General features: G+C 48.2%; 63 protein-coding genes, 1 tRNA gene and 1 pseudogene (2 of these 65 only partly in view). 19 read left to right on the top strand and 46 right to left on the bottom strand.

Going from position 1 to position 55165, the window contains the following annotated elements; translation table 11 throughout:
• Positions 1–577: the 3' portion of a GNAT family N-acetyltransferase gene (locus HI950_RS07180; RefSeq protein WP_223285157.1), read on the top strand. The gene continues 59 nt to the left of window position 1, outside the view; only the last 577 of its 636 coding nucleotides appear in the window; its start codon lies beyond the left edge, outside the window; it ends in the stop codon at positions 575–577.
• Positions 578–668: 91 nt separating this feature from the next.
• On the top strand, positions 669–1847 hold the full coding sequence (locus HI950_RS07185; RefSeq protein WP_169083187.1) for an acetoin utilization protein AcuC: 1179 nt from the start codon (positions 669–671) through the stop codon (positions 1845–1847).
• A gap of 94 nt (positions 1848–1941) precedes the next feature.
• On the opposite strand, the gene HI950_RS07190 is transcribed toward HI950_RS07185, so the two are convergent.
• The 4 genes from HI950_RS07190 to HI950_RS07205 all read right to left on the bottom strand — a co-directional run bounded on the left by HI950_RS07190 (position 1942) and on the right by HI950_RS07205 (position 5250).
• Positions 1942–2640 (bottom strand): 5'-methylthioadenosine/adenosylhomocysteine nucleosidase, encoded by a 699-nt coding sequence (locus HI950_RS07190; protein ID WP_169083188.1) that lies wholly within the window; start codon positions 2638–2640, stop codon positions 1942–1944.
• 5 nt (positions 2641–2645) lie between these two features.
• Entirely contained in the window at positions 2646–3650 is a 1005-nt protein-coding gene (gene ccpA, locus HI950_RS07195; RefSeq protein ID WP_169083189.1) for a catabolite control protein A, read from the bottom strand.
• 589 nt (positions 3651–4239) lie between these two features.
• Positions 4240–4617 carry a hypothetical protein gene (locus HI950_RS07200; RefSeq protein WP_317618311.1) on the bottom strand — a complete coding sequence of 126 codons (378 nt, stop codon included), beginning with the start codon at positions 4615–4617 and terminating at the stop codon, positions 4240–4242.
• Between the two features lie 195 nt (positions 4618–4812).
• Positions 4813–5250: a VanZ family protein gene (locus tag HI950_RS07205; RefSeq protein ID WP_169083191.1), complete on the bottom strand. Its 438-nt coding sequence runs from the start codon at positions 5248–5250 to the stop codon at positions 4813–4815.
• A gap of 53 nt (positions 5251–5303) precedes the next feature.
• Between HI950_RS07205 and HI950_RS07210 the strand changes: the two genes are divergently transcribed.
• A complete protein-coding gene (locus HI950_RS07210; protein ID WP_169083192.1) occupies positions 5304–5834 on the top strand; it encodes a type 1 glutamine amidotransferase domain-containing protein in 531 nt (176 codons plus the stop codon).
• Here the strand turns inward: HI950_RS07210 and ptsP are convergent.
• The 6 genes from ptsP to HI950_RS07240 all read right to left on the bottom strand — a co-directional run bounded on the left by ptsP (position 5831) and on the right by HI950_RS07240 (position 12802).
• Positions 5831–7573: a phosphoenolpyruvate--protein phosphotransferase gene (gene ptsP, locus HI950_RS07215; protein ID WP_169083193.1), complete on the bottom strand. Its 1743-nt coding sequence runs from the start codon at positions 7571–7573 to the stop codon at positions 5831–5833. The two genes, HI950_RS07210 and ptsP, sit on opposite strands and share 4 nt — an antisense overlap.
• The gene (locus HI950_RS07220) at positions 7570–9456 is read right to left on the bottom strand and encodes a glucose PTS transporter subunit IIA (protein WP_169083194.1); all 1887 of its coding nucleotides are present in this window, start codon (positions 9454–9456) and stop codon (positions 7570–7572) included. Before HI950_RS07220 ends, ptsP begins: the two co-directional genes overlap by 4 nt.
• Positions 9457–9637: 181 nt before the next feature.
• Positions 9638–10273, bottom strand: coding sequence for a hypothetical protein (locus HI950_RS07225; protein ID WP_169083195.1), 636 nt, complete (start codon positions 10271–10273; stop codon positions 9638–9640).
• Between the two features lie 142 nt (positions 10274–10415).
• Complete coding sequence (locus HI950_RS07230) at positions 10416–10850, bottom strand: CoA-binding protein (protein WP_169083494.1); 435 nt, start codon at positions 10848–10850, stop codon at positions 10416–10418.
• Positions 10851–10903: 53 nt separating this feature from the next.
• On the bottom strand, positions 10904–12199 hold the full coding sequence (aroA, locus tag HI950_RS07235; protein WP_169083196.1) for a 3-phosphoshikimate 1-carboxyvinyltransferase: 1296 nt from the start codon (positions 12197–12199) through the stop codon (positions 10904–10906).
• Between the two features lie 81 nt (positions 12200–12280).
• Positions 12281–12802 (bottom strand): shikimate kinase, encoded by a 522-nt coding sequence (locus HI950_RS07240; RefSeq protein ID WP_169083197.1) that lies wholly within the window; start codon positions 12800–12802, stop codon positions 12281–12283.
• Positions 12803–12947: 145 nt separating this feature from the next.
• On the opposite strand from HI950_RS07240, the gene HI950_RS07245 reads away from it, so the two are divergent.
• A complete protein-coding gene (locus HI950_RS07245) occupies positions 12948–13271 on the top strand; it encodes a hypothetical protein (protein WP_169083198.1) in 324 nt (107 codons plus the stop codon).
• A gap of 13 nt (positions 13272–13284) precedes the next feature.
• Here the strand turns inward: HI950_RS07245 and gndA are convergent, their stop codons facing one another.
• The 6 genes from gndA to HI950_RS07275 all read right to left on the bottom strand — a co-directional run bounded on the left by gndA (position 13285) and on the right by HI950_RS07275 (position 21175).
• Positions 13285–14697, bottom strand: coding sequence for an NADP-dependent phosphogluconate dehydrogenase (gene gndA / locus HI950_RS07250; protein ID WP_053377757.1), 1413 nt, complete (start codon positions 14695–14697; stop codon positions 13285–13287).
• 285 nt (positions 14698–14982) lie between these two features.
• Positions 14983–15579: a hypothetical protein gene (locus HI950_RS07255; RefSeq protein WP_053375586.1), complete on the bottom strand. Its 597-nt coding sequence runs from the start codon at positions 15577–15579 to the stop codon at positions 14983–14985.
• A gap of 255 nt (positions 15580–15834) precedes the next feature.
• On the bottom strand, positions 15835–17538 hold the full coding sequence (locus HI950_RS07260; RefSeq protein ID WP_169083199.1) for a proline--tRNA ligase: 1704 nt from the start codon (positions 17536–17538) through the stop codon (positions 15835–15837).
• 363 nt (positions 17539–17901) lie between these two features.
• Positions 17902–19053: an ABC transporter permease gene (locus HI950_RS07265; protein ID WP_169083200.1), complete on the bottom strand. Its 1152-nt coding sequence runs from the start codon at positions 19051–19053 to the stop codon at positions 17902–17904.
• Entirely contained in the window at positions 19046–20218 is a 1173-nt protein-coding gene (locus tag HI950_RS07270) for an ABC transporter permease (protein WP_169083201.1), read from the bottom strand. Before HI950_RS07270 ends, HI950_RS07265 begins: the two co-directional genes overlap by 8 nt.
• A 12-nt stretch (positions 20219–20230) precedes the next feature.
• Positions 20231–21175, bottom strand: a complete 945-nt coding sequence (locus HI950_RS07275; protein ID WP_169083202.1) for an ABC transporter ATP-binding protein — start codon at positions 21173–21175, stop codon at positions 20231–20233.
• A 221-nt stretch (positions 21176–21396) separates the two neighbouring features.
• On the opposite strand from HI950_RS07275, the gene HI950_RS07280 reads away from it, so the two are divergent.
• Genes HI950_RS07280 through HI950_RS07290 form a run of 3 tightly spaced genes read left to right on the top strand, consistent with a single transcriptional unit; the run spans position 21397 to position 23891 of the window.
• Entirely contained in the window at positions 21397–22527 is a 1131-nt protein-coding gene (locus HI950_RS07280; RefSeq protein WP_169083203.1) for a sensor histidine kinase, read from the top strand.
• A gap of 46 nt (positions 22528–22573) precedes the next feature.
• On the top strand, positions 22574–23215 hold the full coding sequence (locus HI950_RS07285; RefSeq protein ID WP_169083204.1) for a response regulator: 642 nt from the start codon (positions 22574–22576) through the stop codon (positions 23213–23215).
• Positions 23216–23243: 28 nt separating this feature from the next.
• Positions 23244–23891 (top strand): DUF1054 domain-containing protein, encoded by a 648-nt coding sequence (locus HI950_RS07290; protein WP_169083205.1) that lies wholly within the window; start codon positions 23244–23246, stop codon positions 23889–23891.
• A 55-nt stretch (positions 23892–23946) separates the two neighbouring features.
• Here the strand turns inward: HI950_RS07290 and HI950_RS07295 are convergent, their stop codons facing one another.
• A complete protein-coding gene (locus tag HI950_RS07295; RefSeq protein WP_169083206.1) occupies positions 23947–26982 on the bottom strand; it encodes an efflux RND transporter permease subunit in 3036 nt (1011 codons plus the stop codon).
• 248 nt (positions 26983–27230) lie between these two features.
• Between HI950_RS07295 and HI950_RS07300 the strand changes: the two genes are divergently transcribed.
• From HI950_RS07300 to HI950_RS07310, 3 genes are read left to right on the top strand one after another with little or no spacing between them, the layout of a single operon-like run.
• A complete protein-coding gene (locus HI950_RS07300; protein WP_169083207.1) occupies positions 27231–27998 on the top strand; it encodes an ABC transporter ATP-binding protein in 768 nt (255 codons plus the stop codon).
• Entirely contained in the window at positions 27995–29017 is a 1023-nt protein-coding gene (locus tag HI950_RS07305; protein WP_169083208.1) for an ABC transporter permease, read from the top strand. Before HI950_RS07300 ends, HI950_RS07305 begins: the two co-directional genes overlap by 4 nt.
• Positions 29018–29074: 57 nt before the next feature.
• The gene (locus HI950_RS07310) at positions 29075–29737 is read left to right on the top strand and encodes a TetR/AcrR family transcriptional regulator (RefSeq protein WP_169083209.1); all 663 of its coding nucleotides are present in this window, start codon (positions 29075–29077) and stop codon (positions 29735–29737) included.
• A gap of 52 nt (positions 29738–29789) precedes the next feature.
• Here the strand turns inward: HI950_RS07310 and HI950_RS07315 are convergent, their stop codons facing one another.
• On the bottom strand, positions 29790–30983 hold the full coding sequence (locus tag HI950_RS07315) for an MFS transporter (protein ID WP_169083210.1): 1194 nt from the start codon (positions 30981–30983) through the stop codon (positions 29790–29792).
• 176 nt (positions 30984–31159) lie between these two features.
• Here HI950_RS07315 and HI950_RS07320 point away from each other — a divergent pair, with 176 nt between their 5' ends.
• Both HI950_RS07320 and HI950_RS07325 read left to right on the top strand, forming a co-directional pair.
• Positions 31160–32629 carry an aminotransferase class I/II-fold pyridoxal phosphate-dependent enzyme gene (locus HI950_RS07320; protein ID WP_169083211.1) on the top strand — a complete coding sequence of 490 codons (1470 nt, stop codon included), beginning with the start codon at positions 31160–31162 and terminating at the stop codon, positions 32627–32629.
• A gap of 138 nt (positions 32630–32767) precedes the next feature.
• Complete coding sequence (locus tag HI950_RS07325) at positions 32768–33184, top strand: DUF1885 family protein (RefSeq protein ID WP_169083212.1); 417 nt, start codon at positions 32768–32770, stop codon at positions 33182–33184.
• 84 nt (positions 33185–33268) lie between these two features.
• On the opposite strand, the gene HI950_RS07330 is transcribed toward HI950_RS07325, so the two are convergent.
• From HI950_RS07330 to HI950_RS07340, 3 genes are all read right to left on the bottom strand, one after another.
• A complete protein-coding gene (locus tag HI950_RS07330; protein ID WP_169083213.1) occupies positions 33269–33577 on the bottom strand; it encodes a DUF1292 domain-containing protein in 309 nt (102 codons plus the stop codon).
• Positions 33578–33694: 117 nt separating this feature from the next.
• Positions 33695–34258 carry a stalk domain-containing protein gene (locus HI950_RS07335; RefSeq protein ID WP_169083214.1) on the bottom strand — a complete coding sequence of 188 codons (564 nt, stop codon included), beginning with the start codon at positions 34256–34258 and terminating at the stop codon, positions 33695–33697.
• A gap of 170 nt (positions 34259–34428) precedes the next feature.
• Positions 34429–34632: a hypothetical protein gene (locus HI950_RS07340; protein WP_169083215.1), complete on the bottom strand. Its 204-nt coding sequence runs from the start codon at positions 34630–34632 to the stop codon at positions 34429–34431.
• 124 nt (positions 34633–34756) lie between these two features.
• Here HI950_RS07340 and HI950_RS07345 point away from each other — a divergent pair, with 124 nt between their 5' ends.
• The gene (locus tag HI950_RS07345) at positions 34757–35491 is read left to right on the top strand and encodes an MBL fold metallo-hydrolase (protein ID WP_169083216.1); all 735 of its coding nucleotides are present in this window, start codon (positions 34757–34759) and stop codon (positions 35489–35491) included.
• 130 nt (positions 35492–35621) lie between these two features.
• Here HI950_RS07345 and HI950_RS07350 read toward each other — a convergent pair whose 3' ends face one another.
• From HI950_RS07350 to HI950_RS07385, 8 genes are all read right to left on the bottom strand, one after another.
• Complete coding sequence (locus tag HI950_RS07350) at positions 35622–35873, bottom strand: DUF3892 domain-containing protein (RefSeq protein WP_053375569.1); 252 nt, start codon at positions 35871–35873, stop codon at positions 35622–35624.
• 88 nt (positions 35874–35961) lie between these two features.
• Positions 35962–36804, bottom strand: a complete 843-nt coding sequence (bioC, locus tag HI950_RS07355) for a malonyl-ACP O-methyltransferase BioC (RefSeq protein ID WP_169083217.1) — start codon at positions 36802–36804, stop codon at positions 35962–35964.
• Positions 36794–37558 (bottom strand): alpha/beta hydrolase, encoded by a 765-nt coding sequence (locus tag HI950_RS07360; protein ID WP_223285181.1) that lies wholly within the window; start codon positions 37556–37558, stop codon positions 36794–36796. The genes bioC and HI950_RS07360 overlap by 11 nt, the downstream gene beginning before the upstream one ends.
• A 5-nt stretch (positions 37559–37563) precedes the next feature.
• The gene (bioF, locus tag HI950_RS07365) at positions 37564–38742 is read right to left on the bottom strand and encodes an 8-amino-7-oxononanoate synthase (protein WP_169083218.1); all 1179 of its coding nucleotides are present in this window, start codon (positions 38740–38742) and stop codon (positions 37564–37566) included.
• 13 nt (positions 38743–38755) lie between these two features.
• Positions 38756–39754 (bottom strand): biotin synthase BioB, encoded by a 999-nt coding sequence (gene bioB, locus HI950_RS07370; protein ID WP_169083219.1) that lies wholly within the window; start codon positions 39752–39754, stop codon positions 38756–38758.
• A 6-nt stretch (positions 39755–39760) separates the two neighbouring features.
• Complete coding sequence (gene bioD, locus HI950_RS07375) at positions 39761–40492, bottom strand: dethiobiotin synthase (protein ID WP_169083220.1); 732 nt, start codon at positions 40490–40492, stop codon at positions 39761–39763.
• On the bottom strand, positions 40489–41850 hold the full coding sequence (bioA, locus tag HI950_RS07380) for an adenosylmethionine--8-amino-7-oxononanoate transaminase (protein ID WP_169083496.1): 1362 nt from the start codon (positions 41848–41850) through the stop codon (positions 40489–40491). Before bioA ends, bioD begins: the two co-directional genes overlap by 4 nt.
• A gap of 212 nt (positions 41851–42062) precedes the next feature.
• Positions 42063–42230 (bottom strand): hypothetical protein, encoded by a 168-nt coding sequence (locus tag HI950_RS07385; protein WP_169083221.1) that lies wholly within the window; start codon positions 42228–42230, stop codon positions 42063–42065.
• 160 nt (positions 42231–42390) lie between these two features.
• Here HI950_RS07385 and HI950_RS07390 point away from each other — a divergent pair, with 160 nt between their 5' ends.
• The 3 genes from HI950_RS07390 (at position 42391) to HI950_RS07400 (ending at position 43198) form a co-directional block, all read left to right on the top strand.
• A complete protein-coding gene (locus HI950_RS07390; protein ID WP_169083222.1) occupies positions 42391–42585 on the top strand; it encodes a DUF2524 domain-containing protein in 195 nt (64 codons plus the stop codon).
• A gap of 54 nt (positions 42586–42639) precedes the next feature.
• Positions 42640–42813 (top strand): YjfB family protein, encoded by a 174-nt coding sequence (locus HI950_RS07395; protein ID WP_169083223.1) that lies wholly within the window; start codon positions 42640–42642, stop codon positions 42811–42813.
• A gap of 217 nt (positions 42814–43030) precedes the next feature.
• Positions 43031–43198: an aspartyl-phosphate phosphatase Spo0E family protein gene (locus HI950_RS07400; RefSeq protein WP_169083224.1), complete on the top strand. Its 168-nt coding sequence runs from the start codon at positions 43031–43033 to the stop codon at positions 43196–43198.
• 33 nt (positions 43199–43231) lie between these two features.
• Here HI950_RS07400 and HI950_RS07405 read toward each other — a convergent pair whose 3' ends face one another.
• Complete coding sequence (locus tag HI950_RS07405) at positions 43232–43582, bottom strand: hypothetical protein (RefSeq protein ID WP_169083225.1); 351 nt, start codon at positions 43580–43582, stop codon at positions 43232–43234.
• A gap of 232 nt (positions 43583–43814) precedes the next feature.
• On the opposite strand from HI950_RS07405, the gene HI950_RS07410 reads away from it, so the two are divergent.
• Together HI950_RS07410 and HI950_RS07415 are read left to right on the top strand one after the other, a co-directional pair.
• A tRNA-Val gene (locus HI950_RS07410) sits at positions 43815–43890 on the top strand.
• 165 nt (positions 43891–44055) lie between these two features.
• Positions 44056–45009, top strand: coding sequence for an S-layer homology domain-containing protein (locus HI950_RS07415; protein ID WP_169083226.1), 954 nt, complete (start codon positions 44056–44058; stop codon positions 45007–45009).
• 62 nt (positions 45010–45071) lie between these two features.
• Here HI950_RS07415 and HI950_RS07420 read toward each other — a convergent pair whose 3' ends face one another.
• From HI950_RS07420 to HI950_RS07430, 3 genes are all read right to left on the bottom strand, one after another.
• A complete protein-coding gene (locus tag HI950_RS07420; protein WP_169083497.1) occupies positions 45072–45758 on the bottom strand; it encodes a uracil-DNA glycosylase in 687 nt (228 codons plus the stop codon).
• Between the two features lie 48 nt (positions 45759–45806).
• Complete coding sequence (locus tag HI950_RS07425; protein ID WP_169083227.1) at positions 45807–46295, bottom strand: hypothetical protein; 489 nt, start codon at positions 46293–46295, stop codon at positions 45807–45809.
• A 132-nt stretch (positions 46296–46427) separates the two neighbouring features.
• Positions 46428–46826: an RDD family protein gene (locus HI950_RS07430; protein ID WP_169083228.1), complete on the bottom strand. Its 399-nt coding sequence runs from the start codon at positions 46824–46826 to the stop codon at positions 46428–46430.
• Positions 46827–47056: 230 nt separating this feature from the next.
• Between HI950_RS07430 and HI950_RS07435 the strand changes: the two genes are divergently transcribed.
• Entirely contained in the window at positions 47057–47578 is a 522-nt protein-coding gene (locus HI950_RS07435; RefSeq protein ID WP_169083229.1) for a hypothetical protein, read from the top strand.
• A 99-nt stretch (positions 47579–47677) separates the two neighbouring features.
• On the opposite strand, the pseudogene HI950_RS07440 reads toward HI950_RS07435, so the two are convergent.
• The 13 genes and pseudogenes from HI950_RS07440 to HI950_RS07500 form a co-directional block, all read right to left on the bottom strand.
• A pseudogene (locus HI950_RS07440) lies at positions 47678–47785 on the bottom strand (excalibur calcium-binding domain-containing protein); the annotation flags it as partial.
• A 1185-nt stretch (positions 47786–48970) separates the two neighbouring features.
• Complete coding sequence (locus HI950_RS07445; RefSeq protein ID WP_169083230.1) at positions 48971–49282, bottom strand: helix-turn-helix domain-containing protein; 312 nt, start codon at positions 49280–49282, stop codon at positions 48971–48973.
• 63 nt (positions 49283–49345) lie between these two features.
• A complete protein-coding gene (locus tag HI950_RS07450; RefSeq protein ID WP_169083231.1) occupies positions 49346–49834 on the bottom strand; it encodes an HK97 gp10 family phage protein in 489 nt (162 codons plus the stop codon).
• A gap of 21 nt (positions 49835–49855) precedes the next feature.
• The gene (locus HI950_RS07455) at positions 49856–50122 is read right to left on the bottom strand and encodes a DUF2577 family protein (RefSeq protein ID WP_169083232.1); all 267 of its coding nucleotides are present in this window, start codon (positions 50120–50122) and stop codon (positions 49856–49858) included.
• The gene (locus HI950_RS07460; protein WP_169083233.1) at positions 50122–51699 is read right to left on the bottom strand and encodes a tape measure protein; all 1578 of its coding nucleotides are present in this window, start codon (positions 51697–51699) and stop codon (positions 50122–50124) included. Before HI950_RS07460 ends, HI950_RS07455 begins: the two co-directional genes overlap by 1 nt.
• Positions 51696–52103 carry a hypothetical protein gene (locus HI950_RS07465; RefSeq protein ID WP_169083234.1) on the bottom strand — a complete coding sequence of 136 codons (408 nt, stop codon included), beginning with the start codon at positions 52101–52103 and terminating at the stop codon, positions 51696–51698. The genes HI950_RS07460 and HI950_RS07465 overlap by 4 nt, the downstream gene beginning before the upstream one ends.
• The gene (locus tag HI950_RS07470) at positions 52100–52474 is read right to left on the bottom strand and encodes a hypothetical protein (protein WP_169083235.1); all 375 of its coding nucleotides are present in this window, start codon (positions 52472–52474) and stop codon (positions 52100–52102) included. Before HI950_RS07470 ends, HI950_RS07465 begins: the two co-directional genes overlap by 4 nt.
• Before the next feature lie 52 nt (positions 52475–52526).
• Complete coding sequence (locus HI950_RS07475) at positions 52527–52859, bottom strand: hypothetical protein (protein WP_169083236.1); 333 nt, start codon at positions 52857–52859, stop codon at positions 52527–52529.
• Positions 52860–52886: 27 nt separating this feature from the next.
• On the bottom strand, positions 52887–53054 hold the full coding sequence (locus HI950_RS07480; protein ID WP_169083237.1) for a hypothetical protein: 168 nt from the start codon (positions 53052–53054) through the stop codon (positions 52887–52889).
• Positions 53054–53674, bottom strand: a complete 621-nt coding sequence (locus HI950_RS07485; RefSeq protein WP_169083238.1) for a hypothetical protein — start codon at positions 53672–53674, stop codon at positions 53054–53056. Before HI950_RS07485 ends, HI950_RS07480 begins: the two co-directional genes overlap by 1 nt.
• Positions 53664–54095 (bottom strand): hypothetical protein, encoded by a 432-nt coding sequence (locus HI950_RS07490; RefSeq protein ID WP_169083239.1) that lies wholly within the window; start codon positions 54093–54095, stop codon positions 53664–53666. Before HI950_RS07490 ends, HI950_RS07485 begins: the two co-directional genes overlap by 11 nt.
• The gene (locus HI950_RS07495) at positions 54095–54490 is read right to left on the bottom strand and encodes a cold-shock protein (protein WP_169083240.1); all 396 of its coding nucleotides are present in this window, start codon (positions 54488–54490) and stop codon (positions 54095–54097) included. Before HI950_RS07495 ends, HI950_RS07490 begins: the two co-directional genes overlap by 1 nt.
• Positions 54491–54990: 500 nt before the next feature.
• Positions 54991–55165 carry the 3' portion of a hypothetical protein gene (locus HI950_RS07500; RefSeq protein WP_169083241.1) on the bottom strand. 41 nt of this gene lie beyond the right edge of the window, so 175 of the gene's 216 nt are visible here — the last part of the coding sequence; the start codon falls outside the window, past its right edge; it ends in the stop codon at positions 54991–54993.

The following is a 55165-nucleotide window of genomic DNA, read 5'->3' on the forward strand; positions in this document are numbered from 1 at the left end:
AATTATCGAAGGACCCGTACCGCCTGAACGACTAGCAAATATGACGATGCACAAATCGCTAGACGCATTCCGCAGGCCGAATGAGCAGCATGATGCCCTTATTGAAATCGCCGGATTGAGTGAAGGGCGAATCATATTAACCCGTGAGGGAGACGTTATTGTAGGCTATGTCACCTTCCATTATGCCGATGAGCTTGAACGCTGGTCGGAAGGCGGAATGACCGATCTCATTGAGCTCGGAGCGATAGAGGTAGCAGATGATTATCGCGGCTGCGGCTTGGGCAAACGAATGATTCAGCTCGCTTTTGCAGAAGAGCAGCTAGAGAACGTAATCGTCTTTACGACTGAATATTATTGGCATTGGGATCTCGAAGGCACGAAGCTGAATGTATGGGATTACCGCAAAATGATGGAGAAATTGATGCAATCCGTTGGAATGGTTTGGTACGCTACGGATGATCCCGAAATTTGCTCCCATCCCGCTAACTGTCTTATGGTGCGTATCGGCAAGGAGGTTCCGCTAAGCTCAGTGGAGCATTTTGACCGGGTTCGCTTTCGTCAACGATTTATGTATTAAGCTCATGCTTACGAGGCAGGATTGCTACCGTGAACCTTAGCTTATGCTTACGAAGTAGGTTTGCTACCGCAAACCTTTTAGGAGGATAGGGATGGCTTCAGATGCTATTTTCATTCATCATACGGATTCTAGTGGATATAAATTTGGCGAGGAGCATCCTTTCGATCCGCTGCGGATCACGCTAACGATAGATTTGCTTAAAGAAATAAATGCTATTTCCGAGAAGCAGATGGAAGCTCCTCCCGCCTACTCCGAGGAAGAAATGCTTTCGCTTGTTCATCGAACCGACTACTTGTCTGCCGTCAAGCAATTAAGCGAGGACGCGTCATTAGACGACAGCAGCTTGCTCGCTCAGCAATTTGGTCTGCACACTGAGGATACGCCCTATTTTCCAGGCATGCACAAAGCTGCGATGACTATTGTCAATGGCTCTGTAGCCGCTGCTGATGCTGTTATGACGGGCCGAACTAAGCATGCCTATCACGTCGCCGGCGGACTGCACCACGCCTTTCCTGACCGCGCTTCGGGCTTTTGCGTATATAATGACGCCGCGGTCGCCATTAAGCATATCCGTCAAGCCTACGGCGCTAAAGTGCTTTATATCGACACCGATGTCCACCACGGAGACGGCGTTCAATGGGTTTTCTATGATGATCCTAACGTATGCACGTATTCCATTCATGAAACGGGTAAATTTCTGTTCCCTGGAACAGGCTTCGTTCACGAGAAAGGCGTGGACCATGGATTCGGTGCCTGCTATAATGTTCCCCTTGAGCCTTATACCGAGGATGACTCTTGGCTGGAGAGCTTTAATGTTACTCTACGCAAAGTTATCGCTGCGTTCAAACCGGATATCATCATCAGTCAGCACGGCTGTGATGCGCACGCATTTGACCCGCTCTCTCATATTCATTGCAGCATGCGGATCTATGCCGAAATCCCAGCGATCATTCATGAATTAGCTCATGAGCATACTAATGGACGATGGATTGCGCTTGGCGGAGGCGGCTACGATATTTTTCGCGTCGTGCCTAGAGCTTGGTCTTTAGTTTGGCTCACAATGATAGAGCATCCAATTGCTAAAGCGATAGCTGCCGGAGAAACGCCGCCGCTTCCTGAAAGCTGGCTTCGGCGCTGGACCACCTTAAGCCCGCTCAAGCTGCCGACAAAATGGTTGGATGATCAGACTGACATTGAGCCTATGCCAAGGCGCGCCGAGATCACTGAAAAAAATAGAGCTATGCAAAAAATCGCCGTTCAGGATATATAAACATCAATGCACTCAAGACAATGCTCCAATCATAGAAAAAAGGAGGAGCCCCGATGCCAGCATCGGGGCTCCTCCTTCATCTATCTCATTAAAATTAAACGTGCCGTACGATATCATCAATGATTTGATATGAGTTGTTGGCAGCCGTTACTGTAAACTCCGAGAAGTTCACATGGGCTGAGCCATCAGCCTTGTCCGACATCGAGCGAATGATAACAAATGGCGTTTCATTCATATCGCATACCTGCGCAACCGAAGCGCCTTCCATTTCCGCGCATGCGCCACCCAGCGTCTCATGCAGAAGCTTTACTGTCTCGCGGCTAGCAATAAATTGATCGCCTGAGAGCACTTTGCCCTTCAGGCTGCGCCCTGAGAATAGTCGCTCGCTTGCTGCTGAGGCGAGCTCAATTAAACGCTCGTCTGCTGGAAACTCCGATCTTGGGTGAAATGGAATCGTTCCACGAGCAAAGCCGAGAGGCGAGCAATCCATATCATGCTGCACGCAGCTTGTGGAAATAACAATATCTCCGATGTTTAGCTGAGGAGCAACTGCTCCTGCTACACCTGTAAAAAGAACGCAATCAGCTCCAAGATCAAGCAATATTTGCGTACAGACAGCGGCATTTACTTTGCCTACGCCCGATTTGCAATAAATGATCGCTTTGCCATGCAACGTCCCCTCGTAATAGGTAATGCCTGCCTTCGTCACCTGAGACGCTACGTTTACATGCTCATGCAGCAGTTCAATTTCTTCCGCCATAGCGCCAATAATTCCAATTTTGTTAAACGACATTTCTTTTATACTCCTCCAACCGATTGACGCACAACGATTTCATGCGGTAGTACGACTTTGGATTGCTCTACATTTTCTTTTTTCATTAGCTTTGTCAGCAAGCGCATGGAAACCGCACCGATATCATACATCGGTTGCGCTACCGCTGTAAGCTGCGGTCGAACCATCGAAGCCATCCGGCTATTATCAACGCTAATAACGGAAATATCATCTGGAACTTTCAAGCCGGAATCCTGAATGCTGTGAATTGCGCCGATCGCCATTTCGTCCGTTGCAGAAAAAACAGCCGTTGGACGCTCGTCCAGCTCAATAAAATATTTCATCGCATCCGCGCCCGATTCATAACGATAGTTACCAATGCGCACTAAGGAATCGTCATAGGCAATGCCAGCACCTTCAAGCGCGCGCTTATAGCCTTGAAATCTTGCATAACCGATGGATGGGTCTTGAAGGGTGCCGCTGATCATCGCAATCCGTTTATGGCCTTGCTCAAGCAGCTTTTGAACCGCATCAAAGGCAGCATCCTCATGGTTGATGTCGACAGACGGAATTTGTCCGCTCTCATCGGAAGTCGCACAAAGTACAATTGGCACATTGGCTGTCTTAAATGCTTGCAAATGCTCTTCTGTTACAGCTCCGCCCATAAATAACAGGCCGTCGACCTGCTTCTCCAATAGCGTGTTAATAACGCGGATTTCTTTGTCCTTCTTCTTGTCCGCATTGCACAAAATAATATTATAATGATACATATTCGCAATATCTTCAATTCCACGTGCTACTTCAGCAAATATGGCATTTGAAATATCGGGAATGACAACCCCTACGGTCGTCGTTTTCTTGCTAGCTAGACCTCTTGCTACAGCATTCGGACGATACCCAAGCCGCTCAATTGCCTCAAATACTTTCTTGCGTGTTGCCGGTTTCACATTGGGATTGTTATTAACAACCCGGGAAACCGTAGCCATCGACACTCCTGCTTCTCTTGCTACATCATAAATAGTTACCGTCACAGTGGTTCTCTCCATTAGCTCAGATTTTAAAATTTCGTACGCCGTATATTAACGTAATCATAGCATAAAGGGAATGGCAACGCAAAGCAAAAGACGTCAAAAACCCTGATATTCCGAGCTTTCATTTATTTTTTCAACAATTGTCCATACCTCGAAGCACATGACAACCAGCAGGAATTCTGCAGGAAAATTGAAGAAATATAAGGCTTTCAAAGGAACTTGAGAAACGGTTACATGAAGGATAGGGACCAATCTACTCTTCCAAAATATTTCAGCAGCCTATAAAAATGGAAAAAAGACGAGCCTCAGAAGTTTCCTCCTGCAAGCTCGCCGAATGGTTTCTCATGCCTTACATATACAACGTCAATCAGCCCGTTCCAATTTGCTTTTGCATTCAATACTTCAATACTTTAATACTGTAAGATCTCAAATCTTGACAAAAAGTTTCCGAGCACTTTGCCGGTCATCCCCCATCTCCCCATCCACAGCCCACGCTACAAAAATAGCGAAACATGGCAGCTCTCGCAATGTGAAGCTGGGTCTGATCTGCTGCATTGCAAGCAGCATGGATGACCGCGAGTCCATTCGGCTATGTATGGAGAGTACGACGGCTTATTTGTTCAAGTCTCTTACTCAAATCTTCAATCCATGCCTCATCGTTAAGCGTCTGAGCAAGCAAATACAAATCGAGAAGCTTGTTAATGCGCTGCTCTACTAATCTCTCGAAAGCGGTTTGATCCGTCTGCTGCTTGTCCGCTTTTGCTTCAACTAACAAATTCGCCCATTCGTTGCATTCGTCAAAAAGAAAGGTTTGCTTATGTGGTTGAGTTCCCAATTGAGAAATTAATCCCGTTAAATCCGGCTTAACCTCCGGAAAAACTTCACTCCTATTGCAGGCCGTACAGGAGAAAATCGGTACGTTGTCGATCTCAACCTTCCCCGAATAAATAACTGTGCGCAGTTTCATCTTCATGATGTCACCACAATGACACCGCTTATGCAAAGTGGTCCACTCCTTCTTAGTAGCAGCAATTGCCGCTAAGCATTGCTTTTTAGAGTTGCATTGTATAAGTGATTCGACCATTTTCGCATAAATTCCTGCTTACACAGCTATGTAATTTTTACTACTAAAATCAGTTTGATGCCTTCCAATAGCTTCCGATTACCGGGCGATTTTTCTCCATATCTTTCGAATCGGCGGAATCGCAGAAAGCGCGGTCCATACCGCAGCTCCTATCATATCATTGCGTATATCCATAGGGTCAGGCATTCTGCCGCCCACAAAGGATTGATGAAACTCATCCGTAATCCCATACAGCCCGCAGATTAGTACGATAGCAACCTTCATCCAGAATCGGTCACCGTTCCTGCCAATTCCAAAATCGATTGTTAAAGCTAAAATAAAATAAGAAACATAATGGCCCCAATTAAAATCTTCCATAAAAGGAAAGAACGTTTGAAAGAAAGGCAGCAATGTTCCGATCTCGTCACTAGTTCTTGAGGATAATATAAAAATAACGGTCATCCAGGCGACTGCAGGCAAAAAGCGAAGCAGCCTTAGATAAGAGAATGATTTTGAATTCGAATCCGTTTGCTTCATTGTTACTCCTTCGTTACAATAATAGAGATCTTTAATAGATGGAGGGGAATATAATGTCATTGCAAAACAAAACCGTCATCTGCTTGCTTGACGACGAGTTTGAGGATTTGGAGCTATGGTATCCCGTATATCGTGCGCGCGAAGCTGGTGCAACCGTCCTGTATGCTGGGCCTGAGAAAGGCAAGAAGCATATCGGTAAGTATGGCGTACCTGCAGTAGCCGATTTATCGTTCGATGAAGTAAACAGCGAGGACATTATCGGATTGCTCGTGCCAGGCGGCTGGGCACCCGACAAGCTTCGCCGTTATCCGAAAGTGCTTCAGCTGGTACAGGAGCTGAATGCGGCAGACAAGCCGATCGGCCAAATCTGCCATGCAGGCTGGGTACTCATTTCGGCGAAAATACTAGAAGGCCGCAAGGTAACCTCAACCCCCGGCATTCGCGACGATATGGAAAATGCAGGCGCTACATGGTTCGATGAAGCCGTTGTCGTGGACGGAAATCTGATCTCCGCGCGTCGTCCGCCGGATCTTCCGCCTTATGCCAAAGCATTTGTAGACGCATTAGTACAGCGAATGGGTTAACCATTCGCTGTTTTTTTATTTATACGCTCCATAAAGCCATTAAGCTGCTCTAATATTTCTGTGCTCGTGCGGCAGGCATGCAGCTTCTGGAACACCTCTCTGCTCTCTTCCTGAGAGGTGCAGAGCAGCCTTTCCTTCACTTGTAAAATGGAATGTGATGACATGCTTAGCTCATCCACATCCAAGCTAAGCCAAATCGGCAGCGCTCTTAAATCTCCCGCTAGCTCCCCGCAAACGCCAACGGTAATTCCGCTTCGCTTTGCCGCTTCAACTGTCATACGCAGCATTCTAAGCAGCGCAGGATGGTACGGCTCATACAAATGTGAGATTTCCTCATTCATGCGATCGACCGCAAGCGTGAATTGAACCAAGTCATTTGTTCCAATGCTGAAGAAATCCACCTCTTCCGCAAGCAAATCGGCAATCATAACGGCAGCTGGCACCTCGATCATAATGCCAATCTTCATTCCTTTGTCATAAGGAAGGCCTGCTTCCTCGAGCTCGCGCTTTGCTTCATTCAGCACCGCGTTTGCTGCCCGAACCTCATCCACCGATGAAATAAGCGGATACATCAGCTTTACCTGACCATAGTAGCTTGCGCGAAGTATTGCACGCAGCTGCGTTTTAAATAAGTCCTGACGGTCAAGTGAAATCCGAATCGCCCGGTAGCCAAGAAACGGATTATCCTCTTCCGGAAGCTCAAAATAATCAAGCTGCTTGTCGCCGCCAACATCAAGCGTCCGAATGACTAATGGCTCGCCGCCAAGCCGCTCGGCTACGCTGCGGTAAACCTCGAACTGCTCTTCTTCCTTCGGAAACCGATTGCGGTCCATATACAAAAACTCAGTACGGAACAATCCTACGCCATGTGCCCCGCTCGCTAATGCAATTTCTAGCTCCTTGAAGGAGCTGATATTAGCCGCCAGCTCCAGTCTCTTGCCATCTGGCGTTACAGGACGGTGACCTGCAATGCCGTGCAGTCTTTTCTTCGCTTCCGCTTGATGGCTGTGCAGCTCGGAGTAGGAATCTATCACTTGCTGCACAGGATCAATAAATACGGTCCCGTCACTGCCGTCGATAATGATCGTTTGCCCGGTTTGTATAGGCTCCTCAAGCTTCGTCTCCACGCCTACAACGAGCGGAACGCCAAGCGCACGCGCCATAATTGCCGAATGAGAAGTCGTGCTTCCAGCCAGCGTCACAATGCCTAGCACATGCTGCGGATTGATGTGGGCAAGCTGTGAAGGCGACAGCTCCTTCGCGATTAGAATAAACGGTTGCGTATCCGACGGAAGCGTTATTTCCGGCGCTCCAAGCAAATGCTTCAGCAAACGATTGCCCACATCCTTAATATCAAGCGCTCTTTCCTTCATATATTCATCATCAAGCAGATCGAACATCGTAACAAAATGGTCGATCGCTTCTTTAACTGCTACTTCTGCTGCTTTGTACTGACGCTGGATAATGCCTTGAATTTCATTCATAAAGACAGGATCGTCCAAAATGGCTATATGAGCATCGAATATATGTGTTTCCTCCGAACCGACAACATCACGCAGCTCATCCTTAATCTGCTCAATTTCCGATTTAGAGGTACGAATTCCTTCGTAAACACGTTCGAACTCGCGGGCAAAATCAGCTACATCAATCTTTTGCTCCGGTAATTCCCATTCCCAATTCGGAAGCACAAACGATCTCCCAATCGCTATGCCTGCTGACGCTCCTATTCCTTGAATCATTGTGTTTCCCCTCCACCGTTTCTCTCTTTAAGTACAACAGACATTACAGAGGACTGCCCCTTTTTCACCGCTTTGAACGGTGCAAAACGCCATGAGTGTACAAGATCGGAATTCGTAATAACCATCGGCGTAGCAAGCGACTTGCTTTCCTTCCGTACTCGCTGCAAGTCAAATTTGATGAGCAGCATGCCTGGGGTAACTTCGTCGCCTTCCTTAACAACCGCATTAAAATAACCTTTACCTGCCAGACCCGAGGTATCGATTCCGATATGAAGCAGCACCTCCAGCCCCTCAGGAGTAAGAATGCCTATCGCATGCATAGTCGGGTAAATATGAATGACTTTGCCTTTGACCGGAGAGACAAGCTCCCCTTTGTCTGGAAAGAATGCAACGCCCTGTCCAACGAGCTTGCCTGCGAATATCGGGTCCGGTACTTCATCAAGTGGAATCATTCTTCCTTGCATAGGCGAATGGAACAGCACTTGCGCTTGATCGCGATGGATCGTCTTGATCATCTCTTCACGAATGAGCTCCGAGTAGGTCCCGAATACAACCTGAACTTGCCCGCCGCCCAGCTTAATAACGCCAGCAGCGCCTAGATTGCGCAGTGAATTTATATCGAGCAGCTTGTCATTGGATACTTTAAGCCGCAATCTAGTAATACAGGACTCCATTTTTTCAATATTTTGTTTGCCGCCAATGGCTTGCAGAATAAGCGGCGCGCGATATGGAATGTCGCCTGCCCACTCGTCAAGCTGCGAGCCTTCCTCGCGACCCGGCGTCGGAATTCTAAACCTGCGAATCGCCCACCGAAACAAGAAATAATATACAAATCCGACGACGATGCCAATGGGAACAATAAGCCAGCCCCGAGTCGCCAAATGCAAATTAATGACATAATCGATCGCCCCGGCTGAAAACGAAAAGCCATGCTTAATGCCCAGCTCGTAAGTAACCCACATGATAATACCAGACAATATCGCATGAACAACGTATAAATAGGGAGCCACAAATAAAAAAGCAAATTCTACCGGCTCAGTGACACCCGTAAGGAATGACGCGAGCGCCGCATAAAGAAATGTTTTTCGTATTTTCGGCTTCAAATCCTCACGCGCTTCATGAATAATCGCAAGAGCGATGGCCGGCAAAGCGAACATCATCGTCGGATAAAGCCCGGCCATGAACACGCCAGCTGACGGATCTCCGGCGAAGAAGCGAGGCAGGTCGCCAAAGACCATGCTGCCCGTTTCAGTCTCATAGCCACCAATTTGAAACCAGAACACGTGACTGACTAAATGGTGCAGGCCAAACACGACCAAAATGCGGTGCACAAAGCCGTATAAAAAAACGCCGAACCCGCCGCCCGATGCAACAATTTCTCCAAGCTCCACAAGCAATTGCTGCAAATAGGGGGCGATGTTGATCATGCCAATCGAGAATAACAAGGATACGAGGCTTACGAACAGCGGAACAAACCTCGGCCCTCCAAAAAACTGTATGTACTCCGGCAAGCGAAGACTTTTGAATCTCTCGTGGCTGACTCCCGCTATGATCCCGATTATTGTTCCTATTAAGACAGTAGGTTCAATTTGAACATCAGCTGTTCCTGTAATCCCACTATAGATAAACATACCGACCAGAGCTGCCATACCGGCTGCAAGCGCATTTCCTGTCAAACCAAGCGAAATGCCCAGCGCGAAAATATATGGTAAAAACGTAAAAATCGTTTCGCTCGCTGTAACTAAATAACCTTCCATTCCTGGCAAACCAATGTACGCCCAAGGCAGCTTGCTCAAACTCAAAAATATAGCCGCGCCCGGCAATACAATCATCGGCAGCATAAAAGCTCTACCGAGCTGCTGCAGACTTCCTATGAAAACCATTATGCACCTCCTTAAAGCTTTGCGTGGCAAAATTATGCGCGGCAAAACTAGACATCAAAAGCAATTAGTCCGATATATCTATAACGATGTTAAGCGTTTGCTTCGATTTTGTCAAAGTAAAAGGCGAGCCTTGTAGGGCCCGCCGATGTTGATGATTCTTTTCAGTTATTTTATAACGATGTTAGCGATTGCCACCAAAGTAAGGCGAGTTTTGTGTGTTTGAAGCTTGGTAGCCACCTACATGCGAAATAACCGGACCTGCTTGTTGGTAGGAATTCGTAGCTTCCAACACTGGGGTTTGCGAAGATGTGTACGATTGAGTCGGTGTCATACCATATCCGTTTTGTGCATTCGATTGGTTGAAGCCACCGTAGTTGGATGCTGTAAATTGTGCATTTTGCGATCCATAAGACTGGTTAAAAGACTGTTGACGGCCTTGTTGATTATCTGGGCCAGCTTGAAAACCAACATGCGAAATAACTGGACCAAAGCTACCAAACGCTGTTGCAGGCGATTGTGCATAGCTTTGAACTGGTTGATGCGAGATGAATGAATTGTTCGTTCCCACCGGATTTGTCATATTCGAATAACCAGATGGCGAAAACTGTTGTTGTGCGCCTTGGTTATAAGAATAAGACGATTGATAACCGCCTGGCACATTCGAAACGATTGAATTCGTTTGTCTGCCAAAAGTCGGTTGGCTGAGCTGCCCTTGGTAGTGCGATTGCACATTGCCAGTTGGCTGGAATTGTGCGTTTTGGTTTTGGAAGCTCTGTTGTCCTTGGAAATTACCCGGTTGTTGCGAAAATTGATTCACGTCGTGTCCTCCTTGGAATACAATCATAGAGTCTTCAGATGACTGTCGACCGTTTCGCCCTCATTGATTATGCGATAACAAGTTCGGCACTCGCTCTTGAAGCCTTTCTTATTGTGTAGGAGTGACCGTTTTTTTATTACAGTTATGTTTTGGGTTTTCCACCAGGAAGCAGGATAGAATCCTCAACCTTGATGCACCGATCCATAATGACCTCTAAGCCGCCTGCAGATGCAATGGCAGCTGCCTCCTTATTTGCGATGCCAAGCTGCAGCCAGAGGGTATTGGCGCCAATAGCAACCGCCTCCTCCGCAACAGGCGGCGTATGCTCGCTTCTGCGGAATACGTTGACGATATCAACGGGTACAGGTATATCTTTGAGCGACGCATAGCTTTTTTGTCCCAATATAGTATCGGCGTTAGGATTGACGGGAATAATCGTATAGCCCTTTGCTTGCATCGCTTCGGATACCATATAGGATACGCGATCTGGCTTGTCGGATAAACCAACAACGGCGACAGTCGTGCTTTTCTCCAAAATACCCTTTATCTGCTCACGTGTAGGATTCTCAAATGCCATCATAACACCTCAATTCATTATTTGAAGAACAAATGCGTAACGCCTTTCATCATTTAGCCTTCAATCCACTCGACGTTCGCACCCAATGCTTTCAAATGATCGAAGTAAATGGGATACGACTTAGCCACGTGATGAGCATCGCGAATGCGAATCGGTTGTTTTGCACGCAAACCTACGACCGTCAATGCCATGATGACTCGGTGATCGTAATGGGCATTAATCTCAACGCCGCCTTCAACGCCCTCAGGACGACCATGGACAATAATCTCTGCCTGGCGCTCTTCCACATTCGCGCCCGCTTTGCGCAGCTCATTTAAATAGTCGGTAATGCGGTCGCATTCTTTGTAGCGCAGGTTTTCTACATTATAGAATCTGGAAGTCCCTTCGGCAAAAACAGCCGCAGCAACCATCGCCAGCACAGCATCCGTTGCATGATCGCCATCAAACTCTACTGCCTTAAGCTTTCCATTGCCTTTTACATGGACGATGCCGCCTTCATGCGTAAGCGGAACCTCCATCATCTTGAGAACATCAACAACAGCGCGCTCGCCTTGCTTGCTCTTCTCTTCCAGGCGGTGCACGATAACATCTGACTCGGTAACGGCAGCAGCAGCCAAAATCGCCGCAGAACCCGGATAATCGCCTTGTACGGAGTACGTTTTGGCCGCATAGCTTTGTCTGCCTGGAACACGGAAACGCATATAGTCCTCATCGGCATGAATGACGATACCGGCCTGCTCCAGCACTTCAAGCGTTTGACCAACGACGACCTTCGATTTCAAGTCATGCAGCACCTCGATCTCGCTGTCTTCCTCGAGTAAAGGCGTCAAGAACAGCAGCGCACTCAAAAATTGCGAGCTAATGTTGCCTGATACTTGAATTTTTCCGCCTTTAGGAGCGCCCCCTTGAATGCGAATTGGAAGCTTGCCGTCCTGGTGTTCGATAGATACGCCCATCGCTGTCAACGATTCAATCAAATCGCTGTGCGGACGTTTACCTAGCGAATCCGGATAACGGTTAATGAAGGTAACATCTGGGCATAGTGCAGCAATGGCCATCAAAAACCGCAATACAGCACCCGCATTGCCTACATCAAGCTGCTCGACCGGCTTCGGATTGCGTCCAAAGCCTGTGATGACGATTTTCTCATCATCCTCCTCAACGGTTGCTCCTAAATCTCGGATACAGCGGCGCATTGCATCGCTATCCTCGCTATGAGCCGGATAATAAATCGTGCTCGTCCCTTCCGCAAGTGCTGCTACCAGCAGGTAGCGAGTGGTGTAATTTTTTGAAGATAGCGCTTGAAGCTCGCCTTCAAGCCTTGGCGTTGGCGTCACTAATACGTCCATAGTTCGTATGATCTCCCTTTACAATAATATATACACCCCAACCGGCCGAGCGGCCGATTGAAGTGATGAAAAATCCAGTTATTACGAAATCATATGCTGCGTAAGTATTGCCGCAACGACCTCTTCTGCTGACATATTCGTCGTATCAATCGTCAGATGTGCAAAATCATAGGCATGCTTGCGCTGCTCTAGCAGCAGATTAACTCTCTCCTCCGCATCGCCTTGCAGCAACGGGCGCGCCGTGTCGGTCTTTACCCGTGCAATAATTTGCTCCGGACTCGCCTTCAATGCGACGACAAACCCTTTGCTGAGCATAAGCTCCCTGTTAATCTCGCTAAGTACGGCACCGCCTCCTGTGGCAATGACAGAAGACTCCTCGCTCGCCAAAATCGTTTCAAGCACATTGGTCTCGATTACACGAAAGCCCGCTTCGCCATCGGCAGCAAAAATATCAGAAATAAGCCTGTTTTCAAGCCTTTCAATTTCCTCATCGCCGTCGACTCGCTTCCAGCCAAGCTTCTCTGCGAGCAGCTTGCTGACGGTTGACTTGCCGGTTCCCATAAACCCGATTAACACTAATTTTTTCAATGGTAGCCTTTCCATCGTAACCGTTTCACCCTTTTCGCTCATGCTGAACCATTTTTTCTTCAACATCATATCATTTTTTTGGGATTCTAGGGTATAAAAAAGTTGCATATGCCGTATGGATGATAATGATGAATAATTAGGAATAGGAGTGACGTTAGCGATGACCAGTGATCTCCACCTGCAACAATTTCACCCCACTCAAAAACGTGTCGATCGTATTCTCGATCCTGATCACCCGCTCTGTCGCGCGGATGTCGTCTGGATGCTCGAATTGATTAAAAAAAAGGTGGCTGACGAAGATCCAGCCTTAATGGATCTTTCGCAGCCACGCTTATTGCAAAACTTTCATTTTTTTGCCGAAGCGGCCATGTCCCTCGTTCACCGCAGACATTACAGCAATCAAGAGGCTGATCGGCTGCGGGAATGGCTGCGTCAAGCAGCACACGGACTGTATGTGGACAATCCCCGCGAGCGGAATCGTTAAACAGCTGCTCGTATTAAGATTGCATCCAGTTGAAGTGGAAGCTTCCTTCTTTGTCCAAACGTTTGAATGTGTGGGCGCCGAAGTAGTCGCGCTGCGCTTGAAGCAGGTTCGCAGGCAAACGCTCTGTACGGTAGCTGTCGAAATAAGCGATTGCGCTTGAGAAAGCAGGAACCGGTACGCCGTTTGTAACAGCAGCAGAAATCACTTCGCGCCAAGCGCCTTGGTAGGACTCAACGATATTTTGGAAATATGAATCCAATAGCAGGTTGCGAAGGTTCGGATCACGGTCGTAAGCGTCTTTGATGTTTTGCAGGAAGCGAGCACGGATAATGCAGCCGCCGCGGAAAATCATTGCGATTTCGCCGTAGTTAAGATCCCAGTTATATTCTTCCGATGCTGCACGCATTTGAGCAAAGCCTTGTGCGTACGAGCAAATTTTGCTTGCAAACAGCGCTTTGCGCACGGACTCGATAAATGCTGCTCTGTCGCCTTGGAAAGGAGTTTTTGCAGGGCCGTTAAGCACTTTGCTTGCCGCAACGCGCTCTTCCTTCATAGCGGACAAGAAGCGAGTAAATACGGATTCCGTAATGATCGAAAGCGGAACGCCAAGATCCAGCGAGCTTTGGCTTGTCCATTTTCCAGTTCCCTTTTGGCCTGCGGAATCTAGGATCACGTCTACCATTGGCTTGCCTGTCTCAGGGTCGTATTTCGAGAAGATATCTCTTGTGATCTCGATAAGGTAGCTGTCAAGCTCGCCTTTGTTCCACTCGGAGAAAATTTCGTGAAGTTCTTCCGCGCTAACGTCAAGCACGTTTTTGAGCAGGTCGTATGCTTCGCAAATCAGCTGCATGTCGCCGTACTCGATTCCGTTATGTACCATTTTCACATAGTGGCCAGCGCCATCAGGTCCGATATATGTGCAGCAAGCGTCATCGCCTACTTTAGCCGAAATAGCTGTCAGGATCGGTTCAACGAGCTCGTAAGCCGATTTTTGGCCGCCTGGCATAATCGAAGGTCCTTTCAAAGCGCCCTCTTCGCCGCCGGATACGCCTGTACCGATAAAGCGGAAGCCTTTTGCTTCCAGGTCTTTGCTGCGACGTACCGTATCAGGGAAATAAGCGTTACCGCCATCGATGATAATGTCGCCTTCAGCCAAATGAGGAACGAGGGAATCGATTGTTGCGTCTGTTCCTGCTCCAGCTTGAACCATGATCAAAATTTTGCGCGGCACTTCAAGCGATTGAACAAACTCTTCAATGGTGTAGGTCGGTACAAGATTTTTGCCTACAGCTTCTTGAACAAGATCATCAGTCTTCTCGCGGGAGCGGTTAAATACCGAAACTGTAAAGCCTCTGCTCTCAATGTTAAGGGCAAGGTTCTTACCCATTACGGCCAATCCAATAACGCCAATTTGCTGTTTAGACATATGGTTCTTCCATCCTTCATCATCTATTTTGGGTCACAATATTTTCATTTTACTCTTTTTATGCCAAGAAGAAAACTATTTCCCTATAAAAATGTCGGATTTGTGGCATCAAAAATATTGACCGATTCAAAAAGTTTATCTTATATTTGAAGGAATACACCTGTTATTCGATGCAGCGCGGCATCGTTTAACGATCATAGCACAACCTAAAAACGATCAAATGCTGCAGGTGGTGCACAGCTTTCGATCGCTTTTAGTCTTTCATATAGGGACCAGCATCCATCATCAGAGCTCCAGTTGCAACATTTCCGAACGAAGCGCCATCAGTCGTTCTTTAGATTCCGTAACCGCTTCCTCGTCATCGCCTTGCAGCGCATCGAAGAGCATCGACAACTCGTAATCAAGCTCATAGCGCAGTACGATGGCTCTTTCCTCTGCTCGCTTGGATTGAAAAGCTCTAATCATTTCTTCTATTGTAACAAAAGGCTTCTTCTGATAAATAATCCGATGTTCCATACCGGACACCTCCACGAGTCGTATAATCTCACCGAACATAATACTCTCAATGACGATTTGACGATCTTTAATGCGCTTCACAACCGCATGTCCACGTGTGTCATTAATCAGCTTTTCAATCAACTCTGACAGTTTCTCGTCCTTGATGATGTAGTCGCCGACAATTTTGTAACGATTCTTCATTCGCTGGAATTGAAGCTTAACGAGCTTGCGGCCTGTTCGAATGGATACTAAAAACTGCCCCTCCGTCTCGCTCCAATACAAGGAGTAACCTTCCTGAATAAGATCGCGGATGAGATTTTGGATTTGCCGGCGGTCAAATCGCAGCTCCAAATTGCAATATTCGACTTCGTGGCTTTTGTTCACGGCAATCCCTCCCTTACCTCAGTTTAGATGATGAGTTGACGAAATAATCTGATAATTTGTTCTTATCTTCATCTTATACTCCATCTTATGTTATGGCAACTTGGATTATTGACTAATTTTACGAATACAGCCGACTAAACTAAAAAAAGGGCGCGGCCGTCTCCAAATGCAGACGGCTCGTTCCCCTTTTGTTCCACTATGCCATAGGCGGCAGTGGAAATTTTATATGAAAGCGTATTATTTTCGTTCTACCGCTTACTTTTCGAGTGCAAAAGCGATGGCTTCCTCTAAGCCTAGCTTTTGCGCTTCCGCTTCGTTTCGAAGCTTGAGCTCAACGACCCCTTCTGCGGCATGCTTCCCTATTACGATGCGAAGCGGTATGCCGATAAGATCCGAATCCTTGAACTTGACGCCCGGACGCTCGTCGCGATCATCAAGCAGAACCTCAATCCCTGCCTCTTGAAGCCGTGCTGCAATATGAAGCGCCAAATCCATTTGAACCTGATCCTTTGCAGAAACGGGGACGACATGCACCTGATAGGGCGCGATAGACTTCGGCCAAACGATGCCGTTGCTGTCGGCATGCTGCTCAAGGACAGCGGATAGCAGCCTGGATACCCCAATCCCGTAGCAGCCCATTATGAATGGCTGCTCCACACCCGAGGCGTTCAGAAATTTAGCGTTCAACGCATCGCTATATTTGGTCCCAAGCTTGAATACATGGCCAACCTCGATGCCGCGATGGAACGTCAAGCGTCCTTGCTCGCAGCGCGGACAACAGTCGCCCGCAATCGCATTGCGAAAATCGCCTACTTGCACATTTGCCAAATGAACGCCCGGCTGCACGTTCCCTAAGTGATAGTCCTGCTCATTTGCACCCGCGATTCCCGCTTCCATTGCCATCACAGCATAGTCTGCCAGGATAGGAATCGTTAAGCCGATCGGACCTGCGAAGCCGGTTGGCGCGCCTGTCACCCGCTCCGTCGTCACATGATCCGCAAGCTCAAATTGCGCTGCACCAAGCACATTTTTGACCTTTATTTCATTAACCTCATGGTCGCCTCGAACGATAACCGCTACAGGGCTGCCGTCGGCCGTATAGATCAAAGTTTTCATAAAGGCATCGGCGCCGATGCCAAACGCCTCGACAAGCTGCTCAATCTTCTTAATGTCTGGCGTATGGAGACGTTCAAGCTCTCCCTGCTCTGCTGCTTGCATGCTGTCTGCTTGCTGCTCAACGCGAAACTCCGCTTTCTCAAGGTTAGCCGCATAGCTGCATGCATCGCATGCCGCAATAGTATCTTCACCGATTTCAGCGAGCGCCATAAATTCATGCGTGCCGCCTTCTCCTCCAATGGAGCCTGCATCCGCCTCAACAGCACGGTAATTAAGGCCACAGCGCGTAAAGATGCGGTTATACGCCTCGTACATGCTCATATAGCTGCGGTGAAGGCTATCAAAGTCCTCGTCAAAGGAGTAGGCATCCTTCATTAGAAATTCTCTGCCGCGCAGCAAGCCGTAGCGAGGACGCTGCTCATCGCGAAACTTCGTTTGTATCTGGTACAGCGTCATTGGCAGCTGCCGATAAGAGCTTACCTCGCTGCGAATGAGAGCGGTAATTACTTCTTCATGTGTTGGGCCAAGCGTAAACTCCCGATCATGGCGGTCATGCAATCGTATCAGCTCGGGTCCGTACACCTCGTAACGACCAGACTGCTGCCAAAGCTCGGCAGGCTGCATCGCCGGCATCAGCACCTCTTGCGCGCCTGCCTGATCCATTTCCTCCCGCACGATCTGCTCCAGCTTTCTGAGCACGCGGCGGCCGAGCGGCAAATAAGTATAAATGCCAGCCGCAAGCTGTCTGATTAGACCAGCACGCAGCATTAGAATGTGGCTGGCTGCTTCCGCTTCCGATGGCGCCTCGCGTAAAGTTGGCATTAATAGTTGGCTCTGTCTCATGTTTGGAATAGCCTCCTCTTGATCGATTTTCGGTTATAAGAAAACAAAAAGAACGCATTCGAAAGGGACGAATGCGTTCGTGGTACCACCCTCATATAGCTGCCGGCAAATCTAGACAGCTCTTACTTAGATAACGGAATATGAATTCCGGCAGCGGCTTTGTAGCTTTGCCGCTGCAGCTCGCAAGGTAGGGAATAATCAGTCGTTTATAGAAGCCTTACAGCCTGCGGGCTTCCTCTCTGCCATAAACGGCGGCTGATCAACATAGCCTTGGTCGACGCTGTTATGATGTCGTTAACTTTTGATAAAATTTACATTATAAAGGTAACGAAGTCAAGCGTAATTTTGCTCAACGAACACAGCTTATGATTTGCTTGCACGATTCGGTCTTAACACGGCCGATCCGAACGCGATCATGACGGCTGCGAATAGCAGCAGGATAAGAAGCTGCAAGCTGATATCGCTGATGCTGCCTCCGCCGCCGAGACGGTCAACCGCTTGGATAGCCCATTTTTGCGGCGTGAAATTAGCGAGCTTCTGCATAAAATCAGGCAGGATGGAAAGCGGGAAAAAGCATCCGCTGACCATGCAGGTTGGCGTAATAATGAGATTGTTGATTTGAGACAATTGCGTGCTGTTGCGCACAAGGCCGGCTACCGCCGATGCCAGGCCAACGGCCGCCAGCAAGAAAAACTCAAGAACAAGCAGCATTGCACCAAACGAGATGCCTGGCGAATACCCGAATACGAAATACAATAAGCTGAGTACAACGACTAGCTGGATGGTTCCTACAAGCATGCTCCCCATAAAATTGCCGAAGGCAATATCAAAAGCGCGGAGCGGAGCGGTAAACATTCTAGCCATCGTTCGCTGCTCCCTATCCTCCATGACGAAGCCGATCGATTGACTGACGAGCAGCATGACGAACATAAGGATAAGACCGATCATCATCGGATTGGAAACGATCTTGCCCAGCTTCATGCTCACATTTTCCACTCCAGCCTTCGGCGCTTCCTGCGCTTCTAGCAGCGCGGTCAGCTTCGTTAAATCCGCTCCGCCATCGCCCTGCACAAGACTTGCAGAGGACGAAAGCTTACTCGCTTCCGTCACCAGCAGAGCTGCAAGCGAAGCATTCCACAATTGCTCATTCATTCGGTACAAAATCGGCTCCGGTTGGCCGCCTTCAAGCAGCTTGGCTGAATAATCCGTAGGGATATAGATAGCCGCATCTGCTTTTCCGTTCACGACCAAATCCTTCAGCTCCTGCTCTGTAAGCTTTGGCTCCAAATGAATCTCGTAAATGCTCTCCTGGTCGACTGAGGAAGTGAGATAGCCCCCTAATAGGCCAGCGTCCTTATTGCTAACGGCAATAATCGCTTTATCTCCTTCCAAGCTTGCGAACAATCCTGCCATGATCGAGAGTATGATAGCAGGAATCATCACATTCATAATCAACCCTCGGCGCGATCCCATTGTCCTGCGTAATAGATGTGCTGCGATATGCAAGCTAGGCATGCATCTTCACCACCTTTGGCAGTCTGATGACTGCGATTATAGAAAGCACAAGTGCGATAGCGCCAAGTATTCCAATATCGTTCCAAATGGCCGTTGTATCCGTATCGGTCATAAGAGCTCGCAGACTAACGTTTGCCCAATGATTAATCGTTAATTTATTGGCTCCTCCTACCATTTTCTCGATGCCGGTCATCATGCCGCCGCTGAGAAAGGTCATGCTGAAAGCAACGATGGAAAACATGGTTTGCGTCGTTTTTCTAGTACGGGCAAACGAAGCTATCGTAAGCGCAAGACCGGTTCCTGCGACAGTCGTTAGCAAGCAAATCAATGTAATGGAGCCAAAATGGCTGCCCCACTCCACACCATATACATTGGCGGTGAACGCAATGATAATGACCGCTTGAAGCGCGCCAAGCATGACCGCTCCAACGATGATGCCAAACACCATCACTCTAAACGAGCCCGGTATCGCGTACAAACGCTGCAGCGTTCCGCTCTCCCGCTGGTTCAGCAGGGCGATAGCTGCCGTCATGCCGCTGTACAGCAGGAACATAATTAAGTAAGCTGCAGAATAATACTGGATCGCAGACGTCTCGCCAAATATTTGGCTGTCTCCCGCTCCTAGATTGTAGGTTGCAATCAGATTTCCGCTTGTCTCCGATTGGCTGTCCACGCCGCTGCCGATTGCTGCTGCACGCTCCGAGCCTAGCGTCTCTATTGCCGCTAAGCGCAAATTCACATTTGCCAAGTAACGATTAACGACCGAATCCGCTGCTATATTTTTCTCTACATAGCGTCCTGAGTAAGTCAACCATTTAACGGTTTCACCAGCCATCAGCTGCTCAGAATAATTTGCCGGAATGAACACGCCATAGTCGGCAATCCCTTCCCGCACAAAGTCCTGAACCTCTTTCTCCGATCCCGCTTCAAGAACCTTAATGTAAGGAGAAATCTCCTCATCATTCCAGAACGAGTCCATGCTTGCTTTCATTTCTCCCTGGTCCGCATTGAACAGCGCGACCTTCGCTGGCTTGATATCCGTATCAAAGGCGCTTCCAAGCAGCAAGATCAGCAATAACGGCAATCCAATTAATAGGATAAGGACGGAACGCATCCGACTATATTTGATCAGCTCATAATAAGCTGTCGTCCACCATGCTCGCATCGTTAGCACCTCCTATTCGTCACGCAATGTGCGCCCGGTCATTTGCAGAAAGAGCGATTCGAGATTCGGCTCTACCCTTGTCAGCTTGCGAAGATTGATTCCGTGCTTCTGGATAATAAACAACAAATCCTGCAAAATGGAAGGCGATTCCTTCACCGACACTTCGAGCGTCATGCCATCGTCGCGCTCATCGAGCTGCTGGACGCCAGGATGATCGACCATTTCCGTCAGCGCAGTGCTCGATTTCCGATCGATCTCAAAAATGAGCTTTTCTTCTTGGCCTACTTGACGCTTAAGCTCATCCTTCGTGCCGCATGCGATAAGCTTGCCTTGGTCAAGAATGCCGATTCTCGAGCAAATCGACTCCACCTCTTCCATATAATGACTCGTATAAATGACGGTTGAGCCCAGCTTATTCAGTGCTCTTACCGATTCCAAAATGTGATTCCTCGACTGCGGGTCAATGCCTACAGTCGGCTCATCCATAATAATAAGCTTCGGCCGGTGCATAATGGCGCAGGCGATATTGAGGCGTCTCTTCATACCGCCCGAGAACGTAGAAGGCTTATCCTTGGCACGATCAAGCAACCCTACGAATTGCAGCGCTTCATCAACACGATCGCGCAGAAGCGACCCTCTTAAGCCATACAATTTTGCAAAAAAAGTAACATTCTCTCTCGCCGTCAACGTATCATAAATGGCAAGCTCCTGCGGCACTAATCCGATCCGCTTCTTCACCTCTAGCGGCTGCTTCCGGATCGAGAAGCCATCTACCAAAATGTCGCCGCCGCTTGGTTCCAGCAGGCCTGACAGCATATGAATGGACGTGCTCTTGCCCGCGCCGTTTGGACCAAGCAAGCCAAAAATCTCACCTTCTCCGATATTGAATGTAAGATGGTTTACCGTTAATGTCGTATCGTATTTTTTGACGACCTCGCGAAATGCGACTAGACTCATGTTTTGCTCATCCTCTCGGTTTGTTTCTGATAAACCAATCATACGCGAAGGCCACGGCCGATACAGGTCTATTAAGTCACCTTCTGAAGGTGACAAAAGTCATCTCGTGCTTAATGCTTGGAATGAGGGATGAAAGTTGGATGAAATGCTGCTTTCGTTATCGTTCGTCCATGCAACATTATGCTATAATGAAGCAAATTCAGCTGCGGGAGCTTTTCGACATGAATATATGGCTATACCGGATTCGGATTTTGCTCGTAGCGGTCCCTCCTATTATTAGCATCGTTAACATAGATGCAGGCTCGTATGCCTTATATACGACCTTTGTGCTGCTAGCCCTACTCCTGATTAAAGGCGCCTCCTCGTATCCTAAAGCCGCCCAATTGTTGCTGCTGGCGGAGTTATTCGGCTTTGCTTGGTTTTCCTACACCTACGGCGGAGTGTTGTTTCTATTGCTCTTCTCCACCCTTATTGCAATATTCCGGAGCAGGCCTGCTCCCATGATGTGCCTTTTGTGGGCTGCAATCGGGTTAGCGTCATTATTATCAAGCTTGCATGGCAGAGATAATGAGATCATTTTTGCGGTAGCTGTGCTTTGGATCACGACGGCAGCCATTCTCTATGCGTCAAATGAGTTTGAGGAGAAGCGACATCAAATCGAAGACTTATATGAGGCATTGGCCGCCAGCCATGCGGAGCTTGACGCCGCTAGGCGCAGAATGCAGGATTATGCCTCTCAGGTGGAGCATAATGCCCAGATCGAAGAGCGCAATCGTATCGCTAAAGATATTCATGACGATCTTGGTCACCGGCTTATTCGGGTCAAAATGATGTCTGAAGCCGCTCTGCATTTGTTTGATGCGGATGCAAGCCGAGCCAAAGGCACTCTCACGCAAATTCGCGACCAGCTTCAAGACAGCATGGAGCTCATGCGCCGCACGGTGCGGAGGCTCGCAGCAGACGGAGAGAAGGATGCCAGACGTTATGCGCTGGATCGTCTCGTAGAAGAATCGGCAGAAGCTTTGGGAATAGCCGTCAGCTTCCGAGTAACCGGGAACCCAAGGCCGCTTTATCCGAGCATGGAGCTTATTTTGTTCAAAAATGCCCAAGAAGCGATCACAAATGCAGTTCGACATGGTAAAGCCACTTCCGTTAACGTTGATCTCCATTTCTTGGAAACTAGCGTCGCGCTTACTATAGCGAACAATGGCAGCCTGCCAAGCGGGCCGATCGAAGCCGGACTTGGCATGAAAGGCATGAGAGAGCGGATAGCGCTTATCGGGGGCTTGCTGGAGTGGCAGAACGCAGATCGATTCTCGGTTACGACGACGCTTCCGCTCCTTGGCGGATAACGTTAATGAAGATACTGCTCGCTTAGAAATGGAGATGTTCGAGCTTATGATTCAAGTGCTAATAGTGGATGATGATCCTTTTATTCGGGAGAGCATGAATGTTATTTTGGATCTGGATCAGGAATTGCAGGTTGCCGGCGTATGCGCAAACGGACAGGAAGCAGCAGAGTTTGTCCGCCAGCATCCCGTCGATGTTGTCCTCATGGACATTCGGATGCCAATCTGTGACGGCGTTGAGGGTACGAAGCTGCTGCGCGCGCTTGAGAGTCCCCCTGCTGTACTCATCCTGACGACCTTTGACGATGATGAATATATCGCGCAAGCGATTCGCAACGGAGCAAACGGCTATCTGCTCAAAAATGTACCTCCAAGCCGAATTATCAGCGGCATCAAGACGGTGCATGAGGGCTCTGTGCTCATTCACCCCGAAATTGCCCGCAAGCTGGCAGGCATGCTCGAGACGTCTCGTGCCGATACAAGCAAACCGGTGACGATCAGCGGCCTCACGCCAGCAGAAGGCCAAATCGTCCGCCTCATTGCGGATGGCCAATCAAACAAAGAAATTGCCGCCTCCTTGTTTTTAAGCGAGGGCACGATCAAAAATTATATAACAGAAATATTAAACAAGCTTGAGCTGCGCGACCGAACACAAATCGCAATCTTTTATTTAAAATTATTGCACCAATGATTCTTGTTAACCGAAGGAGACTATAACGATGACAACACAGACTGCTACTACTTCTCTAGCTGGCTTCACACAAGCCGATTTTGATGTATTTGGAATCGAGGGTCTCGAAGAACGAATGTCAGCTATTCAAAATCGGATTCAACCTAAATTCCGTGCGCTTGGGGAGCAGCTGACGGTTGATACAGCCGTTCACGCCGGCAATGAAATGTACCTGCATATTGCTAGGCATGCCCGCCGCAAAGTAAACCCGCCGAAGGATACGTGGCTCGCGATTTGCAGCAACAAACGCGGCTACAAAGCACATCCGCATTTTCAGCTTGGCTTGTTTGATGACCACTTATTTATATGGCTTGCGCTTATCTATGAGGTTCCGAACAAATCCAATATTGCGACGGCCTTCTCGAACCAAATCGACGACGTAATCGCAGCCGTTCCAGCACATTATGTGCTCTCGCTCGATCACATGCAGAAGGAGTCAATAGCGGTCAGCGAAATGTCAAGGCAGGATTGGAGCGACGCGCTCGTTCGCTTCCGTGACGTGAAGAAGGCTGAGCTGCTGATTGGTCTCCATGTGCAGGCAGATGATCCGATCCTTCGCGACGGCGATGCGCTGCTGGCGCTCGTTTCCTCCACCTACGAGACGTTAATGCCGCTGTACCGCATGGCGAACTTATAAAAATAAAGGCTGTACCTGAGGTCGATTTCGACCTCTGAGGTACAGCCTTTTCTATTTAAGCCTGCTGCGCGACTGCGGCTGCGGCTTCCGCTTGCGCAGTTGCTGCGCCAGCGCGCCGTTGTTTGCGCGAGGTACGGAAGAATAGCAGCTCATACACGCAAGGAACGATGATCAGTGTAAGCAGCGTTGCTGCGATCAAGCCCCCGATTACGACGATAGCTAAGCTTTGGGATACGATGCTTCCCGATTCATGTGAACCGAACACGAGTGGCAGCATCGCGGACACCGTCGCTACCGCCGTCATGATGATCGGACGCATCCGCGTCGCAGCCGCTTCGATTAGCGATTCGCGAATCGACATCGTCTGCTCGTTTTGCTTCACGCGATCAATCAATACGATCGCATTCGTGACGACGATTCCAATCAGCATCAGCGCTCCGAACATCGCCGTGAAATCCGGCGTTACGCCCGATACGAGCAAGCCCGTTACGGCACCGATGGCTGCGAGCGGCAGCGAAATCATAATCGCAAGCGGTGCTCGAAGCGTTTTGAAGGTCAGCACCATAATGAGATATACGATACCGATGGATATAAGCGCCGTTAAGCCAAGGTCTGCAAAATCACTCGACTGATCGGCAGAAGCTCCGCCCACCGAAAGCGCTACGCCTTCCGGCAGCTTTATTTCCGCCGCTGCTTTATCGATTTTATCGCCAACAACCGAAAGCTCTTTAGGCTCTGCATTAGCAGTAACTCGGATATAAGTTTTTCCTTCTTTATGGTAGTAAAGGGCAGGCTCCTCGGAGCGTACCAATTCCGCCACCTTCGAAATAGGCACAGCGCCTGTCTCCGTCATCACGGTAAGCTGCTCAAGCTCAGCTTGCGAATCGGGATTCAAGACTGGCTGTAAAATAACCGGCGTGTCGCTTCCCTCTATCCGAATTTTGCCAATAGGCACCGGATTAAGCATGCTTTGCAGCTGCATCGCCACCTCTTGGCCTTTCGCAAGAGTAGGATCGACTTTAAAGGAGTAAACCGATTTCTTCTCCTCCTGATTGCTTTCTACCTTTTGCACTCCATCTATCGGCTTAATGGCTGCGATAAGCTTTTCTGCAGTTTGAGCGAGCTGCTCTGTATCGTCGCCAGTCACGTCGATATTGATTTTCGGCGACCCGCCGCCCATTATTAAGTCCGATGCATTAACCGTTAAGGTTGCTTCTTTATAGCTATCCTTCTGCGACCTGATGCTCTCCATTAACAGCTCAGCGTCGACGCCATCCTTCAGATCAATCATATACGTAATGAGCGTTGGCGACGATACAGAGCCGTATTTGGCTGCGTCGGCGCTATTGCCAAGCATCATCATAACCCACTCGATATCTTTATTGCTTGTCAAAGAGGCTTCAAACCTCTTCCCAGCTTCGACCACTTGATCCGCAGGCGTTTCGCTCGGATATTCCAGCGTTACGTTAACATTCTCGGCGCTGGAGGAGTCGAGCGCCCCTTTAGGCATAAACATGTAAGCACTAATAGAGCCGGCAAACAGCAATACCGCGATAATTAACGGCACTAATTTATGTGCAAGATTCCAGCGGATGAATGCAGCGAATTTAGGCGAGCCGGCATGCTCCTTCTCCTTCGTATTGCGCAGCAAGAGTGCGCTTAGAAGCGGTACGACGGTCAGCGCTACCAAGAGAGAGGCTAACAGCGAATAGGCAACCGTAAGCGCGAAAGGCAGCAAAAAGGCTTGCAGCGAGCCGCGCAGAAGACCCATCGGTAAAAATACCGCAACCGTTACGAGCGTAGAAGATGTAATAGCGGAAGCTACTTCCTTCGTGGCATCCGTTATAAGCTTGACGGAGAAGGATTCCTTTTGCAGCCTTCTATAAATGTTCTCTATCACGACAATACTATCGTCAACAAGGCGACCAACCGCAACCGCTACTCCGCCAAGCGTAATGATGTTAAGCGATACGCCTGAGAGCTGCAGCAAATATAGCGTAATGCCAAGCGAAAGCGGAATCGAGACGATCGTCACGATCGTCGCTTTAAAATTGCGCATGAACAATAAAATGACGATCGTAGCGAACAAAGCGCCAAGCAATACTTCACGCATCATGCTGTTAACAGAAGAGACAACCGAATCGGACGTGCTTAAAATAATAGAAGCATCGATTCCTTTGTTCTCATCGTTTAGACGTTCAACGGTTTGCTCGATTCCTTTGCCGACCGTTACCGCATTCGCATCCGCAGACTTAGAGATCGTGAACATGACAGCATCCTTGCCGTTCATGCGGCTAATGCTCTCTTGATCCTTAGCAAGCTCGACTGTAGCCACATCACCAAGCGTTACGCCAGCAGCGACAGGGAGCTTTCGCAGCGTTTCCACATCCGTCACCTGATCATAAACGTTAAGATTGCTGGCTGCTCCGTCTAAGGTGCGTTCACCGATTGAGACCGATGCCCCTCTTCCCTGCAGAACACCCATTAGCGCTTGTACCGGAATACCCGCGTCAGCAAGCTTATCACTCAGCGGCACAACATGCACGGACGGCGACGATTTGCCGCTAATGCTGACCTGGCCCGCACCTTCAGACTTCTGAAGCTCCGCCGTAACCGCTTTAAGCTTCGCATCCTTTTCTTGTTCGCTCATCCCCTCGTCAAAGGTTAAAGTTACCCAAGCGATAGGAATCATTGATGTATTGAATTGAACGACGAACGGCTTCATCACATTTGAAGGCAGCTGCACCTGATCTACCACCCGCTCGATTTCAGCCTTAGCTTCCTTCATATTCGTTTTTGAATCAAAATTCATATTAACCTGAGCGTATCCGTCGCCTGAAGTCGAGAACATGCTAGACTTCCCTTTCACGAACGATACAGCCTCTTCAAGAGGGTTCGTGACCATCTGCTCCATCGACTTCGCGTCACTTCCCGGCCCAATTGCGGTAATCATAACCTGTGGATTGTCAGCTGCTGGCAGAAATTCCATCGGCAGCCTAAAATAGCTGATTACCCCCATTGCTAACGCCATAATGACGATCAGAATCATGGCCGCCTTATTTCGGAATGACCATTCTGTTAATTTACTCATTAGTTCTGACTCCTTTTCCCTTTACGGTTTTCTTTTGTTTTGTCTTCACTAATCATAGTGGGAAGGTATAGGTAGCAAAAACGTCCAGAGGAGGGAATTGATTCTCGCCCTTAGTCGTAAATCTTCTACGACTGTAGACCGATTGCCAGCTTAGCAAAAAAATGAGTAAGTACTCACTTCTCGAACAGCAAGGTTCTGCGTATAATAAAGTGAGTGCTTACTCATTTATAGTTTAAGGAGTGTGAACAATGTTGCTATCGAGCCAAAAAGAACCCTCTGATGACGCTTCAGCTGCGGTAGAAGTACAAGGAATTGCCCGTTCGTTTGGCGGCCGCGCCGTGCTTGAAGACATAACCCTTTCCATTCCACGTGGCGAGCTATTTGGATTGCTGGGTCCCTCCGGCTCGGGCAAAACGACACTCATCAAGCTGATGACCGGTATTGACCATGCCGATGCAGGAACGGTCCGCATGCTTGGAGAGCCGATGCCGCAGCTGAAAATGCTGCAAGCGTTCGGTTATATGGCGCAATCGGATGCGCTCTACAACGAACTGACGGGCAAGCAAAATTTAGCTTTTTTTGGCGCGATGTTCGGATTAAAAGGAACGGCGCTGGAATCGCGGATTCAGTCCGTATCCAAGCTAGTCGCGTTAACGGATCATCTGAACAAGCAAACCGCAGCCTATTCTGGCGGCATGAAGCGTAGGCTCTCGCTGGCGATCGCTCTTCTGCATGAGCCGATGCTGCTCGTGCTGGACGAACCTACGGTCGGAATAGACCCTGTCCTGCGCCAATCGATCTGGAAGGAGCTATCTGCACTTACCAAGCAAGGAGTAACCATTATCATAACGACACATGTGATGGATGAAGCGGAAAAATGCGATCGGCTTGGCTTGATCCGAGGCGGAAAGCTCATTGCCGTCGATACGCCGAGTGCGATAATCGAGAAGGCCGGCTGCAATACCATCGAGGAAGCGTTCATCGCGCTTGGCCGCGAAGGAGGAGTTGAAGCATGAGAATACGCGCGCTTGCCATTCGTATCATCAAACAGTTCCTTCGTGATAAAAGGACGCTTGCCATGCTATTTCTTGCTCCCCTGCTCATTTTAAGCCTGATGAAGCTCGTATTTGACGGGCAAGCCGTTTCCCCTGCAATAGGCATGACCCAGCCTCCAGCGGCTATAGCGGAAAAATTAGAGCAATTAAATGCCGACGTAACAAGCTATGGCTCAGCGGAAGAAGCGCAGTCGGCAATTGAAAATGGCGAGCTCGATGCCATTCTGCAATTAAACGAAGCCGGAGCGCCCGAGCTAACGCTTGAAGGGAGCGACCCTTCCATTAACCGTTCCGTATTGATCCTTCTGCAAAAAGCGCTTCAGACAGGCGGAGCAAGTGCCGCACCCGCCGTTTCTTATTTGCATGGAGGTCCCGATATGGCCCCTTTCGATTCCTTCGGACCGGTACTCATCGGCTTCTTCTCATTCTTCTTCGTCTTCCTTCTTGCAGGCGTCTCCTTCCTTAGAGAGCGCACAAGCGGCACTCTGGAGCGATTGCTTGCCACGCCGATTCGCCGCAGTGAGATCGTAGCCGGCTATTTAGCCGGATTCGGCATTTTCACCCTGCTGCAAGCGTCCTTGATCGCCTGGTATTCCGTCGATGTTCTCGGATTGTATATGGCTGGAAGCATTGGCTATATGCTGATCATTAACTTGTTGTTATCATTAACGGCATTAACGCTTGGAACCTTGCTCACATCCTTTGCCAGCAGCGAATTTCAAATTATTCAGTTCATTCCGATCGTCATCGTACCGCAAGCGTTTTTCTCGGGACTGTTCAATCTCGATGCCATGAACCCGTGGCTGCAAAAGCTGAGCTTCATCATGCCTCTCTATTATGGCGCTGATGCTATGCAAGGCATTATGATTCGCGGCGAGGGCTGGGGGGATTTTCAAACGAATGTTTACGTGTTGGTGGGCTTCTCCTTGCTGTTTGCTCTCTTGAACGTGCTCGCACTGAAGAAGCATCGACGCATGTAGCAGCGCTATGCTTCTGATATAATAAAAGGAATGGGTATGAGCGAAGGAGTGTCTTAGATGCAAGAACCGGTAGAACAATGGCTGCAAGAGCTGTTGAAGCTTGATAACGAAGAAGTAAAGATGACGGATAAACAATTAAAAATCGTGCAGGCCGCCTCAGAAATTTTCGCCCAAAAGGGATTTGCCGCCTCTTCAACAAGTGAAATTGCGCAGCGGGCAGGCGTAGCTGAGGGGACGATTTTCCGCCATTACAAGACGAAAAAGGATTTGCTGTTCTCAATCGTTGCGCCTGTTATGGCTAAGCTTGTGGCGCCTTTTGTGCTCCGCGATTTCTACAAGGTGCTCGACAGCAGTTATGACAGCATGGATCAATTGCTGCGGGCCATCATCGAGAATCGCATTGCGTTTGTAGAGCGGCACATTCAGGTTATCAAAATATTTGTCCAAGAAATCCCCTTTCATCCCGACCTTCAGGAGCAGTTTCATAAGCTCATCCTGACGAAGGTATTTGAAAAGTTCAGCGTCAATATACAGAAGTTTCAGCAGCAGGGCGCAATCGTGGATTGGTCGCCGCTTACGGTCATTCGCCTCACAGCCTCCTCCCTAATGGGCTATGTCCTTTTTCGTTCCTTCACTAGTACCCGCACAGACAGCGGCTGGGATGACGAGAAGGAACGGGAAGCGACCATCACCTTTATTTTGAAAGGCCTTGCTCCCTAATAAGAAAAAAAGCCGATGGTTCATCTTGTGATGAACCATCGGCTTTCTTTGTTTATTTGGCAGTATCTGCTGCGCTTTCCGGGAAGCTGATCTTGTCCAGTTGGCGGAAACGAAGTAGCAAAAGCAGCGCTGCCAAGCACAATATGCCGCCAAGCAAATAAGGAAGTCCCATTTCAATCGTGAAGAAGAAGGAGCCTAGCAGCGGCCCTGCAATGCGGCCTAAGCTATCCATGGACGAGCTTAGACCGGACGCAACGCCCGTACCGACAGTCGTCTTCTGTGTAATGAGCGACGTAACGCATGGCCGGATCAAGGAGTTTCCGATTCCAAATACAGCTAGCGACATCGTAGCCCACCACAAGGAATGTGCGGCGAGTAGAAGGAAGAATCCAATGGCTGATATGACAAGCCCCAAAGCGATATATTTGGGCTCCTCGCCTTTCTTGATTAATCTGCGAACAACGCCGCCCTGCACCAGCGCCCCAACAAATCCGCATACAAAAAATAATATGCCGACCTGCAGCGGAGTCACGTCAAACCGCCTCATCCCAAAAAACTGCAGCGTAGCTTCCATTCCTGCGAGCGTGAATGTTACAAAAAACGCCAGTACGTACAAATATTTAAGCGGTCCCGTAAAAGCCGCCAGGCGCGATACCCGCTTCTCCGACTTGCTCCTCCGCTGCTCTGGCGCAAGCGATTCCTTCAGCTTTGCCGCGGCAAGCACGAAGGTAATAAGCGCCAAGGCCGATGCCGCATAAAAAGGCGTTTCAAGCGTGACCACGCTGAGCAGACCGCCAACGCCCGGTCCAATCGTAAAGCCAAGGCCGATCGACATGCCGACGAGCCCCATTCCCTTTGTCCGTTCCTCCGGCGGCGTTATGTCAGCAACATACGCCACGATAACGGAGGCGACTGCACCCGAGAACAAACCGCCGAGCACGCGAGATAGATACATGAGCGTCAAATTGCCCGAGGACAGCCCAAACAGCAAAAAACTCGCTGCAAATCCAAGCACGCCGACTAAAATAATTGGTCGTCTGCCGATGCGGTCGGACAAGCTCCCCCAGAACGGTGATAGAATGAACGAAACTGCGGAATAAATAGCCAGCATTCGTCCCGTATGTATTTCTGCTTTGCTTGGATCCGCTGCTTGGATAATTTCAGGCATAACCGGAATGATAATGCCGAACCCTATAAATGTTGTCATTAGAATAGCCATTACAATAAGTATTCGTTTATCTTTCATGCTGCAACCCCTCCACCAACCTATGTTACCATATCCTTTTAACCATCATGTATGAACAATTGAAGAACAAATAAGCTTTCTCACAAATTATTAAAAAAATGTAGCTTGCATTCCCCCCTGTATTTGCTATACTCAACTTTGTTTGTTACCTCTAATGAAAGGCAGGGATGATAGCGATGGATCACGATAAAACCCCGCTCTTCACCGCGCTTCGCCGACATGCGGAGCAGGATCCCGTTCAGTTTCATATTCCCGGACACAAAAAAGGATTGGGCAGCGACTCGGAATTTCGCGAATTTATAGGCGATAACGCGTTGTCGATCGATTTAATCAATATAGCACCGCTTGATGACCTGCATCAGCCTACAGGCGTTATTGAAGAAGCGCAGAAGCTGGCTGCTGACGCCTTCGGATCGGACTATACCTATTTCTCCGTACAAGGAACTAGCGGCGCGATTATGACCATGATCTTAACGGTATGCGCACCCGGTGACAAAATCATCGTTCCTCGCAATGTGCACAAATCCATTATGGCTGCCATTATTTTTGCGGGCGCTAGACCAGTATTCATCTCGCCTGCTCGTGACAACAATCTTGGTATCGACCATGGCATCACGACTCGCTCCGTCCGCAAAGCACTGGAGCGTCATCCGGATGCCAAAGCCGTGCTCGTTATCAACCCGACCTACTTCGGCATATGCGCCAACCTCAAAGAGATTGTCGATCTGGTTCATACCTACGACATACCTGTCCTTGTGGACGAGGCGCATGGCGTGCTCATTCATTTCCATGAGAAGCTGCCGATGTCGGCCATGCAGGCTGGTGCGGATATGGCTGCGACGAGCGTTCATAAGCTCGGAGGCTCCATGACGCAAAGCTCGGTGCTCAACGTCCGCAAGGGCAGAGTCAACCCGCACCGCATTCAGACCGTCATTAGTATGCTGACGACAACGTCGACATCCTACATTTTGCTCGCATCGCTTGATACGTCGAGACGCAATCTTGCTTTGAACGGACATGCTATCGCTGAGCGCGCGATCGAGCTGGCCCAGTATGCCCGTAAGGAAATCAATGAGATTCCAGGCTTATATTGCTTCGGAGAAGAAATTCTCGGCGATGAGGCTACCTATGATTACGATCCGACCAAAGTATCCATTCATGTCCGTCACCTTGGCATTACCGGTTACGAGACGGAAAATTGGCTTCGCGACAACTATAATGTGGAAATCGAAATGAGCGACATGTATAACATTCTTTGCTTAGTTACGCCTGGAGATACCTCTGACTCCGTATCAAAATTATTAATTGCGCTGCGCGGCCTGTCAGAGCGGTTCCATGAAGGTGCTGAAGCGCGTGAATTAGTTGTCAAAATCCCGGATATCCCGCAGCTGTCCCTATCGCCGCGCGATGCTTTCTACGGCCAGACGGAAGTGCTGCCGTTCAAGGAGTCCGCAGGCCGAATCATTGCGGAATTTATCTACGTATACCCGCCGGGCATCCCGATTTTGCTGCCGGGCGAGGTTATTACGCAAAAAAATATCGATTATATCGTTGATCATGTCCAAGTCGGCTTGCCGGTCAAAGGACCTGAGGATCGCAGCATCGAGTTCGTAAAAGTAATCGTTGAAGAAACGGCTATCTCATAAATAAAGCTATTTAAACCGACCTCGTGAAGCATAGACAATGCTTACCCAGGTCGGTTTTTTTCGATGCGTCAATTCCGGAATGCCACTTATTGTCAACCGATTTGCTGCATGCTATGATGTTGGCAGAGGTGAGATACGATGAGTCAAAGCGCTTACATAAAATTTGTGCAAGGATCATCCGTGGAAAAGCTGACATTAGAGGAAGTGCAAAGCCAGCTTCTGCATTACCAAGAGCAAACCAAGCTAACCGGCTCACAATTAGATTGGGATTACGCCGAAGCCGCATTCCCTTACACGATCGAATCAAAGCAGGATGACCGTTGGTTTTATTTGAAAGGTATTAATTCTCTTTATAAGCATATTATATTTGGCCCAAGTGAAACTACGAGTGTGTCAGGCAAAGTCGTACCCTGCGTGCAGGTCGTTCTTCCCGAAGAGGCTACTCACGGCGACAAGGCGAAAGCGAATGAGCTGTGCAAATATATGGCCAAGCAGCTGCAAGCAGAGCTGACTATGTTCAATGGCCGAACGATTTATTATAATCCACGCAAATAAACAGGCAAATACACAAAAAATCCGCAAGCGGCGCTCGCGGATTTTTTGTGTTTACTTGCTTGTTCGTAAGATGGCGACCCGGAACTAATTCCCTTCGCTCTCCGTACGTGCAATTTCCTCGTAGATCGCTGTTACGCGATCCCACTCAGCATCATCTTCGATGCCAACAAGGAAGGACTCATCGTTTTCTTCTTCAATACGGAAAATGACGCCGTCTGCTTCTGGATCGTTACGATCCAGCAATACAGCGTACACATTGTTTTCGGATTCAAACGTATAAACCATGACCATCTCGCGCTCCTGGCCCTCGTCGTCAGTCACGATAAAGACATGCTCTTCATGCTCGTGATCTTGACCACAGCCGCAATCATCTCCATGCTGATGCTCGCTCATGATATTACCCCATTTCAATAATGTTTACAGACTATCGTATAGTAACATGACACTCTATAAACGGTCAAACGAAGACGCCCCCCATCGCTTGAGGAGCGCCTTCGCTTGGCATATGCATCATTGAGAAGAAATTAATTTTTCAGAAACAGGCGTCCATTCATCCGAGCCTTTCAGCTTAACGAAGAAACGAATCGGATATTTCCCGCTAGCTTCGAACTTATAATCAATTTCATCGGTGGCATACCAGAAATTGTCCTTCGTCTTTGCGACGGGTTCCGTTTGAATCACTTTCTCTTTACCATATGGGTCAAAGATCGATACTTTCACAGAGACGATATCCGTCTTCAAATTATCGATCTGAGCAAACACTTTGAACTTCGCTTGATAGCCCTTTGATACGTTCCCGAATACCGCATTGTTTTGGAAAAGGAACATATGCACATTTGGCTTATACACGGTTGCTCGTTTGGTTTGATTATCCCATTCCACGATCGCTTGCATGGATGTGGCTAATTGACGAAGCGGCAAATAGGTTTTGCTGTCTGTGACTAAACCTCCGTCATCTTGCTCATTACCGTTAATGTAGACGCGTACCTTTTGTGTTGCAGAATCTGCGAACAGCATGGTTCCGCCCCAAAGCGACAGCAACAGCAGCAGAATAGCAACTTTTCTGAGTTTCATAGATGTAAGCCCTCCATCCGATAGCCTGGATGTATGGTTATACTCGTCTGCACCCGCAAAGTTGCGCCTTGGACGAAACTTTTTTCACCCCTAAGCATAATTCGACCAGTACTGTCAAACGCTGTTGAATCATGCGCTTGCCTGGGAAATACCGAAATGAAATGACGCTATTACCCAAACGTTCTTGTTAACACGCAAGGTACGCCCTTCCCTACTGTGCCTGGCTGTCTCATCCTCGCCAAATAGTTCATTCCCCTTGCGCATGGCGTCTTGCACACCGCACAGGTATCCGATAACACCAGCTTGTAATTATATTGCTTACGGTCGCTTGCAGGCTGTTTCTTCTTCGCTACTTTACCTTTTCCTTTGCTCATCCTTCGTTCGCCTCCACTATACGTTTCGCTTTAGCATTGTATGTAGGGAAGGGCGAATGTGCATCTGTAATTGTCAGGGATACACAATTTTTGGTACAGTAATATTGTGGAAAGTTGAGGAGGTTTGATCATGAACATAAAGATGATTGGAACAGGAAGCGCTTTTGCGAAAAAATACGATAACAACAATGCAATTATTGAAGCAAACGGCTTTCGCTTGCTTGTTGATTGCGGAATTACTCTCCCTAAAGCGCTGCATCAGCAGGGATATTCCTTCACTGAGCTTGATGCGGTATTGATTAGCCACATTCACGGTGATCATGTTGGCGGCTTGGAGGAGTACGCTTTTCAGATGATGTTCAAATATAATCGCAAGCCGGTTCTTTTCATTGCCGAATCTCTCATTGAACCGCTATGGGAGAATACACTTCGCGGCGGGCTAACGCAGGAGCCGTTAGATAAGCTGGAGCACTTCTTTGAGGTCCGTCCACTCAAGCCGAATATAGAAATTGAGCTTCATCCCGGCTTAACGGTAAAGCTCCTACAAACGAAGCATATACCGAATAAGCCCAGCTACTCCTTTCTATTTAACAAAAGCTTCTTCTATTCAGCCGATATGCGATTCGATCCCTTTCTGCTTCAGCAATTAGTCGATGATGGCGTCACCACGATTTATCATGATTGCCAGCTTGAAGCTCCAGGTGTCGTTCACGCCAGCTTAGAGGAGCTTCTAAGCCTTCCAGAGGAAATCCAAAGAAAAACATGGCTCATGCACTACGGAGACGCTATAGAGCAATTTGAAGGCAGAACCGGCCTCATGCGTATCGTCGAGCAGCATAGGCAATATACAGTTGAGTAGAAATAATAAAGGCGCCTGCATATTCATTATGCGGCGCCTTTCTTTATAGAGTCTTAGTCATCGATGGACGATGGTGGCTAATTATTTATGCTGGCTTGGTGATACATTTAAGATCATTAACTATTTTGTTCTAAAAGGTTGGCAGCTGGTCTAAATTGTTCGTCGGATCGCCATCGGCATCACCACGGATATACGTATCGCCATCTCTGCCCTTGAAGGCGTTAACGCCCGAAATATGTCCGGCCTGGACTTCCTGAAGCGCCGTTGCATAATCAAGCACGCGACCGCTTGTTGTTTTGAACGCCGTAAGGTCACCGTCTCCGTTTTTTTGTACTGCGACAATCTGCTCTCTCGTGTCTTGTCCGCCAATCGAATCGCTCATTTTTCGTTAGCTCCTCTCAGTGTAGAAGAATGTACAACAACTCTTATATTGCCTAAGAGGAAGAGTAATTATGCAGAGATGCCCAATTTTATGTTGCAGCATGTGCTTGGAATAAAAGAAGCTCGTAAGTGACAGAGATGCCTTCAGGAAGGCTGAACTTCTTTTCATACTCCATGTACATGTTAGTGAACAGGCTTCTTGTACTTAATCCTCGAAATTCGGCAGCTTCTGAAGCGCTGGCTCCTACGGCTTTTACAGCGTGCAGAAACTCTCTTACGGATGTGAACATTTCGATTTGAGTCGAGCTTTCAGCTTGAATGGCTGAGTAGCCTGCTTCAGCCAGCATATCCTTCCACTCAGAAACGGATTGAAAGGTAAGCCCGTGACGCTGAGGTACATTTCCGTTGGCATAATAAACGGCATTAAATGCTTCATGCAGCTCGCGAAACGTATCCGGTCCGAACGTTGTAAACACCAGCATGCCTTCTGAACGAAGCAAGCCCTGTAGATTGCGCAGCGTCTCGCTAGGTTCGCCCAACCATTGAAAGCATGCGTTAGCTACGATTAAATCAAACGAGCCTGCTGGAGCCTCGGATGCCCAATCCTCGACATCGGCATGCAAAAAACGAATATGTGATCGTCCAGAACCTAGATGGAGACGAAGCTCAGCAGCTTTTAACATCTCCGGTGCCATGTCTAGCGCGGTAATCATAGAGTTTGGCCATTCGTTAGCCAACATTTCTGTTAGCGTCCCGGTTCCGCAGCCTATCTCAAGTATTTGAAGCGCGGGGGGCTCTTCTGGGCGAGCTTGCTTTTTAAGCGTTTGAGAAAGCCGATCCGCCATATAGCGCTGCACGTTCGCATGCTTATCATACGTACCGGCTGCGCTGCGATTAAAATGACGTCTGATCCTTTGTTTTCTATTGCTCATGCCACCATCTCCTTAACTCGCCGGCTATGCCCGCTTCCCTTCCTATAAACGGTGCATGGCCGCAGCCGGTTAACGTTAGCAGCTTTGCGCTAGGCATTAGGGACATCAGCTCCTCGGCAGCGCCGTATGGACAAACCTTATCCTCGGTGCCGTGAATGATTAAAGCGGGGCATGCCATTTGCGATAGCAGAGATAAGCACTCCTCATTACGCAAAAGCTGCAGACCAGCGATTAATGCCGAGGTTGACCAGCTTCCTAGAGACGGAAGACGGACAGGCAGGCCTGCTTCCCTTTCCGCATCCGTAAACATGATCTGCCGAAATTTTGCTTCTACTTCATTTCGGTCATTTTGAAGGTTTCTAATCATCTGCCTCATATAAGCGTCCGACCACCCGCGTGACTTCTCTTCCTTTGAACGGGTAAACCGGGCCGTTCCTCCGAGCAGCATAAGACCGTTTGCGTACCCTTTTGAAGCAAGTCTTAGTGCCAATAATGCCCCTAGCGACCAGCCTGCAATCAACAACGGGCTTTCGGAAGCTTTTGCAGCCGATTCGGCCAACTCCAGCATTTCTTCTGGCAAATCCGCCTTGCTATAATCTACGGTGATATGATTAAATTCCGGTAAATAAGCATGAAACCGGTCGAAGACTGTATTCGGAACGCTCCATCCCGATAGCCATAAGATCGAGGTTTGCTTCATGGCGGTGCTGCTTCCGACGAATTGGTTAGTATCTTTCAACGAATGATCAACCATTGCTGTCACGGACTCACCGCCCCCAGCTGCAATCCGATGCGACGAATGCGCAGGGCGGCATCGACCAATTCATGCTCAGCATGCGCTGCCGATAAGGAGAAGCGAATACGCGCGGTTCCGCTAGGAACGGTTGGCGGGCGGATCGCCACTGCGGCTATCCCTTCCCCTTCGAGCGCTTCGCTGAACCGAAGAGCTACCGCGTTATCGCCGACGATCAGCGGGATGATAGGCGTGTCCCCGGAGCCGACGTTAAACCCGGCAGCACTAAGCGAGGAGCGCAACTGCCTGCTTGCCAAAATAAGATGTTTACGCCGCCAGTGCTCGGTTTGCACCAAACCCAGTGCGGTTGAAATCCCTGCAGTGAGTGATGGGGGGAGCGCCGTTGAATAGATCAGCGCCCTTGCCTTGTTGATTAGCCAGCGGATTAACGTTCGATTGCCGCAAACATACGCGCCATATACGCCAAACGCTTTGCTGAATGTTCCCATATGTACATCCACCTCATTTTGCAGACCCAGCTCATGGCATAGCCCCTGGCCGCGTACCCCATAAATCCCCCCGCTATGCGCCTCGTCTACCATCAGCATCGCCCCGTGCTCTCTTTTGAGTAAAGCGAGCTCCTGCAAAGGTGCACGGTCGCCATCCATAGAGAAAACGGCATCCGTAACAATCAGCTTACGACGCCTGTCACGATGCTTGTTCAGCAATGCCTTCAAATGCTCCATATCGTTATGGCGGTATCTAGCATGCTCCGCACGGCTCAGGACAATGCCGTCCACAATGCTCGCATGGTTGAACTGATCGCTGAAAACAACATCGCCTCGTCCTGCGAGTGCGCTTATTACACTTGAATTAGCCATATAGCCATTTGCAAAAACAAGTGCAGCCTCACTATTTTGCCAAGCAGCCAGCTCTTCCTCAAGGTACCCATTCAGCGGTCGGTTGCCGGTTACCAGACGCGAAGCGCCAGAGCCTGCCCCGCCAATAAAAAGCTGCTCGCGAATCGCCTCAATAATAGCCGGATGCTGCGCAAGCCCCAGATAATCATTGGCTGCCAAATTTAGCAGCACTCGTTCTCCGCGCCGCACATAACCAGGGCGATCCGGAACCGCGGCACTCTCGCGCAGTCTGCGCTCGAGCGAGGCATCAGTCAATTTCGCAAGCTCATCTTCCATCCACTTCATGTTCTGTACCGCCTTAAAGGGCATTCCGTTCAATTTCAAAGCCCATATCTTCAATGATTTGATGATCAGCCGAAATCTCTTGGCCTGCTGTCGTTAAATAATCGCCAACAAAAAGCGAATTTGCAGCGTACAGCGACAAAGGCTGCAGTGAACGGAGATTGACCTCGCGGCCGCCCGCGACACGAATCTCCTTGGCCGGGCAAATGAACCGAAACAGCGCAAGAACCTTCAAAGCTTTTATAGCCGGAGTACGTCCTGCTTTTTCCAGCGGAGTTCCCGGAATCGCATTCAGGAAATTGATTGGAATCGAGTCCGCATCCAGCTCGCGAAGGGCGTACGCCATTTCAACAATTTCCTCATTCGTTTCACCCATACCGATAATAACGCCTGAGCAGGGAGACATGCCGTGCGTTTTCACCTTCTGTACAGTTTCGACACGCTGGTCATAGGTATGAGTAGTTGTAATAGACGGGTAGTTGGCTTTGCTCGTATTCAGATTATGGTTGTAGCGATGTACCCCTGCTTCCGCTAAGCGCTCAGCCTGTCCGTCCTTTAACAGGCCTAAGCAGGCGCATATTTTGAGCGGCATCGTCTCACGAATTTCTTTGATCGCATCCACGACTTGATCCAGCTCCCTTTCCGTTGGGCCTTTCCCTGCCGCAACAATGCAATAGGTGCCTGCTTTGCGCGCCATCGCTTCGCGGGCTCCCGCAAGCAGCGTTTCCTTATCCAGCATCGTATACTTTTGAACAGGCGCCGTTGATACGATTGATTGCGAGCAATAGCCGCAGTCTTCGGGACAAAGGCCGCTTTTGGCGTTGATGATCATGTTCAGCTTCACTTTTTTTCCGTAATAATGTTTTCTCACCATAAATGCCGCTTGCAACAGGGGTAGCAGCTCCTCATCATCCGCTACAAGTATGGCAAGCCCTTCTTCAACCGTAAGCCGTTCGCCATTAAGTGCTTTCTGTGCAAACGAAGTCCATTCAAAATGAGCAGCTATTGCATTCATTTTCCTTCAGCCTCCCGTTAATTGAACAGCTATTCCTTGTCGGATAGTAGTCCATTGAATCTCTTCTCTAACCGTCCTGTTCAACAATTGTGCATTCATCTCGTCGTGCAATCGTGGAAAACGACCGAGTACCTTTACACCGCTATACTGTTCAATTAGCTGTGCGTTCGTTGCGACGCTCGGGTCGTCCTGTATGTCTGTTGATTCGCCATCGTTCAAAATAATGCCGAGAACCGGGATCTTGCGAGCTTGCAGGAAGAACACCGTAAGCAGCGTATGGTTAATCGTGCCGAGACTTGAACGAGCCACGATAATGGCGGGTACGCGCAGCTCCGTGATCAAATCCGCTACGAGTGCGTCATTGGTTAGCGGAACAGCAACGCCGCCTGCCCCTTCGATGAGCAGCGCTTCGTAACGCTTTGCCAGTGGCTCACCTGCGTCGATGAGCTGCTGCAGCGTTAAGTTCTGCCCCGCATGTTTGGCAGCGAGGAGCGGAGCAAGAGGTGCCTCGAATGTAAATGGCCCTACTGCCTCTGCCCTTTCTTCAATGCCGGTGCACTGAAGCAGACGTTCAGCGTCGGTAGCTCCGCTGCCAAGAGGCGCACCTGACTGCACAGGCTTCCATACGCCGACATTTAGCCCTTCAGCACGAAGCGCAGCAGCAAGAGCTGCTGTAACGATTGTTTTCCCAACGCCGGTGTCCGTTCCCGTTACAAAAAATCCGCGTATTCCAATCATGAATGGAAACCACCTTCTGTGACATCCATTATGGATTTCGCCAAAATATCTGTCATTGCAGCAAGCTCAGCTTCAGTGCTGGAAAGCGGAGGGATAAATACGATGACGTTGCCAAGCGGCCTCGTAAGCAGGCCAAGCTCTCTAGCTCGCCTGCTCGCTCTGACCCCAATTCGTTCTGCCCATTCGTAAGGCTCTCGTGAAGCCTTATTGCGTACGAGCTCAATGCCGATCATCAGTCCCTTTTGCCGGATATCGCCGACATGCGGACGGTTTTTAAGCGCAGCGAGCTTTTGCTCTACAAAAGACGCCTTCATGTTTACTCCTTCAAGCATGTTACGCTCTTCAAACAGCCTCAGGCTCGCCAGAGCCACCGCACAGCCAAGCGGGTTGCCCGTGAAGGAATGTCCATGAAAAAATGTTTTCTGCTCTTCGTAATCCGCATAAAACGCATCGTACACCTCGTCCGTAGCAAGCGTTGCAGCCACAGGCAAATAGCCGCCAGTCAGCCCTTTACCTATAACCATTAAATCAGGCGAGACGTCCTCAAGATCGCAAGCGAACATCGCGCCCGTCCTGCCAAAGCCCGTTGCTACCTCATCAGCAATTAACAGCACGCCATGCTGACGGCACAGCGATGCCATCTCGCGCAAGCAGCCTGGCGGCATGACGATGATGCCGCCTGCTCCCTGCACAATCGGCTCCACGATAAGCGCAGCTATCTCATCAGCCTTTGTCTCCAGGAGCTTTCGCAATGCTGTTAGTGTAGCTTTCATCGCTTCTGCAGCTCCGCCTTCATGCCGATAAGCATTTGGGTAAGGAATCACGTGGGATGGAAAAAGCATAGGGCGGAACACGTCATGATAAAGCGGAATAGCACCTACGCTGACTGCGCCAATCGTATCCCCATGGTACGCTTGATTCATCGTAACAAACGTTGATTTGCCCCTATTTCCGAGGTTATGCCAGTATTGAAATGCCATTTTGATCGCAATCTCGACACCGGTTGCGCCGGAATCAGAATAAAAAACTTTATTTAAGCCTCTTGGAGCGATCGCTGCCAACCTCTCTGCCAGCTCGATTGCCGGCACATTTGCCATTCCGAGCAAAGTGCTGTGGGCGACACGTTCGAGCTGATCTCTAATCGCATCATTCAGCTCCGGCACGTTATGCCCATGAACGTTGAGCCATACGGACGAGAAGCCGTCATAATAAGCACGCCCTTGCACGTCATATAGCCGGACCCCTTCCCCACGTTCAATGATGAGAGGATCAGAGTCATTGTAGTCTTTCATTTGGGTAAAAGGATGCCATAAATGCGCCTTATTCATTGCGGTAAGCCATTCGTAACTCCGTGTCATCATAATCTCCATCCGATAATCATTCCTATTGTTAACCAAAATAAATTAAAAAAGGTTAACAATAGATTGTTGCTAGTTTAGCAGACCATGATATTCCTGTAAAGAGAAATCAATCCGTTCGTTAAACGATTTGAATGAATTTTTTTACTCCTTCCTGTACATAAAAAAAAATCCGACAAATTCGCTTGTTAGGCGAACGCCGGATTTTCGTTTTATTTTCTTTTCAATGCCTCTGCCGGAAGCTTCCTTCGCCATACAAATTGCTCATCATGCGATAACGTATCTTGAATAGCGAATTTTGCCACAGCCCCGACCACTATTCCGATGATCCCAAACATTCCCAATAGCCAAATAGCCAAATAGGCATACTGTGCAGCCAACAGAAACCGCCTCCTGAGCGCTTTCTAAATAGGTATGCGGATTGGCTTAGCTTTAGTATACGTTTCCAATATGCATATCCATCGTCAAACGGCTCATACTAACTGACGGACATTGGATAACAATTCTAAAGTCCAACCTTAAGGATTGGAGGAAAAAGCGATGCTTGAAAATGTAGACAGCAACTATAATTGTGCGAATGCGTCTAATGATTTACCAAGCTTATTACAGGAATTAGAGCAGCTAGAGCAAGCCGTACAAGGCGAACAAACCGAAGAAGAGCAGCAGCACCTGAATCGAGTTCGAAACCAAATCCATTTCATTCGAAACAAATGCGATATTCCGCATGAGTCATAATCAGATGTAAAATAGTTCCTCCTACAAGCCGATAATTGAAGTAGGAGGTGTTATATGGATATTGCAGCTGCATCGATCTCGATGAGCCAGAACAGCCTTATTCTTGCGAAAAATATCCGTGTCTTGTCGTTAGCCAAAGAGCAGGCCACACTGCAAGGACAAAACCTTGTACAGATGCTGCAAGGCGCTCAGCCTCATTTGGGACAGAGCATCGATATACGCGTTTAAACATGTACCCCCAAAGGCAAGAATTCCTTGGGGGTTTTCCATCTCAATTTTTTGAAAATGTTTCAGAATAAACGTATTGGTGTAGTTAATCAAATACGAAGGCTACTATTTACAAATTTGTTCAATAAACTAACAATTTCCTAATTATTATTTTCGAAAAATTCTAACAACCTTCGTTTATTCTTATAATCACAAATGAAAAGTTGGAGGGGTTAATATGGAACACTGTTTTTATCAGAAAAAAATTGAAGAAGTGCGTGCCGAAATGGTCCTAATTTTTGATGCATGCAACAATTTCACGGATCAGGCAGTTGTTAAAATCAGCCAAGAGCTTGATTATCTCCTCAACGAATATTCAGGCTGCTTGGCCAAATCAGAGCGATAATCAAGCTTTTTAAACGTATAGGTGAAAACCTTTTTATTTTGCGTAAAACTCAATAGCGTTGCTCTCATCCTTGAGAATAGCAAAAATGAATTGAAGACCAGGAGTAACCCATTCTTCCACTACTTCCGGTACTGTAAAGTCCAGATCAACAATTGCGCTATCCCAAATTTCGATGGAATCTTCTCTGCCTAGTACATTTAGAAACGATAATTTAAAAATCATCGGATCTCTCTCGTCATCATAATGCTCAGACACTTCGAATCCGGTAAATTGCTGCACAACTATCTTGTAATCTACATCATTTTGCAAGTGGACGATACCTGATTTGCCAATCAAATGTTGAACTGCCTTTGCGAACTGATTGTGAATGTCGTTATTAAACATGTGAAATGCCATCTCCTGTCGATGTATCGGTTATCGTATCCTATCGCATGTTAAGCAAAACGCTTGCGCTTCGTAAAGCATTATAACCCTTTGCTTATTAGCTCTGCAATCTGGCGGCGTTGACAAATGATAATCGCATGTAGAAAATCTCATTTATAATTCCTTAATAAATGTTCCAAAAAGTGTTGACTTCACTTCCTTATCCTGCTATATTATTAATTGTCGCTAACATGATCTGGTAGCTCAGCTGGGAGAGCACTATCTTGACAGGGTAGGGGTCACAGGTTCGAACCCTGTTCAGATCACCATAACTTAAACGTCGAAAGCCTTGTATATCAAGGCTTTTTTTGTATTTATTTTTCTAACACATTTTAAGCGTCCCTCACTTTTTAATGTTTTCTTGCGATTTGCAACAAATTGACTTATTATTGCGTCAAATAAGTGCTGCAGCAAAAAAACGAAGAGGTGACCGTATGAGAAAACGATCGATAATAGTATTGACACTGGTTGCAATGATGCTCTTCACGCTTGGACAAACCGTCTGGGCATTTAAAGATGTCAAAAATGATGTGAACGAGCAAAAAATCGCCGAGCTTAAGAAACTAGGCATATTAAGCAACAATAAAGAGGATAAGTTCAATCCGAAGGGCAAGCTCACTTACGCGGAAGGCGTATCATTGATTGTAAAAGGGTTAGAGCTCAACATCGATCATATTCGCTTCATTAAAGAGCCTAAAGCAAGCGATTATTTCACTAACCTGAAGGACAATGCCTGGTATTCGCAATCGTTTATCATTGCTAACCTTAACGGACTTGAAATTCCGAAATCGGTCAAAGCTAATGATGTCATGACTCGCGAGCAGTTCGCCCATCACTTGTTCAAAGCAATTTTGACGAAAGGCGATTATGCCTTTATCGAAATTTATATGATGCTTGGGGATGAGGCTGACGTTAACAAGGATTACATGGAAAGCATCCAAAAGCTGCTCATTAGCAAAATCGTTACACTGGATAGCTCGAACAAGTTTTATCCTAAAAAAGCGATCACGCGAAGCGACGCCGCAGGCTGGCTCTACGATGCCATTACATTCGTAAAGGAGACGACTCCTATTCCTGAATTGCCAGAACAGCCGCAACTAGACCTTAAGCTTGCTGTAACTGCCGTAAATTCCGACATCAATAAAGTAACCATCAGCACGCAAGTGCCGCATCCTGGTTACAGCATCCGGATCTCTTCCATTGGCTTTGAAGGAGACCAAGCGATTATTTATGTCGAAACGATTCTCCCTGATCCAGATAAAATGTATCCGCAGGTTGTAACCGATGTTCAGGTTTCGACCTACGTAGACGCAAAGCTAAAACCTGTGCTTCCCCAATCCGCTTCTTCTAGCGATGCATCCACAGGCAGCGCGATCATCGCCGAGTAATAGGAAAGTAAAAGGCTTCTCCAATGGTATGAGCAATCGCTCAGTCATGGGAGAAGCCTTTTTTAACTGCTTTTTAGTTCTGATAGCATCGGTATCGTCCAGTCAATAGGCTCGCTTCCAATCGCCTCTAGAAAGGCATTCGCCCTTGAGAAAGGCTTACTTCCAAAAAAGCCCTTGCGAGCCGCAAACGGGCTTGGGTGCGGCGAGGAAATAATATGATGCTTCTCCCTATCAATATGAACGGCCTTCGACTCTGCGTGCTTGCCCCACAGCATAAATACGACAGGCTTGTCCCTTTCATTCATAGCCGTAATGATCGAATCGGTAAATCGCTCCCACCCTAGTCCTTGATGCGAGTTCGGTTTGCCCTCCTCCACCGTAAGCACCGTATTAAGGAGCAGTACGCCTTGCTGCGCCCAAGATATTAAACTGCCATGGTCAGGAATCGGTGCGCCAACATCCGCCTCCAGCTCTTTGTATATGTTCTTTAAAGAAGGCGGCACCTTCATGCCCGGCTGCACGGAGAAGCTAAGTCCATGCGCCTGCTTAGGACCGTGATACGGATCCTGTCCCAAAACGACCACCTTCGTTTGTTCATAGGATGTATAGTTTAGGGCATTAAAAATATGCTGCTTTTCTGGGTAGACCGTCATCGACTTATATTTATCATCAAGGTAATCAAGCAGCTCAAGCAGATACGGCGCTTTAAGCTCTTCTTCTAACCGCTGCAACCAATCGTTATTCGGCATTATCGTCACAAGAACTCCTCCTTCTAAGCTGTACAGATGAAAAACGCCCTATTCTTGTTTATCAAACCAATTAAAATAGTATTGATTAATATATTGTCCAGCTAACATATAAGGAACAGTTTCTTCTTCAACGAACGTTTCTCTGCCTCTGATGCTAAAATAAAGCCATAGGGCGATTCCTTCAGAGAAAGCCTCAACGTTATATTCCGCACCGTTCAACAGATTAGAAATAACGCCCATGCAGCTCTCAATTGCGGCTTCTCCTTCTGGATGGTGCGCTTGGAGCTTTATTTTCAGATAGGAATAAACATAAGGAAACTCCTTGCTTCCCGACAAGACTGTGCTAAAAAGCGCAGTCGAGATAGCAGCTGCCATAATGCCCGTTTTCCACTGCTCTTTGTTTTCTAATAAAAAATGATCATCCTTGAACCTATCGATTAGATCGTGATATAAAGTATCCTTTAACGAAAACACTTCCGCATATAAACGGCGCGAGCTTTGCTTAAGTGAAGACTCCTCATTCTTATGCTGTTTCATTCAACCGCCTACTTCCCCTATTTGCTCAAGTATTGCGTTACAGCTTCTAGTTTACTTCATTCAAATTGAAGAAAGCAAAAGGTTTGCAATAAAAAAAGCCGGCTGCGTTAGACGCTGCCGGCTTCACTTGCATTAAGAATTGGCATGAACAACTTCTGTTCCCGCGATAAAATCATGAATGGCCCGCTTATCCTCTCGCATACCAACCATAAAGGCGCTGACGATGGCTGCAATACCCAAAGTTACTCCGTATATTAGCCCGCCTACAACATGTCGCAGCAGCATCGTTCCTAGACCAGGAGGAGAACCGTCCAGCTTTCTGATCTGAATCCCGCAAATCCGCTTTCCAATCGTATAGCCTCTCCAAAAGACAGGAAGCAAGAGCGTATAAAGGAATGAGATCACATCCGTGAAATATTCTCTTCCCTCCAGTCCTCCAGTAATAAGCAATGAAATAATAAATAAAGGAACACCAACAATAATACCGTCCAGCAACGCAGCTCCTAATCGAATCCAAAATCCTGCATTCATGTTTGAAATCCCTCCAAAACAAGTAATATTATTGCTTCAATTCAATAACCGGACTGCAAATGAGTTTATCGCTTATCATGTAAGGTGTATGCGTGAACCAAACTCATGTATGCCTATTCGTAAGATTAACCATCATATTTTTTGACTATATTAAATGTAATGTACAATCATTGATCGGATTTCAAAAATGCCGTGTCTCAAATTTCTTATTGAAGGAGATTTATAAACTCGTGGATTCAATCAAGGATCTATTGATAAAAAAAGCCTATGACAACCCTAGCTTGAGACAAAATATACTAAACAAAGGCATGATCTGCCTATATTGCGATTACGCTGGTTTCATAGCTCAAAATGTATATGGCGTTGCATGCTGCTTTGTCTACAACCGAACCGTACAAGTTACTGCTAAGAAGCTTCTTTTAGAACATGATGAAGGCTCAAATTATGGAGAATTACTCGCTATCCTTTACAGCATTGAAATACTTACAAAAGCATTAAAGGAACATCAGCCGAAGCTTGCTTTCATATTTACGGATTGTAGTCGAATTGACCACATTTTATCGAGAGACCGCTTACCAAATCTGTATTATGAAAATGCTAGAGTTGAAATTCTAGCTTCGCTACATCGTTTAAATATGATGTTCCCAGAGATTGAAGTTAAAGTAAAGTATATGAGCAAGCACAAAAAAAATAATCCTTTGCATAGGTTAGCTCATAATGCAGCGAGACAAGCTGCAATTAAGAAAGAGTAGCACAAACACCCCACTACTTATCCAAAGAAAAAACCTCCTTCGCATGCATCTGATTAAGCCAGATATTGCATGCAAAAGAGGTATTGTCGAAGCGAGGGCTTAACGCTCGCATGCAATCAAACCTTTGTCACGATCACTTTTTTTATTGGCATCATAGATAGCCTGTGAAACAAAAGGCTTATATTTCGTTTTCCCACACTTCCTTTTCCTTAAACTTTATTCACTTTTAGCCGCACAAAAATACTTAATCCTCGATCATTCTAATCCCACATTTTTATCCAAGGATATGAATCTGTATCTACTATATTTAAGCAAGGACAATGAAAAAACCTCCTTTGCTTCTACCTGATTAATCAGATATTCCAAAGGAGGTCTTTCAGCTTCTAGAGCCTTATGTACTTCGTGAAAACCATTGAAATCTCAAGGTTTTCGAGGTATGCCGAGGACGGGAATCGAACCCGTACGGTGGTCACCCACCGCAGGATTTTAAGGACGCTCGGATAGGCGTGTGGGTAAAAAGGCTTGTCCCACAACGTTATCCGGCGTAAATCCCACCGCTTTATTAGGCACGTTCGCATAATACTTTTCGGATGCTTGGCGTAGGCTTAAACGGAGGCTATACGATACCGCGCTTTATTAGATACGTACAGCCGCGCTTTTCCCTCGTAATCTACGGACAGTATAACGCAAATAATAAGCTCAACGCAAGTATAGAGCATCGTATCTTTCGTTGGTGCGGCGTTTTAAAAGTCAAAGTGTTTTTTAAATACGTTGATTTCTCGTTGACCAAGATCGACCGCTAGTAAGTATGGCCTTGGGGGTCACGCACTTCACCGCGCTAAAGTATTACGCATCCCAAACGCTTCATCGCGTTAAAGTATCGCAGATAGTAACGTGAGAAAACGCGTAACTCACTTTAGCGTGCTAAAGCTCCATGCGGCGTATAAATATGCATTGATGCGCGGTAATTTCGGGAAATAATCGTTTCTCAACGGAATGAGAATGGCGTAATAGCGCGGTTTTTGAGCGATGCATAAAACGTGTATAAACGGGGACCCTCTTCGCGGCATATGGCCGGCATAAAACCGCGTAACGGCGGGCTTTTTTCGATGCGCGTGTGTTGGTACATATGTACAAAATTCGTATTTTGCGCGTATGTCTATGTATATTTATGCATTTTAAAAAGATACTTGACAAATTGCAATCGATACTATTCGTTCTCAATGTCCAATTTGCTTTAGTGCAGTAAAGCGTCTCTAAAAATTTCGAGGGGGACGCGCATTTCGAGCCGTCAGCAGAAAATTTCGCAAAAAGTACAGTTTTCGGACACCCAAATTAAGCGTTAAATCCCCGTCACGTCAGTATATTTGCGGGTTTTTCGTATATTTCGTATCACGGTAGTAATCCGACTAAGCCGAGGACCTGCGTTAGGTGTTTTGGATCGGCTACAACGGCGTTTATTGAATTGTCGATCGGATACATGACGTTAAATCTCCGTCGTGTAGCGCGTATAAGCGCGTTATAGAAGTCCGGACGCTGTCTCCAACGATAGAGCGTGCGTACGCTGATTCCGAGCTCCTTCGCTGTATCCTCGTAATTCTGTCCGACTCTAAGCGCCATTAATTCGATCGCGATGTAATGTAATTCGCCGAGCGGCGGAACGCGTTTCGGGTAATTTCCGCGTTTTTTCTTCCGTTTCTCCATGATAACACCTCCGTAACCAAAAATAAACGGAGGCCAGCAGCGCCAGCACTCCGTTTTAGTTCATTAACGCCGCCGCGGACGGAATCCCTTTCGCCTTAACGTCGATTCTATCTCGCGTTCGATATCTGCGGCCCATTTCTCGGCGTTATCCTCTAGTGGTTGGTCGATAAAGCGCGGTATTGTACCGTCCGTTGTCGGGTTTTTAAACTTTTCACCGTGCTTTTCCGGATATACATCGTGCAGATAGGCCGCATAATCGAACCGCCTACCTCCGCGCATCTCGATAACACTCGCGGATATCTCGCCGCTAATTTCGCCGTTACCCTCGGTCAGCTCCGTTTTAATGTTGCGACGGAGGGTGCCCTTTTCCAAAGGTGCTAAGTCGGTTGCTTCGCGCTTCCACTCCATTAGAACTTCACGCGTTCCTTCTTCGCTGCCCTCCGTTATTGCGTCCTCTAAGCGGCGTTGATAGCCGCGGAAGAACGTACCGAGAATACGCTGTGCTATCGAAGCACGTCCGCTTAGATCAACCGTTATGCGATTTGAAGCCATGGAATCACGCTCCTATTCGTTTTAATACCGATCGATCATCGCGTAAGCATTTCCGCCTTGCATTCCGATAACGAGTACGCGATCGCCGACTTCTAGCGCGCCTTGTAAGCGTTGCGGAATCGCGATATCGTCCGAATCGAGCTCGAGTTTCATGTCGTCGATTTGAACGCTAAGCTCCGGTGAAATTGCCTTTACCGTGGCCCATTCCGGCTGTGTGTCGTTATTTGAGCCGATGCGTTTAATTAGGCTGTGGAGTTTGGAGCCTGGTCCGCCTTCATCAACAAACATTAGTACGCACCTCCCATTGCGTTATCCGCACCTTTAATCATGCGGTATAACTCCGTTGCGATTTCGTTTATATCCGTGTCCTTACGGACGATGAACGTATTGCCGGTAACGTTGACAGGTCCGCTCGATCCCCCGCCGTTTCTATAGTCGCGTGCGGCTGCTCTCGGCAATACGGCCTCGTCGCGGTGTAAAATCGCCGGATAACCGTTGTACGGAACGCGCGACAGTCCGCCCGACTCCTTATGCTTATTGGCTTTCGCGAAGAATCCGTCCATACCCGTTTTTCCATCCGGAAACTGCGCTTTATCCTGGCCGACGAACGGTATCGACGGGAACTTGTCCCATACGCTTTTTACCCAATCATTAGCACTACGTTGTGCAGGACGCGTCACACCTTCGGCTGCCGTAATCGCAGCAGTAGCGGCTTTAAGTGGAACCGGTCCTGGCGTTACTACACCGACAGCAAGTCCGGATAATAGCGGATGGTCCTCGATAACTGCGTTCAGTCCTTGCAACGCGCCGCCACCGATCGCCCGACCGATATCCATACCGATATCACTAAGTTTTGTTAAATTTCCTTCTGATCCCGCCGTACTAATCATCGTATCGATTAATCCTTGCGTTGTTGACGCAATCATCGTTTTACCCGTAGTATCGTACCAAGTGTCCCAACGCTTTTTCATATCGTCTAAGACTACGGTGATCTTATCCGCAAATGGCAGCTTCATGAACGCCTCGTTTTCAAGGTAATTCACGCGGATGTAATCGAATGCGGTCCGAAATCCGCCGGCCACGTCTTTTAGTATGCCGCTACCGAACCTCGTAATCGCCGCGCTATTCCTATCGAGCCAAACGTTAATATCGCGCAACATCGGCTTTAATTCTTCGAGCGCGCCGAATCCCATATTACGGAAGGCTACGCGAGTCTTATCAACCGTTTTGTTGTATAATCCGAGTGCCGTTTGTCCTTGCGAGAAGATCATTTCCTGCGTGACTCCGTATTTTGTAAGCTCATTATCAAGTGCGGCAAGTTGTTTCTTAAGCGGAAGGTTTTTAATTTGGTTAAGTACCTTCTTTGGCATCTCAAACCGTTCGGCCAACGATACAATGTCTCCGCCTGACAATTCACGGAGGGCAACTGCGGCGCCTTCTATGCCTTGTGCGGGGTCCATGACCGCCAAACGTTCGCCGATATCAACGAGTCCTTTTAACTCGCCTATATCCTTCGTCATTATCGCGAATGTGCGTGAAGCAGCCATAAAATCATCGTCGCTTAGTACGGATTCTGCGCCTTTCTTTTGAATGTAGTCGTAAAATCCTTTCGCAGCGACCTCGTTCCCCTTAAAGAGCGCCGTCATGTTCATTGTTGCCATTTCGGATTTTGCTGCAGCGCCGATCGTACTGTTAAGTAGCTTCACCGCGCCGGCTGCTCCGCCTGCTACGCCAGTAAGCGCGCCAACTCCTGCTGTGATTTTAGTCAGTTTCGAACCGAAATTTATGATGTTAGATGTCGCACTACGTAGAGGCCGGCTTAAATGATCCACCATCCTCAAGTGCCCGATCAAATCGAAGCTCATTTCGTTCCAACTCCTTTCATTAGGTCTTGTGCTGTAAACTTGTAGTACTTCATACACGCTTCGGTTGCCTGGTCGAAATAACGTTCAACTCTACGCCATTCTCGCGCGTCATCCTTTTCTACTGCGGTAATGGCCGCCCCGATCCCGCGTCTATACGTTTGAAGCCCGCTGACTAGCTTAGTGAGCGCCCTACGTTGTGCCATGTGCGGAAAGCGGACTGTTTTAAGCTGCGCGATCCCTTCGGAAAAGGCTACGTCAGCCGCACGCATAGCCTCCGTAAACTCCGCTTTTGTTTTCTCGCCGCTTACTAATCCGGTAAGGAGAAGTGCGTAATAGGTACCGCTGTACGCAGCCATGTCGCCGCATATAGCGCTCACCTTCGCGTATTGTTGTTCAGTTGTCATCCCGCCACCCCTTCGCTATTCCAAAAGTCAACTGACGCCTGATAAGCGTTGTCGAAATACTTATCGGTCACTTCCCACCGTTGTTCTCCGCTCTTCGCCGTCTCTATGGCCGCCGCTATTCCCTGACGGAACCTTCGGAGACTTTCGATAAATTTAGCGAGCGCCGCGCGTTGGGAAGCTTCCGGAAAATCTATACGGCGTAGCTCCGCAATTCCGTCCGAATAGACCTCGTCTGCAATGAGCATCGCGTCGATAAATTCTCGAACCGTTATCTGCTTAAAATGAAGCGCCCATGCATGTTTGGAAAAATATGCGCCACTATGGTCCGTGATTGGTTTGATAATTTCGTTGGTCTTATCATATAAGTTCACTCGCTATCCCTCCGTTCAAATAAAAAGGAGCCCGCGAAGGCTCCTCGTTTTTCTATTCATCGCGCAGACCGTCGATGTCCCTACGCTTGAACAGTGCCAGCACACGCGTCTTATGACGTAAATATGCGGCAGCCCACTCCGGTCGTTTTGTAGCCTCTGCCATATTAAACAGTCCCGACAAAGTATCGAGGTTTGGACGGTGACTACTTACGTCAACACGAACAGTCTCCTCTACTTCAACTAGGTGACCCGTGATATCAATTCGTTTTAGAGTGTAGATGTACTCCCAGTATGGCGCGTCAATATCTACGCTTTGTGCCAGTTCAATTACTTGCTCATCATCCATAATGATTGTTTTGCCCTCATCTGTTGTAAATACCTTCATCTTTTATTCCCCCTGTATTTTATCGTTCTATTCAGTCACTTTTACGTTCTCCGTCAATTCGTTGATGATTTGCTTTACGCGAGCGTATTCCATACGATCTTCGATCCGCCCCGTCTTGCGTGCTTTCTCGCGTAGTGGCTGCAGGTGCTTCTCCGTAATCTCTGTCATTGCTGACGATTTATCGGTTTTCTCCATTATTTCTCACCTCGTTTTACGTACTGAATGCTAAGTGGAGCCTGTTCACGAGCGAGAAAACGCAAGTCGTCGTCCTTGATGTAGTATTTATTTGAATCTTCGGCACGATGGAAATCGCAGTCAGGGAAACTATACGCGTACTTTCCGCGGCCGTCCGTCGGATGTAACGCCCAAATAGCTGCAGTCTGTTCCGCCTTTAGTTCGTTAATCGCCCCTCTATACGCCATAAACGCGTCAATGTAAGCTAATTTGGCCGCTAGAAGCGACTTTGCAGCCGGATCGACCTTCGCTTTTTTGAACGCTGGCATAAACTCTTCGCGCCAGGACCTCGAAAGCTCCTCCGGAGTTACATTACCGACCTTTAGCGTAGAGGAGACGGTGTATTCGCGTTCCTTGCGCCGGTAAACTTTCTCTGCTGCGTCGATACGATCGGATAGCGCATCCAGCTCGGCCCCCGCATCGATACCTTTTTCTACGGATTGGCGCAGCTTCATCTCATATTGCGCTTTTAGCTCGCGTACTTCCGCTTGAGCGGCGTCTTTTTGCGTTAGAATGTCCTGGACTTTGGCGAGATGCTTCGCGTCCTGTTCGCGGAATTCCTGTAGTTTTTCAAACTTCATATTCGTAATCCCCTTTTACGTAGTTTGTAATCGTATTTAGCGTTGAAACTAAAAAAGCCCGCCATTTCGGCGGCTCTCTGCGTGGCTCTATCGGTTCAATCGCGTACAATTCGCGTAAAATATCCGCGCTCTGCTCGATGTGCCGGCGTGTCTCGCGTGTATCGGATGGATGTTTGATCGTAGCGAGCACGCCAGGACGCGATAGCGATTCCATATATAGCGCCGTATTCGACGTCCATATCTCCGACAATCCGATGTTATGCGCGGTCGATAGCGATTTAACAGTTAGCAGCGCGGTATTAACGTCGCCGCCTTTTACGGTCATTCCGTCCATTAACTCGCCGGCCTCGTCGTACAATAGAGCTACTACGAATGGTGACGCCTCGACGTGTTCGACGTTTACGACGAAGAGCGTCCGCATTAGGCGCCGTCCTTTACGAGCTGCACATCGACCGCGCACACTCTGCCGTGTCTGTCCGTGCCTTCTTCGTATGCTAGCGTGACGCCTTTGCAGATAAACGACGCGTTGCCGTCTATGACCGCGGTAACGTGGAAAAATACGTCCTGCTCGCCGATTTTGCCGAATCCCTTGCCCGCGTTGAAATAGCGGACTTTATCGATGTGCTTTGACGAGCTCACCGGTTGATAATCCGGTTCTCGACGTTCTACGGCTGCCTTACGTTCGCTGAATCCGAGTGACGGACCAATTCTCGCGTATACTTCGGCCATTTCTGCTTTCGGTAACCCGTCCCATACGGCTGGCTCATGTTGGCGCTGGCCAAATGCTGGCAATCTCGATTCATTTCCGTTACTCATTGTCTTGATCCCCTTTTAGTTTTATTTGATCTTAATAACGATGGCGCCATCATACGGATGTGCCGGTCACTTACACTATCGCCAAACGTGAGCACGCCGGCTATCTCGCCCGTTGTAGATTCAACGATGGTCACGCGTTTCAAGTACGAACTTACCGGCTCTATCGCGGATACGAATAACAACGCGGTCACCTCCGAGTTTTGATGACGCAAAGTTCGAAGTAGCGGCACATCTCTCCGCCATCGTCACGCCAGTATTTACAGCGCGGGTCCGTCTCCGTTTTTAGTTGCTGCATGAGCGTACATGTTCGATCCGGCTGTATGTAGCTGCAGTATCGCGTTGCTTGATCGGCTCTATCGTTGATATCGTTCACCTCCGAAAAACTGCGCGTATATGGTACGGTTTCCCACGTTTCTGCCACATTTTAGACGCGCCAAAGAAGCACCGAGTACAATACATCCTCCGCACATAGAACGTCTTATATGACGGTAAAATCGCGTTTAGCGCTCAACGTTTACGCCGAGCAAGTTAATCGCCGATCGTTTACGTTTTGACGGTACGCTGTATTGAATCGCGATAAGCTCGCCGCCTTTGTGGTACGTTGCGAATTGGATAAAGTCCGGATAGCTGCGGCGTATCTTCGCTATAACTTCGCGATCCTCTACGTATGCGGAC

The organism is Paenibacillus sp. PL91 (genome assembly GCF_012935325.2).
GTDB lineage: Bacteria > Bacillota > Bacilli > Paenibacillales > Paenibacillaceae > Pristimantibacillus.

What these genes read in the sequence shown, in the direction of transcription:
- HI950_RS07360 (WP_223285181.1), bottom strand. Translation starts at nt 37,558, where the DNA reads ATGGTTGATCATTCGTTGAAAGATACTAACCAATTCGTCGGAAGCAGC.
- HI950_RS07395 (WP_169083223.1), top strand. Translation starts at nt 42,640, where the DNA reads ATGGATATTGCAGCTGCATCGATCTCGATGAGCCAGAACAGCCTTATT.
- HI950_RS07340 (WP_169083215.1), bottom strand. Translation starts at nt 34,632, where the DNA reads ATGAGCAAAGGAAAAGGTAAAGTAGCGAAGAAGAAACAGCCTGCAAGC.
- HI950_RS07280 (WP_169083203.1), top strand. Translation starts at nt 21,397, where the DNA reads ATGAATATATGGCTATACCGGATTCGGATTTTGCTCGTAGCGGTCCCT.
- bioB (WP_169083219.1), bottom strand. Translation starts at nt 39,754, where the DNA reads ATGAATGCAATAGCTGCTCATTTTGAATGGACTTCGTTTGCACAGAAA.
- HI950_RS07220 (WP_169083194.1), bottom strand. Translation starts at nt 9,456, where the DNA reads ATGGTTTTCATAGGAAGTCTGCAGCAGCTCGGTAGAGCTTTTATGCTG.
- HI950_RS07265 (WP_169083200.1), bottom strand. Translation starts at nt 19,053, where the DNA reads ATGCCTAGCTTGCATATCGCAGCACATCTATTACGCAGGACAATGGGA.
- HI950_RS07425 (WP_169083227.1), bottom strand. Translation starts at nt 46,295, where the DNA reads ATGAAACAGCATAAGAATGAGGAGTCTTCACTTAAGCAAAGCTCGCGC.
- HI950_RS07450 (WP_169083231.1), bottom strand. Translation starts at nt 49,834, where the DNA reads ATGGCTTCAAATCGCATAACGGTTGATCTAAGCGGACGTGCTTCGATA.
- HI950_RS07465 (WP_169083234.1), bottom strand. Translation starts at nt 52,103, where the DNA reads ATGACAACTGAACAACAATACGCGAAGGTGAGCGCTATATGCGGCGAC.
- bioC (WP_169083217.1), bottom strand. Translation starts at nt 36,804, where the DNA reads ATGAGCAATAGAAAACAAAGGATCAGACGTCATTTTAATCGCAGCGCA.
- HI950_RS07320 (WP_169083211.1), top strand. Translation starts at nt 31,160, where the DNA reads ATGGATCACGATAAAACCCCGCTCTTCACCGCGCTTCGCCGACATGCG.
- HI950_RS07295 (WP_169083206.1), bottom strand. Translation starts at nt 26,982, where the DNA reads ATGAGTAAATTAACAGAATGGTCATTCCGAAATAAGGCGGCCATGATT.
- HI950_RS07185 (WP_169083187.1), top strand. Translation starts at nt 669, where the DNA reads ATGGCTTCAGATGCTATTTTCATTCATCATACGGATTCTAGTGGATAT.
- HI950_RS07275 (WP_169083202.1), bottom strand. Translation starts at nt 21,175, where the DNA reads ATGAGTCTAGTCGCATTTCGCGAGGTCGTCAAAAAATACGATACGACA.
- HI950_RS07290 (WP_169083205.1), top strand. Translation starts at nt 23,244, where the DNA reads ATGACAACACAGACTGCTACTACTTCTCTAGCTGGCTTCACACAAGCC.
- HI950_RS07445 (WP_169083230.1), bottom strand. Translation starts at nt 49,282, where the DNA reads ATGGAGAAACGGAAGAAAAAACGCGGAAATTACCCGAAACGCGTTCCG.
- HI950_RS07420 (WP_169083497.1), bottom strand. Translation starts at nt 45,758, where the DNA reads ATGCCGAATAACGATTGGTTGCAGCGGTTAGAAGAAGAGCTTAAAGCG.
- bioD (WP_169083220.1), bottom strand. Translation starts at nt 40,492, where the DNA reads ATGATTGGAATACGCGGATTTTTTGTAACGGGAACGGACACCGGCGTT.
- HI950_RS07455 (WP_169083232.1), bottom strand. Translation starts at nt 50,122, where the DNA reads ATGTTTGTTGATGAAGGCGGACCAGGCTCCAAACTCCACAGCCTAATT.
- HI950_RS07270 (WP_169083201.1), bottom strand. Translation starts at nt 20,218, where the DNA reads ATGCGAGCATGGTGGACGACAGCTTATTATGAGCTGATCAAATATAGT.
- HI950_RS07475 (WP_169083236.1), bottom strand. Translation starts at nt 52,859, where the DNA reads ATGAAGGTATTTACAACAGATGAGGGCAAAACAATCATTATGGATGAT.
- bioF (WP_169083218.1), bottom strand. Translation starts at nt 38,742, where the DNA reads ATGAAGTGGATGGAAGATGAGCTTGCGAAATTGACTGATGCCTCGCTC.
- HI950_RS07415 (WP_169083226.1), top strand. Translation starts at nt 44,056, where the DNA reads ATGAGAAAACGATCGATAATAGTATTGACACTGGTTGCAATGATGCTC.
- HI950_RS07400 (WP_169083224.1), top strand. Translation starts at nt 43,031, where the DNA reads ATGGAACACTGTTTTTATCAGAAAAAAATTGAAGAAGTGCGTGCCGAA.
- HI950_RS07405 (WP_169083225.1), bottom strand. Translation starts at nt 43,582, where the DNA reads ATGTTTAATAACGACATTCACAATCAGTTCGCAAAGGCAGTTCAACAT.
- HI950_RS07310 (WP_169083209.1), top strand. Translation starts at nt 29,075, where the DNA reads ATGCAAGAACCGGTAGAACAATGGCTGCAAGAGCTGTTGAAGCTTGAT.
- HI950_RS07495 (WP_169083240.1), bottom strand. Translation starts at nt 54,490, where the DNA reads ATGAGTAACGGAAATGAATCGAGATTGCCAGCATTTGGCCAGCGCCAA.
- HI950_RS07480 (WP_169083237.1), bottom strand. Translation starts at nt 53,054, where the DNA reads ATGGAGAAAACCGATAAATCGTCAGCAATGACAGAGATTACGGAGAAG.
- HI950_RS07240 (WP_169083197.1), bottom strand. Translation starts at nt 12,802, where the DNA reads ATGGAAAGGCTACCATTGAAAAAATTAGTGTTAATCGGGTTTATGGGA.
- HI950_RS07245 (WP_169083198.1), top strand. Translation starts at nt 12,948, where the DNA reads ATGACCAGTGATCTCCACCTGCAACAATTTCACCCCACTCAAAAACGT.
- HI950_RS07260 (WP_169083199.1), bottom strand. Translation starts at nt 17,538, where the DNA reads ATGAGACAGAGCCAACTATTAATGCCAACTTTACGCGAGGCGCCATCG.
- HI950_RS07485 (WP_169083238.1), bottom strand. Translation starts at nt 53,674, where the DNA reads ATGAAGTTTGAAAAACTACAGGAATTCCGCGAACAGGACGCGAAGCAT.
- HI950_RS07210 (WP_169083192.1), top strand. Translation starts at nt 5,304, where the DNA reads ATGTCATTGCAAAACAAAACCGTCATCTGCTTGCTTGACGACGAGTTT.
- HI950_RS07490 (WP_169083239.1), bottom strand. Translation starts at nt 54,095, where the DNA reads ATGCGGACGCTCTTCGTCGTAAACGTCGAACACGTCGAGGCGTCACCA.
- HI950_RS07200 (WP_317618311.1), bottom strand. Translation starts at nt 4,617, where the DNA reads ATGAAACTGCGCACAGTTATTTATTCGGGGAAGGTTGAGATCGACAAC.
- HI950_RS07330 (WP_169083213.1), bottom strand. Translation starts at nt 33,577, where the DNA reads ATGAGCGAGCATCAGCATGGAGATGATTGCGGCTGTGGTCAAGATCAC.
- ptsP (WP_169083193.1), bottom strand. Translation starts at nt 7,573, where the DNA reads ATGATTCAAGGAATAGGAGCGTCAGCAGGCATAGCGATTGGGAGATCG.
- HI950_RS07205 (WP_169083191.1), bottom strand. Translation starts at nt 5,250, where the DNA reads ATGAAGCAAACGGATTCGAATTCAAAATCATTCTCTTATCTAAGGCTG.
- HI950_RS07460 (WP_169083233.1), bottom strand. Translation starts at nt 51,699, where the DNA reads ATGAGCTTCGATTTGATCGGGCACTTGAGGATGGTGGATCATTTAAGC.
- aroA (WP_169083196.1), bottom strand. Translation starts at nt 12,199, where the DNA reads ATGGACGTATTAGTGACGCCAACGCCAAGGCTTGAAGGCGAGCTTCAA.
- HI950_RS07305 (WP_169083208.1), top strand. Translation starts at nt 27,995, where the DNA reads ATGAGAATACGCGCGCTTGCCATTCGTATCATCAAACAGTTCCTTCGT.
- HI950_RS07325 (WP_169083212.1), top strand. Translation starts at nt 32,768, where the DNA reads ATGAGTCAAAGCGCTTACATAAAATTTGTGCAAGGATCATCCGTGGAA.
- HI950_RS07285 (WP_169083204.1), top strand. Translation starts at nt 22,574, where the DNA reads ATGATTCAAGTGCTAATAGTGGATGATGATCCTTTTATTCGGGAGAGC.
- HI950_RS07390 (WP_169083222.1), top strand. Translation starts at nt 42,391, where the DNA reads ATGCTTGAAAATGTAGACAGCAACTATAATTGTGCGAATGCGTCTAAT.
- HI950_RS07230 (WP_169083494.1), bottom strand. Translation starts at nt 10,850, where the DNA reads ATGGCATTTGAGAATCCTACACGTGAGCAGATAAAGGGTATTTTGGAG.
- HI950_RS07315 (WP_169083210.1), bottom strand. Translation starts at nt 30,983, where the DNA reads ATGAAAGATAAACGAATACTTATTGTAATGGCTATTCTAATGACAACA.
- bioA (WP_169083496.1), bottom strand. Translation starts at nt 41,850, where the DNA reads ATGACACGGAGTTACGAATGGCTTACCGCAATGAATAAGGCGCATTTA.
- HI950_RS07350 (WP_053375569.1), bottom strand. Translation starts at nt 35,873, where the DNA reads ATGAGCGATTCGATTGGCGGACAAGACACGAGAGAGCAGATTGTCGCA.
- HI950_RS07190 (WP_169083188.1), bottom strand. Translation starts at nt 2,640, where the DNA reads ATGTCGTTTAACAAAATTGGAATTATTGGCGCTATGGCGGAAGAAATT.
- HI950_RS07335 (WP_169083214.1), bottom strand. Translation starts at nt 34,258, where the DNA reads ATGAAACTCAGAAAAGTTGCTATTCTGCTGCTGTTGCTGTCGCTTTGG.
- gndA (WP_053377757.1), bottom strand. Translation starts at nt 14,697, where the DNA reads ATGTCTAAACAGCAAATTGGCGTTATTGGATTGGCCGTAATGGGTAAG.
- HI950_RS07300 (WP_169083207.1), top strand. Translation starts at nt 27,231, where the DNA reads ATGTTGCTATCGAGCCAAAAAGAACCCTCTGATGACGCTTCAGCTGCG.
- HI950_RS07430 (WP_169083228.1), bottom strand. Translation starts at nt 46,826, where the DNA reads ATGAATGCAGGATTTTGGATTCGATTAGGAGCTGCGTTGCTGGACGGT.